This is a genomic window from Bradyrhizobium sp. AZCC 1678 (assembly GCF_036924765.1).
GTDB classification, from domain to species: domain Bacteria; phylum Pseudomonadota; class Alphaproteobacteria; order Rhizobiales; family Xanthobacteraceae; genus Bradyrhizobium; species Bradyrhizobium algeriense.
Genome location: NZ_JAZHSE010000001.1, coordinates 4,495,326 through 4,551,154 on the forward strand (window position 1 = coordinate 4,495,326; position 55,829 = coordinate 4,551,154).

Below are 55,829 nucleotides of genomic sequence, written 5' to 3' on the forward strand. Positions count from 1 at the left end.
CCAATTCTCGGCATCGGCATTATGGTGTCGGGTGCGCTTTATTTTGCGGACAAGCGCATGAAGGCGTCAGACAATCATTTCCGCGGTTTTCCCGCGCTATGGAACGTCGCGGCGTTTTATTTGTTCTTGTTGCACTTGCCGCCTGCGCTTTCCAGCATCGGCATCGCAGTCCTGATCGCGCTGACATTCGCGCCGTTTCATGTATTGCATCCGATCCGGGTGGTGCGTCTGCGCTGGCTGACCCTGTGGCTGATGGCCGTCGGAGCCGTGCTGGCGATCTATACGCTCTTCCGCGATTTCGACGTGGGCGCTCCCGTCGTCGCCGGGCTTTGCGCCATCGCGGCTTACGTAATAGGAAGTGACGCCGTGATCCGGCAAATCAAGTCGTTCAAGGCATGATGGAATTATTGACGAGCCCGGAAGCCTGGGCGGCGCTGTTGACCTTGACAGCGCTGGAAATCGTGCTCGGCATCGATAACGTCATTTTCATTTCGGTGATCGTGTCGCGCATTCCTCCCGCGCAGGCCAAACGCGCACGCCAGATCGGCCTGCTTCTTGCGCTGGTGTTTCGCATCATACTGCTCAGCGTGCTGGTGTGGCTGATCGGCCTGACGGAGCCCGTCGTCACCGTGAGAAACGTCGAGTTTTCGTGGCGCGACATCATCCTGATAGGCGGCGGGGCGTTCCTGATTGCCAAGGCGACGCATGAAATACATGGCGAGGTCGAGGCCGGCGACGCCGAACCTGATGGCGAACCAAAGGCCAGCGCATTTTTCTGGGTGATCGTTCAGATCATCGTCATCGACATGGTGTTTTCGCTGGACTCGATTATCACCGCGATCGGCATGGCGCAGGATCTCGAAATCATGATCGCGGCCGTCGTGATCGCGTGCATCGTCATGTACGTCTCGTCGGGCCCGGTGGCGCGGTTTGTGGCAAATCATCCGACCACAAAAATGCTGGCGCTGGCGTTCCTGGTGCTGATTGGCGTGGCGCTGGTCGCGGACGGTTTCCAATTCCATATCCCGCGCGGCTACATCTATTTTGCCATGTTGTTCGCGGCCGCCGTAGAACTGTTCAATGTGCTCGCCAGGCGCAACCGCCGGAAGGCCGCCCGGTAGCCGGTTTCGGCCGCTGAGTTGACATCCGGGCGGCGATGGCTTTCGTTTCGCTTTCGAGTTGGGTACTTCAGGAAATACCGAGGGAGAGACTGTCATGACCAAGGCCGTGCGCGTGCACAAGGTGGGGGGTCCGGAAGCCCTGGTGTATGAGGACGTGGACGTGCCGGCGCCGGGACCGGGCGAGGTCCGTATCCGTCAGCATGCCGTCGGCCTGAATTTCATCGACGTCTACTTCCGCACCGGCCTCTACAAGGCGCCGGGCCTGCCGTTCATCGCCGGAAACGAAGCCGCGGGCGAGGTCGTGGCGGTCGGGACGGGCGTCACCAATTTTCACCCCGGCGATCGCGTCGCCTACTATTTCACGCTCGGCGGCTACGCCAGCGAGCGGGTGATCCCGGCGGACAAGCTGGTCAAGCTGCCCGACCACATCACCTACGAGCAGGGCGCCGTCCTGATGCTCAAGGGGCTGACGGTCTGGTACCTCCTGCACAAGACCTTCAAGGTCGAGCCCGGCCATCGCGTGCTGATCCATGCCGCCGCGGGCGGCATTGGGCTGCTCGCCTGCCAGTGGGCAAAGGCCCTCGGCGCGCATGTGATCGGCACCGTGGGCTCCAAGCCAAAAGCCGACCTCGCGCTCGCCAATGGCTGCGACCACGTCATCCTCTACAATGAGGAGGACTTCGTGGCGCGGGTCAAACAGATCAGCCGCAACGAACTTTGCGATGTCGTCTATGACGGCGTCGGCAAGACCACTTTCCCGGGCTCGCTGTCGTGTCTGCGGCCCCGCGGCCTGTTCGTGAGCTTTGGCAACGCCTCCGGCCCGGTGCCGCCGTTTCCGCTCACCGAACTCAACAATCACGGCTCGCTGTTCGCGACGCGGCCGAAGCTCAACGATTATGTCTCTACCCGCAAGGAACTGCTCGAAGGCGCCGACACGCTGTTTGCTGCCGTCATCAATGGCAAGCTCCACGTGCCGATCAACCACGCCTACGCGCTGAAGGACGCAGCGAAGGCGCATATCGAGCTTGAGAGCAGGGCGACGACGGGGGCGGCGATTTTTAGGCCGTAGGTCTCGGCCCGCCATTCCGGGGCGATGCGAAGCATCGAACCCGGAATGACGTAAAGAGGCTAAGCCACCCGTCTTGCAGCCCCTGCCTTGACCAAAATCGCGTCAAGGCAATCGATCATCAGCGATATCTCCTCGCGTGTGACGTTGAGCGCCGGCATGAAGCGCAGCGCATCGGGCTGCGGCGAGTTGATGAGGACGCCGTCCGCAAGCGCCTCAGCCACGATCGCGGCGCCGATCGGCAGTTTCAAGTCGAGCGCCAGCAACAGTCCGCGGCCGCGCACCTCGCCGAGACCATGGCGCGCCGACAGTTTCTGCAACTCGCTTTCCAGGAAAAGGCCGGCATCCGCCACTGCTTTCAGGAATTCCGGTTTTGAAACCTCCTCAAGCACGGCAAGCCCTGCGGTGCACATCAAGGGATTGCCGTTGAACGTGCCGCCCTGGTCGCCATGCTCGAAGCACGACGCATGCGCGGTCGCGAGCAGGGCTGCCAGCGGCACGCCGCCGCCGATACCCTTGCCGAGCGTCATGATGTCCGGCTCGATGCCGGCATGCTCATAGTGGAACAGTTTTCCGGTCCGGCCCATGCCGGTTTGGATCTCGTCGACGATCAGCAGCAAGCCATGCTCCTTGGTTAGCGCGCGAAGCTCCTGCAGGAATTGATCGGTCGCCGGCCAGACGCCGGCTTCACCCTGGATCGGCTCCAGCATCACCGCGACCGTGTTGTCCGAGATCAGCGCCTTCACTGAATCGAGGTCGTTGAGTTTGGCCTTGCGGAAGCCGGACACTTTCGGTTCGAACAGCGGCTCGAACGCCTTCTTGCCCGACGCCGACATGGTCGCGAGCGTGCGGCCGTGAAAGCCGCCTTCGAAGGTGATGATTTCGAACGCGCCGTTCTTGTATTTCGCGCCGTATTTCCGCGCGAGCTTGATGGCGCCCTCATTGGCCTCCGCGCCGGAATTGGCGAAGAAGACCTGATCGAAGCAGCTGTTCTCGACCAGCGCTTTCGCCAGCTTCAGGCTTGGGCCGTTGTAGAAGGCGGGGCTTGGCGTCAGCAGCAGCTTGGACTGCGCGGCGAGCGCTTCCGCAACGGCAGGCGGCGAATGGCCGAGCGCGTTGACGGCCCAACCCTGCACGAAGTCGAGATAGCGCTTGCGGGAGTCGTCCCAGAGATAGGAGCCCGCACCGCGGACGAACACCACCGGCGGGCGAGCGGTAATCTCCATCAGCGCATCGAACGGATGGGTAGCGTCAGTCATGTCGATCTCCTCAGGATTTTGGGGAAGGGGCAGGCCGAAACGCAAGAAGGCCGCACTTTTGAGGGTGCGGCCTTCTCGAAAACGTTGCTGAACTAGTTAATCAGCGTTGTCGTCGGACACGGCGCAACCCATCGTCGCTGGAGCGACGACGCAGGCAGGCGCGGCGGTTGGTCCGGTTCAGTTTCATGGCGCAGGGCCATACAGCTTGATAGTAGTGGATGTCAAGGGCTTGCGAAATTGTCCGCCCCTCCCAGTTGAAATCTAAGACTGGGTCTTGCGCTCGCGAACGCGCAGTTCGGCCCTGGCAGTAGCGACTATCTGGCCTTCGCTGTCAGTGAGTTCAGCCATCACTTCAGCCGAGCGCTCATCTTGATGTACAAGGCGCGCCGTCGCAATCATCGCTCCCAATGCCGCGGGCTTCAGGAAGCTCGTATCCAGGCGGATCGTTACGGCCGTCAGATGAGAGGGCAGCCTAGCCATGACCGCGTTGCCCGTTGCGGTGTCGAGCATCGCCGCCAACATACCGCCCTGCACGGTGCCATGGCGGTTGGCGAATTCCTTTTTTGCCGTAAATCGAAGTTTCACTTCACCAGAATGCGGATCTACAGAGACGATCTCCCGACCAAGAAGGTGGGCGGCTGGCGGTACTTCCTTCAAGTGATCCGACATCTGGTCGCCCCCATGCCACACCGTGACGTGATCCGTCGTGATCATCTTCAGAAGCTGGCTTCAGAACCCCGCTACGCTGCCGTGCAGATCGTACTGATCAGCGCGTTCGATCTTCGCCGTGACGATCTCGCCGACCTTCAGCGGGCGACGGCTGGAGAGGTAGACGGCGCCGTCAATCTGCGGCGCGTCGGCCTTTGAACGTCCCTTGGCGACGGTCGGGCCGACCTCATCGACGATGATCTGCTGGCGGGTACCGACCTTGCGCTTCAGACGCCGCGCGGAGATTTTCTGCTGCCGCGCCATCAGCGCATTCCAGCGCTCCTGCTTGATTTCTTCGGGCACGGCGTTGCCGATGGCGTTGGAGGCGGCGCCCGCAACCGGCTCGTATTTGAAGCAGCCGAGACGGTCGATCTCGGCTTCTTCGAGCCAATCGAGCAAATACGCAAAGTCGGAATCGGTCTCGCCGGGGAAGCCGACGATGAAGGTCGAGCGCAGCGTCAGATCAGGACATTGCTCGCGCCACTTCTTGATCCGCGCCAGCGTCTTTTCCTGCGCGGCGGGACGCTTCATAGCCCGCAGCACGACCGGGCTTGCGTGCTGAAAGGGAATGTCGAGATAGGGCAGAATCTTGCCCTCGGTCATCAGGCCGATAACTTCGTCGACATGCGGGTAGGGGTAGACATATTGCAGCCGCACCCAAGCGCCGAGTTCGCCGAGTTCCTTGGCGAGGTCGAAGAATTTGGCGCGGACCTGGCGGTCCTTCCAGGGGCTGTCGGCATATTTGATGTCGACGCCATAGGCCGAAGTGTCCTGCGAGATGACGAGCAGTTCCTTGACGCCGGCACTGACCAGCCTTTCCGCCTCGCGCAGCACGTCATTGGCCGGGCGCGACACCAGGTCGCCGCGCAGCTTTGGAATGATGCAGAAGCTGCAGCGGTTGTTGCAGCCCTCGGAAATCTTCAGATAGGCGTAGTGCCGCGGCGTGAGCTTGACGCCTTGCGGCGGCACCAGATCGAGATGCGGGTTATGAACCGGCGGCAGGGCCCGGTGCACCGCCTCCAGCACGCTCTCATATTGCTGCGGGCCGGTGATCGACAACACGCCGGGATACGCCGCCTCGATCTGCTCGGGTTCCGCGCCCATGCAGCCGGTGACGATGACCTTGCCGTTCTCGGCCATCGCCTCGCCGATGGCGCCGAGCGATTCCTGCTTGGCGCTGTCGAGGAAGCCGCAGGTGTTGACGATGACGATGTCGGCGCCGTCATGCTTGCGGGCCAGCTCATAGCCTTCGGCGCGCAGCCGGGTGATAATGCGCTCGGAATCCACCAGCGCCTTTGGGCAGCCGAGGGATGTGAATGATATACGCGGCGCTCGTTCCATTTATCGGCTCATAGATAAGTGTAAATAGTCAAGGTATTTGCAAGCTAGTTTTAATAGCAGGATCGCGGACGGCTAGATCATGTAAGAGCGTAATTAGAATATTGCCCGGTGCCGTCAGGAAAATGGATCTCCCAAATTTCGTGCCCGGTAAAGTTAAAGGCTTGCAGCTTCGTGCTTTCACCGAACACCAAAGTTAGATCCGCCGTCTCACTATCGAATTGCACACCGTTGCAGACTTGTCTCTGCAACCGATTGGATACTTCTTCCTTCGCATCGATTGGTGCGGGAAGGCCGTATTTCTTTTGATGATCGAAGCTACTCAACGATGCGCGCCCGTCTTGGATTAGACGCCAGTACTGGGCTTTCAATACGGTGCCATCGGAAAATCTAATCACGATGGCCGCCGTTCCCTCCGCGTCAGGGATATCGTCGGCGATTACCGAGACGCTGACATTTCTCAGTCTGGCCAGACTCTGTTCGAAAGACTTCGTCACTGACGCTCCAACCTGCCATACAGGGCCAGCACTTTCATAGGATGCCATCGGCCGGCGCTGTTCCGTGGAGGACTTGGCTCAAGAGTTTACATTCTCTGTCTCAGGGGCACCCAAGCGAAACAAAGCTGACTTTGGGCGCGGCGGCCTGTTGCATATTTAATCTGCCTGATTGATATGCACGAGCTAGTCCCAATTGCCCATAATTACAAGGCTTTGCGGGGGCTTTTGACGTGCTATGGATACCCTGCCGGGTTAAGAGTTGATCCATGAGCGCTGAGTCGTCGCCGAAAATCGTCATTGTCGACGAAAGCCCGATCCGGGCCGCGATCCTGGAAGAGGGATTGCGGGAGGCGGGCTTTACCGGCGTCGTGCATATCAGCGAAATGCAGAGCCTGCTGGCGCGGATTTATGCGCTCGACCCCGACGTCATCCTGATCGACCTGGAAAACCCCAGCCGCGACGTTCTGGAACAGATGTTCCAGGTCAGCCGCGCGGTGCGGCGGCCGATCGCCATGTTCGTCGACCAGAGCGATGCGGCCTCGATCCAGGCCTCCGTCGATGCCGGCGTTTCCGCCTATATCGTCGATGGCCTGAAGAAGGAGCGGATCAAACCGATCCTCGACCTCTGCATCTCCCGCTTCAACGCCTTCTCGAAGCTGCAGGACGAGCTCGACCGCACCAAGTCCGCGCTCGAAGAGCGCAAGGTGATCGACCGTGCCAAGGGAATCCTGATGAAGGTGAAGGGCCTCACCGAAGACGAGGCCTATGTGCTCATGCGCTCCACGGCGATGCGCGAGAAAAAGAAGATCGGAGAGATCGCGCAGTCGATCCTGACCGCCTCGGAGCTGTTGAAATGACCACACCGCTGCATATCGGTTTCATTCCGCTGGTCGACGCCGCCGCGCTGATCATCGCCGTCGACAAGGGCTTTGCGGCCGCCGAAGGGCTCGATGTCACGCTGGTGCGGGAGGTGTCGTGGTCGAATGTCCGTGACAAGCTCAATATCGGCCTGTTCGACGCGGCGCATTTGCTGGCGCCGGTAGCGATTGCGTCGAGTCTCGGGCTTGGACACGTCAAGGTGCCAATCGTGGCGCCATTCAATCTGGGCCTCAACGGCAATGCGATCACGGTATCGCCGGCGCTGCATGCGGCGATCATGGGCGAGCTCGAGGGCGACGCCATCGATCCCATGGCCACCGCTCTGGCGCTCGCGCGCGTCGTCGCCAACAGGCGGAAGAGCGGCGCGGAACCGCTGACTTTTGGCATGACGTTCCCGTTCTCCACCCACAATTACCAGCTTCGGTTCTGGATGGCGGCAGGCGGGGTCGATCCCGACGAGGACGTTCGCCTGGTGGTGCTGCCGCCCCCCTACATGGTGGACAGCCTCGCCAACAGGCATGTCGATGCGTTTTGCGTCGGCGCGCCCTGGAACTCGGTCGCGGTCGATCTCGGCGTCGGCCACATCCTGCATTTCGTCTCGGACATCCTGGTCCGTGCGGCCGAGAAGGTTCTCGCAGTCAGGCAAAGCTGGTCGGAAAAGAATGCGGACGTGCTGGCTGCCCTGGTCCGGGCGGCTTCCCACGCTGCCGAATATATCGAGGATCCCGGAAACCGCGCCGAGACCGCGCATGTCCTGGCGCGGCCCGACCGGATCGGCGTCGGCGCCGAGGTGATCCAGCGCACCCTCGACGGCCGGCTGAAGATTTCACCCGACGGCCAGCGGCGCGAGAGCGGCCGCTATCTTCTGGTCGGGCGCGAGGGCGCGGGCCGTCCCGATCCCGCGCAGGCCGCCTGGCTCTATGCGCAGATGGTGCGCTGGGGTCAGACGGCGATGCGGCCGGAGGCGCTGCGAACCGCCATGGGCGTCTTCAGGCCGGACCTCTACGACGCCGCCAAGGGGCATCAGGGCAAGCCCCCTGGCGCTTCTGACGCGATCGGCGCCTTTGCCGGTCCGGCGTTCGACCCCGGCGACATCGCCGGCCATCTGGCGGCTTTCAAAATTGGGCATTGGAAACCTTGAGCCGGGCCTACTGAAGCAATATTAGGCAAAAGTCGTATCCGCTTAATTGCTAGGCAATTTGCACGCGGCACGGCAATGAAGAAGACTTCATGGTTTCGAGGTCGTCCTCGGAACAGTTTGAAATACCAACATATTCTTTTTGAACCCGACTGGCACGCAACTTGTATGTTGCAGTGCGGTCGGCTCGTCGCTGAAGCCTGCTGACCTACGTCCAAGATGGATTTCCGCAGCAACGAAGCTGGTCGGACCGCATAGCAAAATCACAGCCCGGCGACGCGCCGGGCCGATTTTCCTGGCGGTCTATCCCCATTCGTTGATGCCACCCCTCGTGGCCGCAGGAGCTTCGTCGCGCACCATGAAGATCGAAACCCTCACAGTCGATTTTACCGACGAGCAGAAACGCTACCTCGAAGGCTTTACCACCGGTCTGCAGATCAGCCGGGTGGGGCGCGGCCTCGGCGGTGGTAACGCCGGCAAGGCGAATACTGAGCCGACCGGACCGGATGCCGCGCATATCAAGGCGCAGGACAAGGTCACAGCCGCCGGCAAGAAGCTCGCCGACCAGGAAAAATTCAAGCGCGAGGAGCATCCGTTCGATGCCTATCCGCGGCTGAAGCAGCAAGCGCTCGACAATGCGCCACCGAACCCTGCGGATAATTTCCGCTGGCGCTATTACGGCCTGTTTTATGTGGCGCCGGCGCAGGATTCCTACATGTGCCGCTTACGGATCCCGAACGGCATCCTGAAGCACTGGCAGTTTTCGGGTCTTGCCGATCTCGCCGAAAAACTGTGCGGACCGTTTTGCCACGTCACCACGCGGGCCAATCTGCAGGTGCGCGAGATTCCGCCGAAGCACGCGGTGGCGTTGATCGAAGGCATTCAGGACCTTGGCCTGTGTTCGCGCGGCACCGGCGCCGACAACATCCGCAACGTCACGGGGACGCCGACGGCGGGGATCGATCCGCAGGAACTGTTGGATACCCGCGAATATGCGCGGGAGTGGCACTACCACATCCTCAACGATCGCTCGCTGTACGGGCTGCCGCGCAAGTTCAACGTTGCCTTCGACGGCGCCGGCAAGATCGCCGTGCTGGAGGACACCAACGACATCGCGTTTTCCGCGGTCGAGGTGAAGGACGGTTTCGGTGTCGATCCCGGCGTCTGGTTTCGCCTGGGGCTCGGCGGCATCACCGGCCACAGGGATTTTGCCAAATATGGCGACATCATCGTCAAGCCGGCCGATGCGACAAAAGTGTCTGACGCCATCGTGCGCATCTTCATCGATCTCGGCGACCGCACCAACCGCAACAAGGCCCGGTTGAAATACGTGCTCGACGACATGGGGCACGACAAGTTTCTCGCACTGGTCGAGGAGCGGCTCGGCAAACCCTTCACCCGCGTACCGCCGGAAGCGCTCGCCCCGCGGCCGGCTTTCGATCGCATGGCGCATATCGGGGTGCACAGGCAGAAGCAGGAAGGATTGAACTGGATCGGCGTGTCGCTGCCGCTCGGAAAAGTCACCTGCGATCAGATGCGCGGGCTGGCCAGGATCGCGCAGGATCTCGGCGACGGCGATATCCGGCTGACGGTCTGGCAGAACCTGCTGATCCCGGGGGTGCGCGACGGGAACGTCGAACTGGCGATCGCCGCGATCAGGAAGATCGGATTGGCGGTCGAAGCCTCGCAAATTCGCGCCGGGCTGATCGCCTGCACCGGCAATGCCGGATGCCGGTTTGCAGCGTCGAATACCAAGCGCCATGCCGCCGAGATCGGCGACTGGTGCGAACCGCGCGTCAACATCGACACGCCGCTCAACATCCACGTCACCGGCTGCCATCATTCCTGCGCGCAGCACTACATCAGCGATATCGGACTGATCGCCGCGAAGGTGGATGTCGGCGAGGATGTCGATCCGGTCGAGGGCTATCACTTGTTCACCGGCGGCGGCTTTGGTCCGGATGCCGATGTCGGGCAGGAGGTCTATCACGACCTCAAGGCCGAGGATGCGCCGAAGACGGTCGAGCGATTGCTGAAGGCCTATCTCGCACATCGCGTTTCGCCCGAAGAAACTTTCCTGACGTTCGCGCGCCGCCATGACGGCGAGACGCTGCGCAAGCTTGCCGACGCCCAGGTCACAGACGCTCAGGTGTCCTCATGAACCAGATTACACCCCCACCGAAGATCGAGATCATCCCGTCCAGTGCGCCGTTCTCCGAGGCGCAGCGCTCGTGGCTGAACGGCTTCTTCGCCGGACTTCTGTCAGATGCGACGCCGCTGTCGGCGGAGCAGGGCGCGGCCGTCATGGAAGGCGCCGCCGGCGACGGCGATGACGGCGAAGCGCCCTGGCACGACCAGACCATGCCGATGGCCGACCGCATGAAGCTCGCGGAAGGCCGCCCGCTGCGGCGGCGCATGATGGCGGCGATGGCGCAGCAGGATTGCGGGCAGTGTGGCTACGATTGTCATAACTATTCGGAAGCTATCGCGAGCAAGAGCGAGGCGCGCCTCAACCTTTGCGTCCCCGGCGGCAAGGAAACCGCGCGGATGCTGAAGGCGCTCTATGAGGAGATCGACAAGGCGCCGGCCGCGCCGTCATCAGCGCCTGCCGCGGCACCGGCTGCGCCCGCGGTCGTGGCCGAGCCCGGACGATCGCGCGACAATCCGATCGCGGCGACCTTCCTTTCGCGTCGCCTCCTCAACAAGAAGGGGTCGGAAAAGGAGACCTGGCACATCGAGTTCGATCTGTCCGGTTGCGGGCTCGATTATGTGGTCGGCGATTCCTTCGGCATCTTCGCGCGCAACGATGTCGGGCTGGTCGACCAGATCATCGCGCTGCTCGGCGCCTCCCACACCACCAAGGTCAACGGCAAGACGCTGCGGGAAGTCCTGATCGACGACGTCTCGCTGTCGCCGGCGCCGGACTCGCTGTTCGAGCTGATCTCCTTCATCACTGGTGGGACCACCCGCGAGAAGGCGAGGGCGCTGGCGCAGGGCGAGGACCCCGATGGTGACGCGGCGACGCTCGACGTGATGGCAGTGCTGCAGAAATTCTCTGGCGTGCGCCCGCACCCCGAGGCCTTTGTCGAGGCGCTCGAGCCGCTGCAGCCGCGGCTCTACTCGATCTCGTCGTCGCACAATGCGACGCCCGGAAAATTGTCGCTGACGGTCGATTGCGTGCGCTACGTGATCAACAAGCGCAAACGCTTAGGGCTGGCTTCGACCTTCCTCGCCGAGCGCATCAATCCCGGCGATGAGCTGAAGGTCTATGTGCAGAAGGCCCATGGCTTTGCGCTGCCGCAGGATCCGAGGACCCCGGTCATCATGATCGGGCCCGGCACCGGCGTGGCGCCGTTCCGCGCCTTCCTGCTCGACCGCCGCGCCACCGGCGCGCCGGGCAAGAACTGGCTGTTCTTCGGCCATCAGCGCAGCGACTGCGATTTCTTCTATGCCGACGAACTCAATGCCTTGAAGACGTCGGGCCTGCTGACGCGGTTGTCGCTGGCGTGGTCGCGCGACGGCGACAAGAAGTTCTATGTGCAGGACCGCATGCGCGAGGTCGGCCGCGAATTGTGGACCTGGCTTGCCGAGGGCGCCAACATCTATGTCTGCGGCGACGCCAAGCGGATGGCCAAGGACGTCGAGCGGGCCCTGGTCGATATCGTCGCGCAGTTCGGCGCCCGAACCACCGACGAGGCCGTCAGCTTTGTCGGGGAACTCAAGAAGCAGGGCCGGTTCCAGCAGGACGTTTACTAGGGCGTGCGGAGCAGAGCGTGGTTGACGCAAGCTGAACGAATGTGAGGCGTCAGCGCCTGGTTCCCGGAGTATCCGGATTGTGATTTCGGTTGCCTCGCCAACGCTCATACGTGTCTTGGCCGAGACCAAGCAGCGATAATAACAATGTCGAAGGAAACCCCACGATCGACATGCTGTTGTTTGATGGCGCGCTTGTGTCAATCGCTGGCTCACTCGACCGGCGATCCAGCGCTGGTTATCTCATGATGCCTGTCGGATTGTGATATGAGATCATGGTGCTCCTCGTTCACCGCGGGCTTGGCCCTTCTGTTCGTCCTCCTGCCCAGTCCGGCGCGCGTGGCCATGACAGACCTGGACTCACGGGTTCAGGACATTATGGCGGAAAATTTCGCCCCTGTGGTGACGGCCAATGATCCCGGCGGGCTCGCATCCGCCGTGTACGTCGCGGGCCACGTCCAGTTCTTCAACTACGGTCTCGCCGATCAAGCCGGCAAGCGGCCGGTCACACCGGACACGCTGTTCAACATAGCGTCCGTGCGCAAGGTGTTTGAAGCTGCACTGGTCGCGCTCGGAACGCTGCGCGGCGAAATAAGTCTGGACGATCCGGTCAACAAGTACGTCACCGAATTGAATGGCGACTATATTCGTCGGGTCACGATTGGTGAGCTTGCGACCCATACTTCTGGCCTCTTGCTGGCGACGGATCACCCGCCATGGCCCAACGAGTCATACTCGCTGGGCCAATTTCTCGACATCCTCAACGCCTGGACGCCGCAGGCGGGCGAACAGCCGGGCAAACAACGCATCTATACGCATGCCGGTTACGTGCTGCTGCAGCTGGCGCTTGAGCGTCGGTATGGGGTTCCAATAGGTCAGCTCATTGAAAGTCGGATCCTGAGGCCGCTAGGGATGAGTTCGACGCTGCTTCCCGAACGTGGACCGGACAACCGTGCCGTCATGCGTCCTGAATTCATGCAGCGCGCCGTCCAGGGCTATTCCGATGACGGCATGCCAATCGGTCCGCCGGGCGACCAGCACAGCTATTATGATTTCCCTGGGAGCGGGCAGATGTTCTCGTCGGCGCGGGATCTTGCCATTTTTCTCACCGCCTGCCTCGACGGTAGAGCGGTGGATCCTCAGTTGCGCGAAGCGCTGCAGATGACTCAGCGTGAAATGTTCCGTTTCAACGAGAAATTCGGACAAGCGATGGCGTGGGAGAATGTTGACGTGGACGGAGTAGGCGTCGTTGACAAACCGGGCGGGCTCAACAACGCGTCGGCCTATGTCGGACTTGTACCGGATCACAAGGTCGGCGTGATTCTGCTCGCGAACCGTGGCGACTTTGGGCATGAAATCGCCCGCGACCGTGTGCTTCCGGCACTGTCGCGATTGGAACCGAACCTGCCAGCTCACTGATTTGGGTTCCGGCTAGCTCAAATCGGCCCGAATAATATTCTCGCTCTGGTCGGGGAGAGGGGAATTTTCCCCTCGAAATGGAGCGCGCCGAAGCGCCCGCATCGCTATTTCCGCGGATATCTTGAATCCGGACGCAAACGATATTCCATATGCAGTCCATGCCGCGTTGGAGATCGATCATGCGCGAACTATCGGCGGAAGCCCGCCTGCACCTTTACGCACGCTCGGTGTCCCGCCGTTCCGGCGCCGGCTATACCGCCGCGCTCTACAGCGCGTTCGCGCTCATTGCCGCCATCGTGTTCGGCACGCTCTCGGTTCATCCGTTCTAGGAATTAAATTATCGTCTTGAACGGCGCGACCGCGATCCCTGCATCCTTCAACGCCTGACGCACCGCGCGCGCGATGTCGACCGCGCCGGCCGTATCGCCGTGAATGCACACGGTGTCGGTGCGCATCTTGATCACCTTGCCGGTGACTGACACCACCGCGCCGTCCTGCACCATCCGCACCACGCGGTCGGCGATCGCTTTCGCATCGTGCAATACCGCGCCGGGCTTCTTGCGGGACACCAGCGAGCCATTGTCTTCATAGGCGCGGTCGGCAAAGACCTCGTGCACCATCGGCAGGTTGGCGGCTTCGCCCGCCTGCACCAGCTTGGAATTGGCGAGCACCACGAAAATCAGATTGGGATCGACCGCCTTGATGCCGTTAGCGATGGCCTTCGCGGTCATGTCGTCCTCACAGGCGACGTTGGAGAGCGCGCCATGCGCTTTCACGTGGGTCACCTTGTGGCCGGCTGCGGTCGCAATCGCCTGCAACGCGCCGATCTGGTAGGCGATGAGGTTCTCGATCTCCGACGACTTCAAGCCGGGGATCGGCCGCCGGCCGAAGCCGTGCAGGTCGCGATATCCGGGGTGCGCGCCGACACTGACGCCGCGCGCTTTCGCCAGTTCAACCGTGCGACGCATGATGTCGGCGTCGCCGGCATGAAAGCCGCAGGCGACGTTCACCGACGTCGCCAGCTCGATCATCGCGGCGTCGTTGCCCATTTCCCACGCGCCAAATCCTTCGCCGAGATCGCAATTGAGGTCGATGGTTGTCATGGTGTTGATCCGCTTCTCGTGAGTGGATTGGGTGATCAGTCCGGGCCGGATATGTTGGCCAGAGAGACGGCGTGCCAGGTTCCGGCATCGACGGCGCTGACGGCGTGGCCCGCGACATTGGCATCGTGCAGCGCATCGATGTTGAGATCAACGCTTTCGATGGCCCGCAGCCGCTCGGGCAGGGTGCGCAACAACTCGGCAAATTTTCGCGCTTCCGCCTGCGCTTCCGCCATGCTGACGGCCCGGAAGCGAAAGGCGCGTCCGGCCGGGATCTGCGCAAACCGTCCGAAGTCGGCCGAAATCACCGCCGCGATCTTGGGATAGCCGCCGCTGGTGCCGCGATCGCGCATCAGTACGATCGGCTGGCCGTTGCCGGGCACCTGCAGGCTGCCGTTGACGGTGCCGTCGGAAACGATGTTGTGGCCGTGGAGATGTCTGAGTACGGGGCCTTCGAGCCGGTAGCCCATGCGGTCGCTGGTCGCGGATATCTTCCATTCGCTGTCGAGAAGCAGGTTTTTGGTCTCGTCGGCGAATTCGTCATCCTGTGGACCCCACACCACGCGGATCGGCGCGTCGGTTGCCGCGGGCAGCTCGATCCGCCGCTCCGGCGCGCCGCTGGCCACCTTTGTCTGCAGTTCGTCGCCGGCTTGCAGGGGGCGCGGATAGGGGCTGCCGAGGCCCGCGCGCGCGTTGACGGCGAGGCTGCCGAACATCGGCTCGCCGGCAATGCCGCCTTCGACCGCGAGATAGCTGAACGAGCCGCCGCGGGCAAAACCGAGCGTCAGCGTCTCGCCATCGGCGAGGGTTGCGGACGTATCCGACGCCACGGCACGGCCGGCGATATCGGCATTGCGCGGGGCTCCCGCCAGCGCGACGCGCACCGCGCCGCCGCGTGCGGTAAACCTTGCTCCGAACGGGCCGACCTCGACAGCCGCCGTGAACGGTTCATTGCCGGCCAGCGTATTCGCTGCCACCAGCGCCAGACGGTCCATCGCGCCACTCGGCACCAGGCCGTAACGCTGGGCGCCGGGACGTCCGCCGTCCTGTACCGAGCTTGCCGGGCCGATCGATGCAATGACGAGCTTGCTCATGAGGCGATCTGCTCGGCAATGAATTCGCCGGCTTCGGCGGCGCGATCCTGCTCCGCAAAAGTCTTGGCATCGACCGCCGTAAAGGTGACGTTGTCGCCGGGCTCCAGCAGGAAGATCGGATCGCGATGCAGTTGATAGGTGCGGACGGCCGTTTGTCCCAGCAGGTGCCAGCCGCTCGGGCCGGCGAGGCACTGCACGCCGGTCTGTACGCCACCGATCGAGATGGTGCCGGCTGGCGTCAGCAAACGCGGGTTCTGCCGCCGCGGCATGTGCAGGGAGTCCGTGAGCCCGCTGAGATAGGACCAGCCGGGCGTAAAGCCGATCATGGCTACCCGGTAGTCGCCGGCGACATGCCGCGCCACGATCTCGTCGGGCGTGGTGTTGAGGGTCTTTGCGACGTCCTCGAGGTCGATGCCGTGCTCGCCGCCATAGACCACCGGAATGCGCCAGCGCCGGGTCTTTGTCGTTGCCGGTACCGGCCGCTGCGCGAGCGTGAGGATCTTTTCGCCAAGCTTGTCGAAATCGATCAACACGGGATCGTAATGCACCAGCAGCGAGCGATAGGTCGGCACGGTCTCGGTGACACCCGTGATCGGCTCAGCGGTCATTGCACGGTCGAGCGCCAGCACCCGCCGGTTGGCGGCATCGTCGATGTTGCGGCTGAATTCCACCGTGATGGCGCTGTCGCCACTCGGCAAAAGGCGGGGCGGGGGAAGCGTCGCGGCCATGGCCTCTAAACTGTCTCGCAGCTTCTGTGCTGCGCCTCCACCTCTAGCGTGTTTTGGACGCGAGTGGAATTCGCTTCGCGCGAAATCAGCCAGTAAGTTCAATAAATTAATCTGCATGCCGACGATAAGATGTTGTGATCGCGCTTCTTTCGCCGAGCCCTTGACGTGACATCCGCGCTTCGCAAGATGCGCTACCTTTCACCCATCCTCCGGAGCCTGCATTCCAGATGTCCCTGTCCCCCGAAGCCCTCGCAACCCTGTCCGGCGTATCCACTGCCACCATCACCACCGTGCTGCTCAAGAAGGGCCTGCGAAACGTCTGGATGCGCGGCACCAAGCCGCTGCGGCCCGGGCAGCCGCGGCTGGTCGGACCGGCCTTTACGCTGCGCTTCGTGCCCGCGCGCGAAGATCTGGCAACGCCGGAATCCTGGTCGTCGCCGATTTCGACCCGCACTGCGATTGAAGCGATGCCGAAAGGTTGCATCACCGTGGTCGACGCCATGGGCGTTACCGACGCCGGCATCTTCGGCGACATTCTCTGTGCGCGCATGGTCAAACGCGGCGTTGCCGCGCTGATCACCGATGGCGTGGTGCGCGACGTCGAAGGCGTGCTCGGTACCAATTTGCCCGTGTGGTGCGACGGCTTTGCGGCGCCGCCTTCGGTGGCCGGGTTGACCTTCGTCGGCTGGGGTGAGCCGATCGGCTGTGGCGGGGTCGCGGTATTCCCCAACGACATCGTCGTCGCCGACCAGGACGGCGCGGTCCTGATCCCGCAGGCGCTGCTCGACCATGTGCTGGCCGAAGGGCCGGAGCAGGAACGGATGGAAGCCTGGATCGTCAACGAGGTGAACAACGGCGCGGCATTGCCCGGCCTCTATCCGATGAACGCCGAGACCAAGGCGCGCTACGCGGCCAGCAAGAAATAACTATGTGTAGGGTGGGCTAAGCGAAGCGAGCCCACCGTCTATCGCAGTATCCAGCCCCGGGTTGGTGGGCACGGCGCGAAGAGCGCCTTTGCCCACCCTACAAGGTCAAACACAAGTCCAGAAAAAGGAGACAACTCCATGGATATCCATCTCGCGGGCTCCCGGCCGACGCGCCGGGCGCCGCCGGAATATTTCACCGGCACGGTGCTGCAGGATCCGATCATCCAGACCGAGGCGCCGGCACGGCTGGCCTCGACGCGCGTCTCCTTTGAGCCGGGCGCGCGCACGGCCTGGCACACGCATCCGCTGGGCCAGACGCTCTATGTCACCTCAGGGGTCGGACGGGTGCAGGCCAAAGGCGGACCGATCAGGGAAATTCGCCCCGGTGATGTCGTCTGGATTCCGCCCGGTGAGAAGCACTGGCATGGCGCTTCGCCGACCAACGCCATGACTCACATTGCCATGCAGGAAGCGGCCGACGGCAGCTACGTCACCTGGATGGAGCACGTGAGCGACGCGGAGTATTCCGAGAAGCTCGGCTAAACTGCTGTCGCTTCACACGCGTTGCGCGGTCCAGGTGCCGGAGCACAGGGCTGCGCGCCATGTGCCCGATCCCGACGTGGCCGTGAGAACGCCGGAACCGACCGCGCGCTTCATGCCGCTCGCCAGGGTCACATGGATGGCGCCCGCTTCGGCCACGCGGCCGGACGCCGTTACAGTCGCGCTGTTCGAGGCGACCTGGCCGTTGTTGATTCCGATCGAGACCGACGCGCCGCTGTTGCAGGCGGCGTTCGACGAGGTGATCTGCACATTCCAGGCGCCGTCGAACGTCGCGGCCGCGGATGGTGTCGCAAAGCCCAGTGCAGCAATCAGCGAAGCGGCTACCAGAGATTTCCGAGACGTTACCATGACGTGCCCCTTTGGTTTGGACACGATCATGGTCTCACAGCGGTTCCATGACGACTGTGACTGTCATCACGGGCTAATTCTCAGTGAAAAGCGGGCGCAGTGAAAAGCCCCGCGTTGCGGCGGGGCTTCCAGTTGAATGCGCAGGTTGGATGCCGGTCAGTTGACGCGGGTCCAGGTCTGGCCGCCACAGAACATGCCGCCGAAGGCGCAGCCCTGAACGCGGAGATTGTCGGTGCCTTTCAGCGCGATCGTCGAATCGTAGGTGCTGCCTGAATTCGGATCGAAAATCCGGCCGCTCCACTTGTCCTTGCCGGGCTTCATGTTGATCAGGACCTGCTCGCCGTTCTGGTTCGACTTCTTGTCGACGGAATAGCCGCAGAGATTGGGGCCGCACTGTTCGATCCGCACTTTGCCTTCCTTCTCCTCCGTCAGCCATATGCCGAGCGGTGAGTTCGCAGACGACGGCGCGGATGCTGCCGGGACGGCGGCCTGTTGTTGTTGCGGCGGCGCTGGCGCGGCAACGGGAGCTGGCGCCGGCGGCGCGGCCGGAGCGGCATTCTGTTGCACTGGAGGCGCGGGCGCTGCTGGCCCAGGCGCAGCCCTATCCGCCGGCGCTACGGCTGCCGTCGACGGCTCGCCCCTCGAAGTGGTGGCAGGAGCGGGCGGAGCAGGGGCGGCAAGCGCAGCCGCCGGAGCGGCGGCCTGTTCAGCCGGTGCAGGTGCGGCCGGGGTTGCCGCCTCCGGTGCGGCCTGCGGGGCGGACTTCGCCTGCTGCGGCGCCTTCTTGCCCGGACGATCAAGGTCGCCTTCCTCGCCACGCGAGCGCTTGGCCTTCTTGCCGGTATTATCGTAGACGCCGGGAATCTGAACCGTGCCGCGATCGGGATCGATGGTGATGGTGCGGCCGCCATACTCAAACGAGTACTGGGCCTGCGCGGTGGTGAGGCTGCTCGCCAGCAAGAGCACGGCGATAGCGAGACACTTCTTCATTGTTGCGACCTCCTGAGCAGGGAACCCCATTCCCCAAAAGCTATTACGCAGCAATAGCTTCACCCAACGTGATCCAGATCACTTTCAAAGCATAAGTCGTGTACTAGCGGCTTTGGTTCAAATTCGACTTCGGTAGTCTAACTTGGGGCAGTCTAAATAGCGCCCAAGGGACGGTCAATTTCCTGCGAAAACAGGCTTATCCGACCAGGAATCAATCGAACCAGGCCGCATAAATTTTCCCGAAGCTGCCGTCCTCAGTGGCGATGTGCAGCCACTGATCGACAAAGGCCTTCAGGGCTATGTCGCGCTGCAGCCAATAAGCCTTCTCGGCGAAGTCGAACGGCTTTTCCGGATGCACCGCGCAGAGCACGCCCGGGTGCTGTTTCTGCTGGTAGCGGGTCTCGGAAGAGTCCGTCATCATCAGGTCGGCATTGCCCTTGGCGATTTCGTCGAAAATCGTGACGTTGTCGTTCCACATCTTGATCTCGGCGTTCTTGATGTTCGCCTTGGCGAAGCGTTCATTGGTGCCGCCTGGATTGACGATGACGCGCGTGCCGGCCTTGTCGATATCGGCAATGGTCTCATACTTGTCCTTGTCGGCGCAGCGGGCGATCGGCGTCTTGCCTTCGCGCATGATCGGCGTCGAGAACATTCCCTTCTTCTGCCGGTCGAGCGTGATCGAGACGCCGCCCATCGCGATATCGAAATTGTCGGCTTCGAAATCCTTCATCAGCTGTGGCCAAGCCGTCTGAACGAACTCGACCTTGACGCCGAGCGCCTTGCCAAGCGCTTCCGCCATGTCGACGTCGAAGCCGGTAAATTTCGAGGTCGTCTTGTCGAGATAGGTGAAGGGACGATAGTCGCCGGTCATGCCGACCCGCAGCGTGCCGCGCTTGATGATGTCGTCGAGGCGGGAATTCGCCGGCTGAGCGTTGGCGACAACGGTCCACAGGACAGCCATTGCAAGACTAACGAACACTCGAAACATCAGGTCTTCTCCGCCGACAAATTCGATGACACTCTGGAGCGATGGCGCCGATTTAAACCAGATATCGCGGTGGTGCCACCCGGAGAAATTGAAATCGTGACCATCTCGCTCTACGAAGCTTCCGTCGGCGTGTTCGTGCCGTATCTCGGCAATCTGTCGGTTCTTCTCGACCACGCCTCGGCCCATGCGAGAGCCCGAAACATCGATCCGGCCGTGCTTCTGAACATGCGGCTCTCACCCACCATGTACAGCCTGAAGCAGCAGGTGGCAGAAGCCAACCGGCATGCGGTCGTTGCCGGCGCGCTGCTGGCCGGCCGTGCCCCACATACATTTTCTGACAGCGAGCCCGACATCGCCGAGCTCAAGTCGCGGATTTCAGCGGCGATCGATTTCGTGAAGGGCTTGCCGCGTGCCGAGATCGACGCCGCAGTCGACAAGGAAGTCGCTTTCACGTTCAAGAACGGCACCCAGCGAAAATTCACCGGAAAATCGTTGCTGCTGACGTTCAGCGTTCCGCAATTCTTCTTTCATGTCACGACGGCCTACGACATCCTGCGCCATGCGGGTGTCGATCTTGCCAAGAAGGATTTTCTGGGACCGCCGGGATAGCCGTCAGACAGCGCCGGAAGGCTATGCCTCGCTGCTGTCCTTGCTGACCAGATTGGCGGCGCCGCCGCGTTCGGTCATCTCGCTCTTCAATTGCTCGAAGCGCCGGCGTGCGTCGCTTTCGCGATCGTCCACCATCTGGATCGCGGCTTCTCTTGACATCGGGCCGGAGACGATCGGAGCGGAATTCTCACCGATGGTCTCGTCGACATAGTAGTCGCCATTCTCAAGGCGGACCGTCCACTTGAAACGGATCGAGGCCATCGGCCCCGGACCGTGCCTGGAGTAACCGTGAGCCTCGATCGGCGAAGGGGTCACGGGGATCGGTGGAGGGGCCACCGGCCCATGCTCCGCGACCACGGGTTTATCGGGCTCGCGGTGGCTCTCCGGTCGGTCGAGAATGCTGGCGATGGCCGCCAGCGCGTTGTCGGTCGGGTCGCTCTGAGTCACGATTCAGCCTCCGGATCGGGGCGTCGTGAGCAGAATCAATGTCCCCGTTGCCGCCCCGTGTCTTCCCTCGTTACCGAATAAGGCGGCGCCTTGTCCATCCGCGGCGCTTTTGGGGCGGAGTTTAAGCACACCGGCGGTATTCTGTTCTTCCAGGGCCGCTCCTGTTCGAGCTGCCCGGCCAGCCGGAGCAGGGTCGCCTCATCGCCGAACCCGGCCGAGAACATCATGCCGAGCGGCAATCCGGCCTTGTTCCACGCCAGCGGCACCGACATCGCCGGCTGCCCGGACATATTGAACATGGCGGTCCCGGGCATATAGCGGCGCAGGATCGGGGGAATATGCGACAGATACTCCGACATGGCGTTGAGTTCGCCGATGCGCAGCGGCGGCGAGCACAATGTCGGGCTCAGGAAGACGTCGCAGCTCTCGAAGAAAGCCGCCAGCGAGCGCGAAATCTGGAAGGCTGCGAGCTGGGCGGCGACGTAATCGGTCGCGGTGGTCTTTTGCGCGTTGTGAGCGAACGCCAGCGTCAATATCTCGAAATCGTTTTCCGTTGCGGCGCGCCCGAGCCTCTGCTCGATTAGCCGTACCGTCAACGCGGTGTTGCCGCCGACGATGGTGGTCATGGCGGCGGCCGGATCAGCGGCAAGCACTGGCGCCTGTTCCTCGACGTGATGGCCGAGTCCCGCCAGAAGGCCCGCAATCACGCGCACGGCCGCCGCGATTTCCGGATCGATAGCGTCGCCATACGGCGATTTGTCGGTGAAGGCGATGCGGAGCTTACCCGGATCGCGGCCGACTTCCTGCGAAAACGGCCGTTCCGGCGGCGGCGCCATGTAGGGGCTCGAAGGCTCGGGACCGTGGATTGCGTCCATCATGACAGCGCTGTCGCGCACGCTGATGCTCACGACGTGGCCGCAGGAGAAGCCACCCCAGCCTTCGCCGCGATATGGGCCGAGCGGATTACGCGCCCGGGTCGGCTTCAAGCCGAACACGCCGGACGCGGAGGCGGGGATCCGGATCGAGCCGCCGCCATCGCTGGCATGCGCGACAGGGAGGATGCGGGCGGCAACGGCCGCTGCCGCGCCACCCGACGAACCGCCGGAAGAATGCTCGAGATTCCAGGGATTGCGGGTCGGCCCGTGCAGGCGTGACTCCGTCGTCGGCATCAGGCCGAATTCGGGACTGGAGCTCTTGCCGAAGATCGAGACGCCAGTATCGAGAAAGCGCTGCGCCAGCGTGCCGCTGTGGTCGGCCACAAAATCCTTCAGGATCGTGGCGCCGGAGGTCGTGCGCGTGCCCTCCAGGAGGTCGAGGTCCTTCAGCAGGAACGGTACGCCGGTAAAGGGGCCGTCGGGCAGCCCGCGCTCGATCTGGCGTTCGGCATAGTCGTAATGCTTGACCACGACCGCGTTGATCTGCGGATCGACCTTCGCGGTACGGGCGATGGCCTCGTCGAGCAATTCCCTGGCCGCGACTTCTTTCTTCCGAACCAGTTCGGCAAGGCCGACCGCGTCGTAATTGCCGTATTCCTTGAAGGCCATGCTGATACCTCGCTTGCCGGCCGGTCGGTGGACCGGCCGCGCCCGGGGTCATTGACTTGCGGGCGATTTAGCCGAGCACATCCTGATTGATCACGTTCTGGCGCACGGGTTCGCCATCCAGCACGCTCAGAATGTTGCGGGCGGTCTGCTCGCTCATCCGGTCGACGGCTTCCACCGTGACGCCTGCGACATGCGGCGCCATGATGACATTCGGCAGGGCGAGCAATGCCTGACCGGCCGGCGGGGGCTCCTGCGCGAAGACGTCGAGGCCGGCGCCGGCAAGCTTGCCGGAGACCAACGCAGCGTGCAGGGCGGCCTCGTCGACGATTCCGCCGCGCGCCGTGTTGATCAGATAGGCCGATGGCTTCAGCCGCTTCAACCGGTCAGCATTGAACATGCCGACCGTCTCCGGATTCTTCGGGCAATGGATGCTGACGAAGTCGGCACGCGGCAGCGCGGCGTTGAGGTCGGCGATCGGATCGCAACCGGCGGCCTTGATGTCGGCGGCAGGCTTGTAGGGGTCGAAAACCAGGACGTTCATTTCCATCGCGAGGCACCGCTTGGCGGTGCGCGTGCCGATGCGGCCGAAGCCTATGATCAGAACCGTCTTGCCGAACAGGTCATAGGGCAGCATTCCCAACCGGTCGGCCCATTTGTCGTCCCTGACAAGCGAATGCATTTCTGTCGCGCGCTTGGCGAGTGTCAGCATCATGAACAGGGCATGCTCGGCAACGGACGGCGAATTGGCGGTGCCCGCCACCATCAGCGGGACCTTGCGGCGGCTGAGCGCGGGGACGTCGACGGCGTCGAACCCGACGCCGATCCGGGTCACCACCAGCATGTCTTGCGAGGCTTCGAGTTCGGGCTCGCCGAAGCGGGTGCCGCCGAGGGCGACGCCGTGGACCGGGGCATGCTCCTTCAGCTTGGCTTCGAAATCCTTCTGCGAAATCATGTTAGGGAATTCGACAAGTTCGATGTCGTCCCGCGCGTGAAGTAGCGCTCTTCCCGGTTGCGACATCGATTCTGTGATGAAGATTTTCTTCTTGTTGGTAGCCATTCCCTGCCCTTAGGTCTCGTTGCTGCGCCGTCAAAGGACGACGCCGGTCACCTCGTTTAGCAGGTGCATGTTGTTGAGGTCCACAGCCAATCGGAGCGGGGCGCCGTCGTGCGCGTCGGCGTTGGGATTGACCCGCCCGCAGACCTGCGAGCCTTCCATCGTAAAGTAAATCAGCGTTTCCATTCCCATCGGCTCGGTGACATCGAGCACCGTGTCGAATGTCTCTACGCCCGGCTGGGGATGCGGCTTTGCCTCGGTGACATGCTCTGGCCGCAGCCCGAGCAGCAATTTTTCGGTGCGCGGAATGCTCTGGTAACGGACGGCGCGCGCCAGCGGTAGCGGGAAGGCGATGCGATCGGTCAGCCGGACGTGCAACTTGCCGGCGAGATCCTCCAGCCGGCACGGGATGAAATTCATCGCCGGCGAGCCGATAAAGCTGGCGACGAATTTCGTCGCCGGCTTGTGATAAAGCTCGTTCGGCGTGCCGATCTGCTCGATCCGGCCATGGTTCATCACCACGACGCGGTCGGCGAGCGTCATCGCCTCCACCTGGTCGTGGGTCACGTAGACCGTCGTGGTGCGGACCTTCTGGTGCACCTTCTTGATCTCGATCCGCATCTGCACGCGCAGCTTGGCGTCGAGGTTGGACAGCGGCTCGTCGAACAGAAACACTTTTGGGTTACGCACGATGGCGCGGCCCATGGCGACGCGCTGCCGCTGGCCGCCGGACAATTGCTTCGGCTTGCGGTCGACCAGCTCGACGATGTCGAGCATGCGCGCGGCCTCGTCGACGCGGCTCTTGATCTCGGCCTTCGGATAGCGCTTCAGCCGCAATCCGAACGACATGTTCTCCGCAACCGTCATGTGCGGGTAGAGCGCGTAATTCTGGAACACCATCGCGATATCGCGATCCTTTGGCGGCACGTCGTTGACGACGTCGCCGCCGATCATGATGTCGCCGTCGGAAATATCTTCCAGGCCGGCGATCATCCGCAGCGTGGTCGACTTGCCGCAGCCCGACGGCCCCACCAGCACGACGAACTCATGGTCGGCAATGTCGAGATCGATGCCGCGCACTGCCTCGACCTCGTCATAACGCTTCACCACCTTGCGCAACGTCACGTCAGCCATGAGATCAACCCTTTGTCGCACCGGCGGTCAGGCCGGCAATGTAATAGTCCATCAGGAAGGCGTAGATGATGAGCGGAGGCGCTGCGCCGAGCAGGGCGCCGGTCATGATCTGTCCCCAGTTGAACACGTCGCCCTTGATCAAGGAGGTGATGATGCCAACCGGCAGCACCAGCTGATCGGTTGAGGTCGTGAACACCAGCGGATAGAGGAATTGCGCCCAGGAGACCGTAAAGGCGAAGATAGTCGCGGCGATAATCCCCGGCATCGCCACCGGAATGAATATCCGGGTCAGGGTTTGAAACCATGATGCGCCGTCGATGATGGCGGCCTCGTCGAGTTCCTTCGGGATCGATGCAAAATAACCGATCATGATCCAGGTGCAGAACGGCACGGTCAGCGTCGGATACACGATCAGCAGCACATACCAGCGGTTGATCAGTTGAATTCCGGTGAAATCGCTAAACACCGCGAACATCTTGAACAGCGGCAGAAACAGCAACGTGTCGGGAATGAGGTAGGTCAGAAACACACCGGTTGCCAGCGTCGCCGAACCCCAGAACCGCATCCGCGCCAGGGCAAAGGCGGCCGGCACGCTGATCAGCATGGTGATCGTCACCACGAAGATCGAGACGAATGCGGAATTGCGGAAGAACGTCAGGAACTGGTTTGAGGTCAGCAATCCGATGTAGTTTTCCAGCGTCGGATGAAAAACCCACCACGGATTGGTCGCCGCCGAAATCTCGGCGCTGGTCTTGAGCGACGTGATCAGCATGTAGAGCGGCGGCACCAGCGAGAAGATCGCGAACAGGGTGAGGAAAAAATAAGACCATCGCAGCGCCCAGGTCCGGTCGCGGCTCATGCTGCCATACTTGACCGTGCGCCTCGGCGCAGCCTTGTCGACGATTACCGTGCTCATCAGGCTTCATTCCCGCGCTTGTTGACATCCCGCAGGATGAATACCGCTGCGATGGCCAGGATCGGCACCATGAACAGCGAGACACTGGCGCCGAGCGGAATGTCGCTGCCTTCGATACCGATCCGGAACGCCCAGGTCGCGAAAATATGGGTGTGATCCAGCGGACCGCCGGCGGTCAGAATTCGGACGATATCGAAATTGGCGAAGGTGACGATCAGCGAGAACAGCGTCGTGATCGCGATGATGTTGCGCATCATCGGCAACGTGACGTACCAGATCCGCTGCCACCAGTTGGCGCCGTCGATGGCGGCGGCCTCATAGAGCTGATCGGGCACCGATTTCAGCGACGCCAGATACATGATCATGAAGAAGGGCGCGCCGACCCAGATATTGACGAGGATGACCGAGAAGCGTGCCCAGCCTGGCTCGCCTGTCCATGAAATTGGCCCGACGCCGAAAAATGACAGGGTATAATTGAAAGCGCTGTAGGAGGGGTCGAACAGCCACAGCCACGCCAAGGTGCTCATCGCCGGCGGGATCACCCATGGCACCAGCAGCATGCCGCGCCATTTGCGCTGTCCTTTGGCGGGAAGATTGTGGACGAAGTGTGCGACAATGAAGCCGATCAGCGCCTTGAAGACGACCGCAGTGATGGCGAAAATGCACGACTGCTTCACCACGAGCCAAAACGTTTCGCGCTTGAACAGGAACTCGAAATTGCCGAGGCCGACGAAACGCTGCATCGACTTGTTCAGCGTCGCCAGATGCAGCGAATAGAACGCTGGATAGATCACCAGGATGGCGATCAGCAGGATCAGCGGCAGCGTCATGAGGAAGGCCGCGGTCGATTTTCGCTTGAGCGCCTTGTGCAGGCTGGAGCGTTTTCGCGGCGTTTGCGTTGCGCCTGCCTTGTTCGGCTGCAATGCGACATCAGCCATGATGCATCTTCCTCGCGCGATTCACTTCGATGAAACCGATTCTGGAGATGGTCGAAAGCCGGCATGATACCGGCCCTCGCTTGCGCTGGCACGAAAACGGATCCGCCGCAGCGGGGCCCGCAACGCTGCGGGGCCGTCGCGGCGATGTCCCCCCGTCCTAGCTCCGCATGTAGCCCTCACACTCACCTTCCGCCCAGGCCAGCGTCTTTTCCATCGTCTCGCCCTGATAGAATCTCAGGCACATCTTGGTCAGGATCGCCTGAGTATAGATCTGTTGGGCGATCTTCGGGGGCGCCGGCGAGGCGGCGATCGACAGCGTCTGGTGCTTGAACGGATTTGGATAGTGGTACAGCGTGCCCTTCGGTGGGCCTTCTTCCGCCCAGGTCTTCAGGGTCGTGAGCTTCTCGAACGCCGGCAGGTCATAGCCACCGCTGGCTGCAACGAGTTTCTCGACGGCAGCCGGTTGCGACAGATGGACCAGCAGGCTCTTGGCGGTTGGCTTATTCTTGGAGAAATTCCAGACGCTCCAGAAGTACGGAAGGAACGGCGCAAACCTTCCTTTGGGTCCTACCGGGAAGCCGTGGGTCCAGCATTGCTCGGCGACCTGCGGCGCGTCGCGCTTGGCGACCGCCCAGGCGCTGGGCGGATTCATGATGAGTGAGGCCTCGCCGGAAACCAGCGCCTTGTTGTTATGGGAGTCGTCCCAGGACGCCACGCCCGCGGGCAATAAGGGGATGAGCTTCTTATAGAACTCGAGAGCCTGCCTCACCCCATCGCTCTTGACGGTGATGTTGCCTTTGCCATCGACGAGCTGGCCACCGAACGCCTGAAAAAACGCGCCGGCGGTATCGACCGAGTCGGTTGTCTCACCCAGTCCGATCCCGAAGGGATTGCCGCCTTTCTTGCACGCCTCTGCCGCCTTCAGGAATGTGTCCGTCGTCCAGTTGTCGGCTTTGGGCGGGCTGCCGGCCGGATACATTTCCTGCACATCAATGCCGGCATGCTTCTTCATCAGATCGATGCGGGAGCAGGGCCCCTTGATCTGGCTGCCGATCGTGGCGGGCACGCCAAGCCATTTATCGCCGGCCTTGCCAAGATACTGGACCGTGCCGTTGACCTCGCCGTTCTGCTTGATCAATGGCTCCATAACGTCGTTCATGGGCTCGAGCAGATCGGCTTGCGCGTGCGGCCACCATGTCGGCATTGCGAGGATGTCATGGCCGGATTTGGCCTGGCCTTCTGCCGCGATTTTCAGTTGGATCCCGTTGCCCTGACTCGAGATGTAGTCGATCGAAACGTCGACGTTCTCTTTTTCGGCCCACTCCTTGACCAGAGCGGTGCTGGTCTTGTTGGCGTCGGGCACCCAGTGGTCCCAGAAGCCGATCGAAAGCTTGCCTGCAGCGTAGGCGCCACGCACATAGGGCGCGGTGATGAGTGCAGCGGATGATAGCGCGGTCGCAGCAACGAACTGTCGGCGAGAAAGCTTCTTGCGTAGCATGACGTCTCCCCTTTGCTGAGCCAGAATTTGCTTCTTGTTTTTTATCTCCGGCTGATAGTGGACCGCTCGTTGGCGACGTGGCAGCGGAGATTTAGTAATCGGATCAGACCAGAATTGTTCGCGTCTGTCGAGAATACACAGCTTCTGCAGTCATTGAACTAACGTTGCGTGGAAATTGAACTAACGTTGCGTGGAAATTCCGGGCGGCGGGAGCGACGATGTCGTATCGTCGGGATCGTCAATAGTTGACGCGGCAATATTGCGGCGCACACTTTGCCGCCGGTCCTGGTGCAGGTGTACGATTGCGCCGCGGTCCAAACGATGGCGCGTGCAACTGCTTCCTCCCGAAGATGTTTCCTGCCATGGAACTGTGCAGCGCAACGCTAGACGGGTTTGGGGCGGAAACGATAGTTTAGGCGGCGAAGGATTCTGGCGCGCCTTGCGAATGGCGCGCGCGGCACGTTTCTCGATCGACTATGGAGACCAGACAATGACCCGTCCTCAGCAGATTGCGCCGATACCGTCGCGATTGCTTTTTGCGCTTGGTGTCATCCTCATGCTGGCCCTTGGCGCATCTGCGACAGCGAACGCGCAGGGGTTGGTGCAGGGCGTGCAGCAAGGCGCGCGCGAGGGCAACAAGGCTGCCGGTCCGGTCGGCGGCGTGTTGGGCGGCGCGATCGGCGGTGTCGTCGGTGTGGTCAGCGGCGTTACCGGCGTCCTGACCGGGGGCACTAACAAAGGCGGACAGGCGCCGGCGGCAAAGGATGCCAAGCAGGGCGAGACTTCCAAGCAGGGTGAGGCTTCCAAACAAGGCGAGCCCTCTAAGCAGGGTGACACGTCGAAGCCGGCGAAGGGGACCAAGGCTGCGAAGGCCGCCAAGCAGCAGCAGCAGCAGCAAGCCGCCGTCCTCACCCAGGCCGGTGCGCCGCAACTGACGGCCGAACAGATCGTCGCCAACAGCGACGCCAATATCGAGCGGATCAAGAAGGAGCTGAACCTCACGCCCGAACAGGAGAAGCATTGGACCGGGTTCAACAGTGCGATGCACTATCTCGGTCACAACGGCGCCGATCGCCTCAATCTGCGTGTGGCGCGCGCCAAGCGCGATCCCCCCGATGACATTATCGAGCAGATGCGCAATGAGGCCCAGTTTCTCAACGACCGAGCCGTCGATCAGCGCAACGTGGCGGATGCGGCCGAACCTTTATTTGCCAGCCTGAACGACAAGCAAAAGGCGGTCTTCATTCAGGAAATGGTCAATCTGAGCCACGAGCGCGGGCTCGACTAGACTAGCGCGCTCTGCCGGACGAATAGCCGGGTACGCATGCCCTGGGGTAGGTTAAAAGGCGCGGCACCCGGCTACTCTGCCGCAGCGGCGCGGCTTCTCCAATCTCATTCCAATGATGATGAAACACTGACGGACTCGCGCCTTAGTAATGGCTGACTTGCGGCGTTGTCGGGAACCTCACTCTTTGACGGGAAGTGTGGCATATCAACATCAGATGGGCCGCGGCACTCAACCCGGCCGGGACGGACCCGGCCGAATTGACTTAGACACGCGATGAGAACGGGGTCTCAGTTTTTCGGAAAGTTCAATTCGACGCCGACGCCATCAGGATCGTAGAGGAAGAACTGCGTATCGCCGGTGCGCGGCACGATGCTCTCGCGGAATTTGACGCCCTTCGATTGCAGACGCTTGCGCATGCCCTCGACATCGGTCGCCGCAAAGGCGATGTGGTCAAGCCGGCCGGTATCTTCGTACTTTTTCTCGGTGCCGCGCACCACGATGCCCTCGCGCGGCTTGCGCGTGCCCATCAGATGCACCGTGGCTGCCCCGCCGGAATAGAGCCAGTAGCCGGGAAAATCGAGCGGCGGACGGTCGCCGTTTTCCAGGCCCAGCACGTCGCAGTAGAAATCCTTGGTTCGCTCAAGGTCAGATGGTTCGATGGTGTAGTGCTGCAAGCCGCCAAGTCCCATGGTCGTTCTCCCATGGCGTTTTCAAGCGAAGTGGATACCGGTTCGCATAGCAATCAAGCTTGCGCAGATTGCGTATACCTATCTGCGGTAGAAAACGCGTCAAAATAAAAATCTAGAGCTTCGGTTCTGGTTCGATCAGAACCGAAGCTCTAGACAAAGCTGAGGTCGGTATCGACGCCCATCATCCAGGCGCCGACGGTTTCAAAATGCCTGAGCTGGCCTTGCAGCTGCTGGGTCACGGTATGGATGTCGCGGAAGCGGCGCTCCAGCGGATGGTTCTCGAAGATCGCGGTGGCGCCTGCGGCATTGTAGGCGAAGTCGACCGCCTCGCGCGCCTTGTGAATGGCGTTTGTGGAGGCCATGCGGATGTTCATGCGCTGCGCCACGGTGATGGTCGCGCCCGCGGTGATATCTTTCCAGGTATCGGCCATCGACTGCAGCACGTAGCCGCGCGCGGCCCGGAGATTGACCTCCGCCTGGGCGAGGTTGCTCTGGACCACGGCATTGTCCCGCAACGACTGCCTCGCACCACGCGGTACCTTGTTGCGCATCGTCTCGACGAAATTGTCGAGCGCGGTGCGGGCAATCCCGCAGGCGACGCCGGCAAACCCCAACTGGTAACAGGTGTGGTTACTCATGCGATAGAGCGGGCCGCTCTCGCGGCATTCCCGGTCGAATTCACGGGTAATCGAATGGTCGGCGCGCACGAAGAAGTCGTTGAGCGCAAACTGGTCGCTGGCGGTCCCGCGCAGGCCAACGGTATTCCAGATGTCGGTCCATTCGACGTCCTCGGAGCGTACCAGCATGGTGCGCTCGAGCGGCGCGCCGTTAGCGTCGTATTTGGGCGAGCCGTCGGCGGCATGGATCGGGCAGTGCGCTCCGAGCCAGGTCGCATGGCGGCCGCCGGATGCAAAGGACCACACGCCGGTCACCCTGTAACCGCCTTCGCATTCGACCGCGCGAACCCTGGGGCCGGGTCCCCACGCCAGCACCGCGCGCGGATCGCCGAAGATCGCCTGCGCCACCGGCAGGTCGAGATAGGCTGCCGCCATCGCGCACCCGCCGGCCTGGCTGAGGCACCAGGCGGTGGAAGCATCAGCTTTGGCGATGGTTTCGATGACGTGGAAAAAAGTGACGGGATCGGTTTCGATCCCGTTGGTCGAGCGGGGCAACAGCAGACGGAACAATTGCGCGTCGTGCAGCTTGTCGAGCAGCGCGGGCGGCAGTCGGCGCGCGGTCTCGATGTCATCGGAAGCTGTCGCGACATCAGGGCGGATGGCCTCGGCCCGGGCGATCATCGCCTGGTCGCCGCCGAGATCTGCAGAGTTTGCAATCGATGTATTCAAGACCATGCCTGCCGGGTCATCGCATATGTGTGCCAGTCATTGGTGGAAAGGCTATCGTGCCATCGCCGCGATCGGCAAGTCCATGGTGACGCGGAGCACATCTGCGAATAAGCGATTGGGATTTCGTGCCGCTCTGCACAATGGGGTCTGAAGACAATCGCATTGGCCGCAGGCCGCGCCTGTTTCGGTTTTCCCGGGCGCATGCGCCGACTTGTTTAAGGTTTTGCGCTAGCCTAGCGGTTTGGCCGGGATAGATCGGGACGGAACGGACGGAATGGAAGAGAAGCGAAAGTATTCGCGAACGGAAATCGACGAGCCTGCCTATGTTTCGTCGGGCGGTTCCGTCATGCCCTGCGTGGTGCGGAATATCTCGCGCGAGGGAGCGGCGATCGATGTCGACAACCCTGCCTTCGTCCCGCAGCACTTTCGCCTGGTGATGGCAAAGGACCCATCGATCGTGCACGAGTGCCGGGTCACCTGGATACGGAAGAATCGTATCGGCCTGACCTTCATGAAGATCGCGGATGCGGTCGCGGAACCGTCGCCATCGTAGCGGGGCGCTGAGTACGTTACTCGATCCGCAACTTTGCATCGCGCACCACCTTGCCCCACTTGTCCATCTCCAGCCTGATGCGCGCGCCGAACTGATCCGGCGTATTGGCGACCGCCTTGAAGCCGAGCGTCGTGAGGCGCTCCTTGACATCAGGCTGTGCGACGATCCCGGCGATCTCGCGATGGAGCAGATCGACGATCTCTTTCGGTGTCCCCGCCGGCGCGACGATGCCTGTAAGCGTGTCGGCGTCCTGATCCTTCACGCCCTGTTCGGCGAAGGTCGGCACGTCGGCCATCCCGGCGGCACGTTCGGTTGACGCCACGCCGAGCGCGCGTAGTTGTCCGCTCTGCACCGCCGACAGGGCAGGCGGCAGCGCGGTGAAGGCGATCGGCGTGTGCCCTCCGACCGTTGCCTGGATCGCCGGCCCGGCACCTGTGAAAGGCACATGCACCAGGTCGAGTTTGAAGGCCAGCCGGAAAAGTTCGCCGCCCAGATGCGGCGTCGAACCGATACCGGGACCGGCAAAGCCGTACTTGCCGGGGTTGTCGCGAATGAGCTGCACCAGCTCCGGGAGTGTCTTGGCGGGCACTTGGGGGTTGACCACCACGACGTTCGGCGAGACCGCGACCAGCGTTACCGGCACGAAATCCTTGACTGGATCATACGGCACCTTGGCGTAGAGGCTGGGATTCACGACGAAGCCGGTGCTGATGACCATGATGGTGTAGCCGTCCGGCGTCACGCGCGCGACCTGGCCGGCTGCAATGTTGCCGCCCGCACCGCCGACGTTCTCGACGAAGAATTGATGGCCGAGATTGTCAGTAAGCTTCTGGGCCACGATGCGGGCAATGGCATCGGTCGGTCCGCCGGCGGGAAAGCCGACCACGACGCGCACCGGTTTGCTCGGATAGCCTTGCGCCGATGACGCCGCGACGCCGGACAGCAGCCACGTCGCTGCCAACACTACGCGCAAAGCCGCGACCATGGCGCTCTCCCCAATATGTTTGTTGGGGCCATCATCGGCGAGCCAGCCTCGCCAGGCAAGGGGCTACTGCGACGGCGGGCGGGCGCTATTTCTTGAGCAGCGGCTTGATGCGCTCTTCCAGCTCCTCGAACGACATCGAGCCCCGCAGCCGCACGCCGTTGAGAAAGAAGGTCGGCGTCGACGTGACCTTCACTTCCCGATGCGCGTATTGCTGATCGGCGTTCAGCTTGTCGAACTGCGCCTGGTCTTCCTCGCAGGTCTTGACGTCCTGCTCGCTCATGCCGTGCTGCCCCCCGACATAGATCAGCGTCTCCTTGGTCTGGGCCATCAGGGGGTCCTGCAGCTTGAATAACATCTCGACTGCTTTGAGGTATTTTTCGGAATCGCCGTTGCCGATGCAGCGCGCCAGTATCGAAGCGGCGGCGGCCTTTATGTCGAGCGGAAATTCCCGGAACACGAAACGTACCTTGCCGGTATCGATATATTTCGACCGCAACATCGGGAACACATTCTGGCCGAAGGCTGCGCAATGCGGACAACTCATCGAGGAATATTCGGTGATGGTGATTGGTGCATTCGCAGATCCGATTGCAATGTCCGGCAGCGATACCGGTTTGGCGACTGCTGCAGCAATCGCGCTTTGTGCGAGGGCGACACCCGGTGCGGCCGTCGATGCAAAAGCGAGGAGGGCGGCGAAGGCAATGCGACAGCGAACGTTCAACGGTTACTCCGAAACGGATTGGTAAAGGGCGAGCGTGCAAGGCTGCGGCCTATCGACCATTCTACCGGTTTCGCGCGCCAAAGGCCATCTGGCTGCGATCGCAGTTGACCCTGAAGTGATCGCGATCCAATCATAGGCGACAGAGAGAAGGCGGCCCCTGCAAACCAAACAAGAGAACGTGATGACCCAACACACGGCGCTGTTGAACGAAACGCCGACAGCGGATGCCATGTTGCGCGCAAAGGCGCGGTTGGTGGTTCCAGGCGGCATGTGGGGCCATCTCAACGCTGCGCGGCTCCCGGAAGGCTATCCGCAGTTCTTTGCCTTCGCGGAGGGCTGCCGCGTGCGCGACGTCGATGGCCGCGAATATATCGACTTCATGTGCAGTTGGGGGCCGATTGTGCTCGGCCATCGGCATCCCGAGGTTCAGGCGGCGGCTGAAGCGCAGGCTGCCAAGGGAGACTGCCTCAACGGTCCGGGTGAGGTCATGGTGGAACTCGCCGAAGACCTCGTCGCCATGCTGCCGCATGCAGATTGGGCAATGTTTCAGAAGAACGGCGGCGATGCGACCACAAGCTGCGTGACGATCGCCCGCGCCGGCACTGGACGCCGCAAGGTGCTGGTCGCGCGTGGCAGCTATCACGGCGCGCTGCCATGGTGTTCGCCAAGTGTTGCCGGGGTAACGGCCGAGGATCGCGCGCATCTCCTGCACTTCGAGTACAACGACGTGCAGAGCCTGCGGGCGGCCGTCGAAGAGGCGGGCAAGGATCTCGCTGCGATACTGGTGACGGCTTTCCGCCACGACATGGGACGCGATCTCGAATTGCCGACCAGGGAATTCGCGGCAGCCGCGCGTATGGCATGCGACGCGGCCGACGCCGCTTTGATTATCGATGAAGTGCGGGCCGGCCTGCGCCTCGATGTCAGGGGGAGCTGGGAAGCGCTCGGCGTGCGTCCGGATCTGTGCGCCTGGAGCAAAGCGATCGCCAACGGCTACGCGCTGGCCGCCGTTACCGGCAACGACCGCTTTCGTGAAGCCGCCACCAAGGTCTTCGTCACCGGGTCGTTCTGGTGCGGCACGGTGGCGATGGCGGCTGCGCGGGCGACGTTGCGGATCGCGCGCGAGACTGATTTGGCCGGGCATATCCACGCGATGGGCTTGCGGTTGCGCGAGGGACTGGCGTCGCTGGCGAAAGAACATGGCATCGCGATCCGCCAGAGCGGCCCGCCGCAGATGCCGCTGATGCTGTTCGAGGCTGACCCGGATGTGCGCAAGGGCAGGGCGTTCTGCTCGGCCGCGCTACGCCACGGCGCGTTCTTTCATCCCCAGCACAATATGTTCCTGTCCTTGGCGCATCGCCCAGCCGATATCGACGAGGCGCTGCAAGCGGCCTCGCACGGTTTCAAGGCCGTCTGTGAACTGGAAGCGAGATCCAATCGATAAATCGTCGGTATCGACCGGAGCTGATTTGGGATTTGCGGGCAGCAATAAAAAATGCCCCGCAAGGCGGTCTGTACGACCAACGATGGCGGGGCAGTCTTGGGAGAAAACGGCGAGATCGCCGAATGATGCGGACATCATCGTCGGGCATCATGTGGATCGATATTCCGCTCTTTTGGCTGCGTTCGCATTGAGCTGGATCAAACAGCCGGCCGCCCAGGCGCGCCAGCCCCCGGGGGGTTCGGTTCGCGCCTCGCTCAGTTCATTACGCGATGCGGTTCCATGCGTGCTTACCAGGAGCCGGCGTATAGCACACCGGATGTTCGAACTCATGATGGCCCGCCAGGTGCGTGACCTCGACGCAATCGGCATTCAGGCGTTCGTTGTCGACCAACCGCTCCGCCAACACCAGCGCCTGGGAGGGGCCGACCGATTGGACCTCGATCTGGCGTTGCAGGCACTTGAAGCTGTGGCCATCGGAATTGCAGAGATCCTTGTAGAAGGAGACGCGATAATTGTTCATCTTGCACTCCCTTCCTTCCGGCACCTTGTCGGCCCGCTTATACTCTCATGCGTCCATGTCTGCCAGCCGCTGGTGGTTGCGCAGCACGATTTGACGGGCGCTCGAAAATACCAGACGCCCTGGTCGCTGAGCTGCGAAAGCGCGCGCGAAACGGTTTCCAGCGTCATGCCGAGGTAGTCGCCGATGTCGCGGCGACCTGGAGCCTTCGCAGACGGTGGGCCAGTTCCAGTCCGTCGAGTTCCGCCATCTTGTAATCCAACGACCAGACAATCCGCGCGGTTTCGGGTGGAAGATGCCAATAGCGCGACCGCGCTGCGGAACGTGCGGACGTCGAATCCTTCGGTTTCCAGCAGGAATCGCAACGACGTCCGGACGTCGTAATCGTCATCGACGACGTAAATCATCGACTTCCCGGGCGGAAGGCTGACGCCGGATTCACCGCTGGCGCTGGTTCGGGTGTCGGTCATCCCGGCAAAATAGAGGTTTTGCCAGTTCCCGAATTGACTTGCCTCAATCTTCGACGATGCGGGCCCTGATCGCAAACCGCACCAGCTCGGAAAGGTTACCGGCCTGCATCTTGGTCATGACATTCGCCCGATAGACCTCCACCGTGCGCGGGCTTCGTATTCCCGGGCGATGGCCTTGTTCGATTAATTGCTGATGGCCGACAGTGGCTGGTTGAGTTCGTGGGCGAGCGCGGAAGCCATCTCGCCCATCGCGCTTAGACGCGCGGGTGGCGGTGGACCAGTTCAACTTCCGGGTCGACAACTCGAGATCCAAGGCGCCCACGCCCGATCCCTCGGCACCGCTGCGTGCGTTCTGGTCGAGTGGATCTTGATCTCGGAAGAGCCGGTCGGGGTCGATCATGCTTCGCTTTGCAGGCTGCTCTTGCGTATCAGATACCGCAATAAATCGAGCGTGTGAAATAGCGGCGAAGCGAAATTAAAAAAGGCACGCACCTGATTGATATGAAACAACATTTTGCTGAATCGCTAATGCGGAGTCCTGCCGGTGCTCGATTGCAGATGCCCTGGAAGAGCGAAGGTGGATTCTTGATCCAGGTCAGCTTCGAAGCGGAGCGGAGCTCTAGGGTGCTGCTGTGTGTGGCCAGGGCTCAGACGGCATTTCATCGCGGCCAATGTCGGGCGGGCGCCGTGATTGCCGGCGCCTGCGGCCACTCGCGATTGCGCCAATGGGTACTCAGCGGCGTTACGCGCCACCTTGCAACTGAATCGCGCCGCTGCGCGTTCCTGTCCCGTTAACGATCTACGATGCGAGGACCCCCCGTGCATAGATTTCTCGAAGCGACCGCCGGGCAATACATGACGCGCGAGGTGAAAACGGTTACGCGCGACACCACCATGCGCGAGTTGCACAAGATGTTCGAGGCCGATGACTTCAACTGCTATCCGGTGCGCGAAGGCGATGACATCGTCGGCGTCGTGAGCAACTTCGATTTCCTGAAATGCTTTGCGTTCAACCCCGGCCGCATGGTTCCGGCCTACGACGATCTATTGTCGCGGATGGTGGCGGAAGTGATGACGCCGGAATTCATCTATGTTGATCCCGCGACGAAACTCACCCGCGTCCTGCAACTGATGGTGGACCACCGGATGAAGAGCCTTCCGGTCGCTGGACGCCGAACAGCTTCTGGTCGGGATCATCGCGCGCGAGGACATCATGCGCGCTTTGACCGAGAGCACGCGCTGATAGATCGCGTCCGCAGCAGGCGGGCGGCACCCATGTGGCGTTCTCCTGTTCCATGTATCAAGAAATGGCAAACCGCCGCGGGCTGGCAGGGCGCTACCGACGTCGCCATGTTAGAGAGGGTTCGCTCGGTCTCGATTGACGAGGATCAAACGCGGCTTGGTCGTGCCTGGCTAGAGCGGGATGACTTTTCTTCGAATCGTCATCCCACTCTATCTCTTTGATTTACGCATGATCTTTTCGGAAAACTGGTACCCACTTTTCCGGATCATGCTCTAGGCTGCAGATGCTTGCGTGAGGATATCGGACAATATGCTCGCCATGGTCCTGACAGCGCCCGGCGCGCCGCTGCGGTTTGAGTCGCGAGAGGATCCGGTCCCCGGGCCCGGAGATGTGCGCGTCAAGGTCGGTGCCTGCGGCGTGTGCCGGACCGATCTGCATGTCGTCGATGGAGAATTGCCTGATATCGCCTGTCCGATCGTTCCCGGCCATGAGGTGGTCGGCCGGGTGGACGCGCTTGGGCCCGGTGTGGCCTCTCTTCGCGTTGGCGAGCGGGTCGGCGTTCCCTGGTTAGGCTATACCTGCGGCGAATGTTCCTATTGCAGGAGCGGCCGCGAAAACCTCTGCGACCGCCTGCGCTTTACCGGTTACACGCGGGACGGCGGCTTTGCCACGCATCTCGTCGCGGACGCCCGTTATTGCTTTCCGCTTGGCGAGGCCGGCGACGATGTCGCCATCGCGCCGCTGCTTTGCGCGGGCCTGATCGGCTGGCGCTCGCTGGTGATGGCGGGCGATGGAGAGCATCTCGGCATCTTCGGCTTCGGTGCAGCCGGGCATATCATCGCGCAGGTAGCCCGTTGGCAGGGGCGTTCGGTCTATGCGTTCACCCGTGCGGGCGATGTCGAGGCGCAGGGTCTTGCAAAATCGCTTGGCGCCGAGTGGGCCGGCTCATCGGAGGATCAGCCGCCGGTGTCGCTCGATGCCGCGATTATTTTCGCGCCGGTGGGTGATCTCGTGCCCCTGGCGCTGCGCGCCGTGCGCAAAGGCGGGCGCGTGGTGTGCGCCGGCATTCACATGTCAGATATTCCCTCGTTCCCCTACCATCTCCTGTGGGAGGAACGGCAGCTACTTTCGGTCGCCAACCTCACGCGCGGCGACGGTATCGCGTTTTTCAAGATCGCAGCGCAAGCGGGCATCAGGACGCACACCAGCGTGTTTCCGTTGCGGGAAGCAAATGAAGTCCTCTCGAAGCTGCGCGCCGGGCAGATCACCGGCGCCGCCGTGCTGCAGCCATGACGGTTCGACCGCTAGCCGACACAGCCGCGGCCGAGGCTGAGCAGCAGCAGGTGCTCGACTTCCTCGCTGGTTCCAGCTTCGGCCCGGCCAGCGGCGGCAAGCGGATCGACACCCATGCGTCCATGGTTTTTCTTGGCGCCGATCGGGCATTGAAGATCAAGCGGGCAGTGCGCTTGCCGTTCCTCGACTATTCGACACTGGAGAAGCGCAGGCGTGCCTGCGAGGAAGAGCTGAAGGTCAACGCCGTCAACGCCCCCGAGCTCTACCGGCGCGTTGTCGCCATCACGCGCAATTCCGATGGCACCTTCGAAATCGACGGCACCGGTACTCCCGTTGAATGGGCGGTCGAAATGACGCGGTTCGACGACAATCAGTCGCTCGACCGTGTCGCCGCATCGAAGACGATCGATCCATCGCTTGCGACGGCTGTAGCAGATGCGATTCGACGATCCCACGACAAGGCGCCGCGTGCGGACGGTGAAAGCTGGCTTACGTCCATTCCACCTATCATCGAACGCAACACCGCAAAGTTTCGCAACATGCGCGGACTTGATGCCGTTGCCGTGGATCGACTCGATGCTGCCAGCCGCGATGCTGCGTCGACACTGCAGCCACTGCTCGGACAGCGTGCCAAGCAAGGGTTCGTGCGCCGATGTCACGGCGATCTGCATCTCGCCAATATTGCCTTGGTCGACGGCCGACCGCTGCTGTTCGATGCCATCGAATTCGATCCCGTCATTGCGACGACGGATGTGCTCTACGATCTCGCCTTTACCCTGATGGATCTGGTCCACTTCAATCAGGCCGCGGCGGCAAACGAGGTGTTCAATCGCTACCTTGCAGGGGCAGGGGATGAAGGTCTCGACGGCCTCCGGCTGCTGCCGCTATTTCTGTCGGTGCGGGCGGCGATCCGGGCGCACGTGCTGTTCATGAAGGGCGAACAGGCCGAAGGGAACGACGTGGTCTGGCAGGAGGCCAAGCGGTATTTCGATCTGGCGGGGCGACTGATCACGCCCAGGCCGCCGCTGCTGGTTGCGATCGGTGGATTGTCGGGGACGGGAAAGTCGGTGCTCGCACGCGGGCTCGCGGGTCTGATCGAGCCTCCGCCCGGCGCGGTGATTATCCGCTCGGACGTCGTTCGCAAGGACCTGTTCGGCGCCGGTGAAACCACGGCCCTGCCGGAATCCGCCTACCGGCCCGATGTCACGGAGCGTGTCTACGGCATGCTATCGAGCGCCGCGCAGCGTGTCCTCGCCCAGGGCTGTTCGGTGGTACTCGATGCCGCCTACCTGCAGGAAGCGGAACGGACGGAAATCGCACATCTCGCAGCCACTTGCGGCATACGCTTCGCCGGCCTGTTCCTCACGGCGGATCTTGCGACGCGGCTGGCGCGGATCGAACAACGCAGGGGCGATGCGTCTGATGCAACGCGGGATGTTGCCCTGCAGCAGGAGACTTTCGCGATCGGCGCGGTAGACTGGCATATAATCGATGCCTCAGGGACGCCGGGCCAGTCGCTCCGCAGCGCCCGTACTTCCTTGTTTGCGGTACCGGACGAGCGTTGACGATGAGAGCCCGCCCAATCGAAACGTCCAGCCGGCGCGAGGGCGCTGAAGCGGTGGATCTCGATTGTGCAGCCGCATTCCAGAAGATGACGCTCGATTGCGTCGCGGCTATCAAGGCCCATCACAGCAGCGCGTGCGCCGGCGATGCCGAGGCCGTGCATCAGATCCGCGTCGCGATCACGCGGTTGCGTGCCGCCGTGGCGTTTTTCGCGCCGATTGTGGCCGATGCGGAATGGCTGCGCCTGAAGAAGGAAATAGCATGGCTGAATGGCCCGCTGGGCGCCGCACGTGACAGTGATGTTGTCATGGAATATGCGCGCCGCAAGCGATACCGCGCATGGTCGCAGCGCATGATCGGCGAGCAACCAGATCAGCGCCAGGTGCGGAACCACCGCCGCCTGGTTCGCTGCCTGCGCTCCGCGCGGACGCAACGCCTGGTCGCGGCAATGGCACGCTGGATCAGACAGGGAGCGTGGCTGGAGCGCTACAGGCGGCGCCAGGACGCGGAGACTCTGCAATCCTATTGCGCGGGCGAACTCAACCGCTGGCGCGAACGGCTGCTCCGCAAGGGCCGGCACCTGAAGACTTTGGGTGCGTCACGCCGTCACCGGCTACGGATCAAGGCCAAACACTTCCGCTACATGCTCGAAGCCTTGACTGAAACCGTCGCGCCGTGGAGCCGGGGCGAATTCCATGGCCTGCACCGGCCGGCAAAGCGGCTGCAGCGTGCATTGGGCGATATGCGCGATCTCGAGCGCTTCGCCGGCCTTGCCAGCGGATCGCCGCAGGTCGAAAATGGCAAACGAGGCAGGAAGTATCCGCCGGGCTATCGCAATCGAAGGGAAAAGATGTTCGACGCCGCCATCGCGGCTTATCGTGACCTCAAGCACGCCGGAGCCTGCTGACGTCGCCGTTTACATGCGTCGCCGCCCGGCATTGGCCCGCTTGATGTGCATCAAACCTCGCCAGCCGTCAGTCGGTTACCTTCGCCGGGAGCAACTCGAACGGGGCCGCAAGTCCCCGCAAATGTGTGGGAGAATGGCGATGTTCAGGAACATTCTGGTTCATATTCCCTCCGAGCGGCCGGTCAGGCCAGTGATTGAGGTCGCAGTCGCGCTGACCATTGCGCGCCGGTCGCATCTCGATGCCGTAGCCATCGGCTATGAATCGATGAGCGCCGCCGGGATGCTTGTGGAGGGTGCCGGCGCCGGCGTTGCCGCCGTCATGGGCGCTGAACTGGAGCGCGCCCAGGAGCGGGCGAACACCGCGATCGCCGCGTTCGAGATCGAGGCCAAGCTCGCAAAAATCGCCTATGGCGTCAGGAGCTTTGCGGCGATCCCCGTCGAGGCCGGACAGACCATCGGGGCGCTTGCCCGGCTCTACGACATGACGATCGTGCTGCAGCCGGAATCCTCGAAGGCCAGCTACGACAACGAGATTCCGCAGCAGATCCTGTTCAATTCCGGCGGGCCGATGCTGATGGTTCCCCATATCCACAAGGGACCGCTCGACGCCCACCAGGTCGGCATCGCCTGGGACGGCAGCCGCCTGGCGGCCCGCGCGGTGCGCGATGCGATGCCGTTTCTGATGGGCGCAAAGGCCGTGACCGTGATTGCGATCAATGAGGAGGCGGGTGAAGCTTCCTCCGACCAGCTCGTTGCGCATCTGGGGCGGCGCGGCATTACGGCCCGGGTGCAGCGGCTGACGATGGATCGCGGCAATGTTCAGGGCGCGATTCTGTCGGTCGCGGCCGAAAGCAATATCGGCCTGCTGGTGATGGGCGGATACGGCCATTCGCGATTGCAGGAGCGAATTCTGGGCGGTGTCACGCGCAGCATGTTCGACTGCATGACCGTGCCGGTACTGATGTCGCACTGACAGGTTCGGGCGAGCGGGAATGCGACCTTCAGTCCCGGTCAGCTCCGACAGGACTGACGGTCGCAATCCCGCCAGTTTGATGCATTTCAATGTTGACTTGATGCCAATCAGATAACGCTTCGGTAAAATCCGCACATCGGAGATTGTCATGGCACAGCTGTCTGAGCGGGCCGCTTCCGGTTCTTGTCAGCCGGGCGAAAATGCAGAGGCGGAAGCCACCAAGTTGAACCAGAGTGCGTTGGAGTTCATGCTTGGCGCGCAAAAGATGATGTTAGAGGAGTTGGTATTTTTCGGTGACGAGATGCTGGAGAGGACGCGCATAGAAATGCAGATCTTCAACGAGTTCGTCACGAAAATGGCAGGTGCACATTCCGTCAGGGACGTAAGGACGATGTACCAGCAATGCGGCGAGCATCAACTCGACTTCTTCCGCCGCGACTCCGAGCGGCTGTTCAAGCATAGTGAACGGATGATCGCGACCACGTCGAAACTGATCAATGGCCTTCCATTGAACTGATCGGCCCCCGTTTCGGACAAGGAGGGTTGTCATCGGGCCGAGATCGTGCCGCGTTATCTTGTCGCTGGGAACACATTGCGTGGGATATCGGTTCACAGGTGTCCACGACCTGCCGGATAGCAAGGCCCGATGTCCACCTATCGCCTGAAGAATCTGCTTTCGCCGCATTCCGTCGCGCTGGTCGGGGCCAGTCCGCGCCATGGCTCGGTCGGCCGCGCCATTCTCAACAATATTCGCAAAGCCCAATTCAAGGGCGAATTCGGCCTCGTCAATCCGCGCTATCACGAGATCGACGGAGTCGCGACCGTCGGCAGCATCGCAAAACTGGCTTTTGCGCCGGAGCTCGTTGTCCTGACCGCGCCGGCTCGTGCCATCGCAGGCCTGATCGATGAGGCGGGCCGCCGCGGTACGGCCGGCGCCGTCATTGTCAGTGCCGGACTCGGTCACGGTCCGGGTTCGCTGGCGGATGCAGCGGAGCGCGCCGCGCAAAAATACGGCATGCGGCTGATCGGACCGAATTGCCTGGGCATCATGATGCCTTGCGTCAGTCTCAATGCGAGCTTTTCCGCGCATATGCCGGCCGCGGGAAATCTGGCGCTGATCTCGCAGTCCGGCGCCATTGCAGCCGGCATGGTCGACTGGGCGGCACAGCGGGCCGTTGGCTTCTCCGGAATCGTGTCGATCGGCGACCAGCTCGATGTCGATATCGCCGATCTGTTAGATTACTTCGCGCTCGATGAAAGAACCCATGCCATCCTGCTTTACATCGAGGCGATCAAGGATGCCCGCAAGTTCATGTCGGCGGCGCGGGCCGCCGCGAGAATAAAGCCCGTCGTGGTGGTCAAGTCTGGCCGGATGGCGCAAGGCGCGCGGGCGGCTGCAACCCATACCGGCGCGCTGGCCGGGGCAGACGCCGTCTACGACGCAGCCTTTCAGCGCGCCGGCATCCTGCGCGTATCGGACTTGCGCGAATTGTTCGACTGCGCCGAGACGCTCGGGCGGCTCAAATCGCCACCCGGAAAGCGGCTTGCGATCCTGACCAATGGCGGCGGCATCGGCGTATTGGCGATTGACCGGCTGGTCGAACTCGGCGGCGCTCCCGCCGACATCTCGCCTGCGACCCGCGACAAGCTCGATGCGGTATTGCCCCCGACATGGTCGAAATCGAACCCGGTCGATATCGTCGGCGATTCCGATCCCGCGCGCTATGCCGCGGCGCTCGAAGTGTTGCTGGCCGACGCGAGCAACGACGCCGTGCTGGTGATGAATGTCCAGACGGCGATCGCCCGTGCCGATGACATTGCAGCGGCCGTGATCGGTGTGGTCGGGAAATATCGCGCCGAGCGCCGCATGTCGCCGAAGCCCGTGCTGGCGGTCTGGGTCGGAGCGGACCAGTCGATCAGCGACTTGCTGAGCGGAGCGGGAATTCCGAACTATCAAACCGGTGGCGACGCCGTCCTCGGCTTCATGCATCTGGTGCGCCATCGCGAGGTGGTGGAGGCTCTGGCTCAGGTTCCGCCCGCCATGCCGAGCGAATTTGTGCCCGATATCAATGCGGCGCGGCAGATCGTTGCCGCGGCGCTGGCTGACGGCCGCTCCTGGCTCGATCCGATCGAGGTCATGCGGCTGCTCGACGCCTACGAGATCGCCGTCGTGCCGACGTTTGCCGCCGCCAATGCCGAAGAGGCGGTCGCGCATGCGAACGCAATCTTCGCACAGGGCTCGACCGTCGTGCTCAAGATCATGTCGCGCGACATCGTGCATAAATCCGATGTCGGCGGCGTCGTGCTCAACCTCACCCGCGCCGACGCGGTGCGCAAGGCGACCGCCGAGATTCTCGCGCGCGCAAGATCCTTGCGACCGGAGGCGCGGATTTCGGGCGTGATGGTGCAGGCGATGGTGGTGCGGGCGAAGGCGCGCGAACTGATTCTCGGCCTCGCCGACGATCCGACCTTCGGCACCGTCGTCGTGTTCGGCCGCGGCGGCACGGCGGTCGAGATCATCAACGACAAGGCGCTGGCGCTGCCGCCGCTCGACCTGCAACTGGCGCGCAGCCTGATCGAGCGTACCCGCGTCTCGCGGCTGCTCTGCGCCTATCGCGACGTGCCGGCGGTGAAGCCGGACGCCGTCGCGATGGTTCTGGTCAAGTTGGCGCAGATGGCTGCCGACATTCCCGAAATCCGCGGGCTCGATATCAACCCGCTGCTGGCCGATGAAGCAGGCGTGCTCGCCGTCGACGCCCGCGTCGTGATCGGCCCCGTGGAGCGGAAGTTTCGCGGTTCGGGCCCGGCGAATTTCGCCGTGCGGCCCTATCCCTCGCAATGGCAGCGTCACATCGAGGTCAAGGACGGCTGGCGCGTGTTCGTTCGTCCGATCCGGCCCGAGGACGAGCCGCTGATCCACGAGATGTTGAAGCACGTCACGATGCAGGACTTGCGGCTACGGTTTTTCGCGCCGATGAAGGAGTTTTCCCATGAATTCATCGCCCGCCTGACCCAGCTCGATTATGCCCGGGCAATGGCCTTTGTCGCGATCGACGAGGCGACCAACAAGCTGGTCGGCGTGGTCAGGATCCATTCGGACTCGATCTATGAGAGCGGCGAATATGCGATCCTGTTGCGGTCGGACCTCAAGGGCAGGGGACTCGGCTGGACCCTGATGCAGATGATCATCGAATATGCAAAATCCGAAGGGTTGAAAGCCATCTCCGGTGACGTGCTGGCCGAGAACACGGTCATGCTCGCGATGTGCCGCAGCCTTGGCTTCGAGGTGAAGTCGGATCCGGTCGAACATGACATCTGCAACGTCAGACTGACGCTTTGAACCGATCGATCCGCAGTGGGCCTGCCGGCTAAACTGGTTGATTAGAAAGGTGCCGGCTGGCGCGCGATTGCCGATGACGAGCCTGCTCATCCGAACTGTTCCCGTCCAGCAGGGCCGGATGCCACCAAAACGAGAGGGTGAGGACCGGTCGCGTTTGCATTGCACAATGGTGAATGCTTGGCAGACTTTCACAATTCGCGCACTCTCCGTACGAGTCGGTCATGACATCGGGGATGCGCATGGACGTCGCGGAAGTCGTTGTTGTCGTTTTGCTGGCGATTTGGGGCCCGCCTCTGCTGTTCGTGGCGTTTCTGCTGCGGCCAATCAAAATAGCCGGCTCACGACCCAAACGATGAGAAACATCCAACCGGCCATCGCAAGCACGATGGCGGTCAAGTAACTCACCTTCATCCACGTGTAGCGCACCGGCGGTCCTCAAGAACAAAGCCGCCAAGCGGGATATATTCGCTTGACGGCCTACCGAGTGTGGGCCTCAGAAGCGGACGTTCAAATGCGCTGGGCTTACCAAGCCGCCCGGTGCACCAGAGGCCCTGAGATCGAATTGGAAGCCGAGGTGGCATGCAACTGTTGCTGATTACTGGGCCCGCCGGGGTAGGTAAATCGACGCTGAGCTGGGAAATGAGTGCCCAACTCGCCGCGGCTCAAGTCGCTCATGCAGTTATCGAGACCGATGAACTCGATAGGGTGTTCCCGCGCCCCAATACAAACGAGCTTGATAGAATTCAGCCCGGCACGATTGACGTCAGCAGCATCAACCTGGCTGCGATCTGGTCGACATACAAAGCCTTGGGGCATACGCGCCTGATCATGTCAGGAGTCATGATGCACCTGAATTTTGACAAGCGATGGATACTTTCTGCCATACCCGAAGCGCGGATTACGGTAGTCCGTATGTTGGCTGCCGAGCCTACGCTGTTGGCACGACTTGCGCAGCGCGAGATCGGTTCTGGGGCAGACGAACAGGCACAGCGCTCGCTTCGGCAAGCAAGACGCATGGCAAGCGAAGATGCCGAAAGCATTATCGTTCTACCTACGGACGGCAAAAGACCTGCGGAACTGGCAGAGATCATTCTTCGGAAAACTGGCTGGCTCAATATCGGCGGTCAGCAAAAAGATTAAGCCTACCACCGAGACGACCGATAATCTGCTTTGAGATCGTAAGCTGCCTTTGTTGCGTTGAACCAGCTTGGGGACCGGTCAAGAGATATCGGGCTATAGCGTAGAAACGGCGGTTCACCATGCTGCTTGGTGGAGTGCCGGTGATCGGCGGCAATATCGGACGATAGAGGGTAAGTCAGATGGAGAGCTTGACATAATTCACCGTGCTGCTGGCCCGCGCGAGACCTGATCCCTTCATGTTGTGATCCCGCCCGGGGCGGCAGGCAAAGGATAAGTCGCCGCAGGAAATCGGCTCAAGGCATAGTTGGAAAATGTACCTTCATAGCCAATGAGCGCGAACGTTATTTGATACATGCAGACGTAAACTTGGTAGATGCGATCCAAAAACTCTAGCAGTTGGCTGTCGTCAAGCTCTTCCAGTTTCGTCTTTGTCGGATGTACGCCGGTGTTTCTTAGTTTCTTCCACGCCGAAAAACAGGACTGGTCAAGCTTACCGGCTTTAACCAGAAGCTGAAGCCTGTCTGCCGCTCTGATTGATTTGAGTTGGCCCAAGAGGCCCTCAACTCGGCTCTTCACGTTGGGGGTAACGCCGATCTCTGCAAGCCGTTTCAAGAGTTCTTTCTGAACCACCGCGATTGTTTGATCGTTCGATTCTTTTCCGGCGTCGTATGGGAGCAAATTTGCGAGGCCCTCGACCGCAACACAAAGACCAATTGCCGAGGCTTCAACTGAGTTCGCGCTCGCTTCGCAGGCGTTTCGAAGATACATCGAACAAGGATGCACGAAATCTGCAGACGCACCTTCGTGGACGTAGGAGAGGTACCGCTCGAACAGCACTGCCACGTCAGGTGAGGGCTTAAGAGTTGCAAGCGGAGGAACGAGACGCGTGTCAGATTGGCGAACGGGTGAAATGAGAGTTACTTCGCGCACTCCGTCAGTGTTTTTGACAATCAAGGATAGGTGGAGGATTGAGGCGAGGACATAACGAAGAGCCTCTACAATTCGAACCTCAAAATTCTTAGGGAGTGGGGCGTTTCCAGTTATTTCTACGAGAACGTCAGAATCACGCTGCATTAAAAACTTTATGTCGCATCCAAGCTGTTCCAGGTGGGCGACGGTGTCGGTGAGCGAATTCCAGTCCTTATGATTTTGGTTCAGAATAAGTAATTCCATCGAGTTGCTGCGAGAGGTGAGGTTTGCAGCGCGCGCAGATCGCAAAGTGCGCAATTTTCCGACGATAACCGTGTACCCTGTGACGAAGCTGCAACGCATCTCTACCCACACGTTCTCCGCGTGCCACGTCGCGTTGTCGAATGTGGTCAGTTGAATAGAGTAGTAGGCTTCTTCTGGAATGAGCTTGCCCGGCGCGAGGGCCGCACTTGTGAGGATCGACTCGACGGCCCTTTGCGTATCGTCGCGCGAAATGCATTTGAATGATAGGGTGCCGAATTCGTCCTGCCAAACTTCACCGGTGCCGCGATAAGTTACCGACGTTGCGTCGTTTTTCGTTAGCTCGATGCTCACACAGTCGTGCCGAAATTTTCCTTCCCGAAAGGATTGCCACGACACCTCGCCCTTTTTCATCGACCCTATTTCTTTCGCCGCCGCGATGCTACTGATGGGCAAGGGCTAGGCGGTTTCGGCCCCTGCTACTAATCCGAATATCTGTTGATTCTGCCGTGCTTCACGCCACACATGTACCCATGCGAAACCTGAGACTCCAACTCGCGTTCAAGAAATTCATTCGCAATCAACAGCGCCTTCACGGCTTCACGCGCGTCACCGCCGCAAGCTGCGATTGCCTGATCGGCAGCCGCCTCCAACCACTCCACGTCGGGTTGTGGATTGGATGCGCTCGTCTTGGACATTGAAGCGATTCCGTGTTAGTCGAAGCTAGAATGTTCACATTCTGTTCTTGTCGAGTCAAGGACGATTAAAAAGTTCGGGAGAACAAATTGTATGTTTGATGCGGTTACAGAAGGCATCAAAAAGTGGCTGATCAGTCGCTTCGCTTCCGCCATTAAACATGCGACTCGGGCGGAAGATCGGGTGCTCGCCATACAATGGCTTAGCGACTCGCGCGCTGTCGTCGCAAGCGATCTCCGCCCGGTCGAAAAGTTCAAGAAACTGAATGCGCTGATCAATTCACGAACGGCGGTCGTAGCGATTGCGAAGAGTGTCGCTGAAGCTGTTTCGAACTACCGGAAATCTGACCTTCCGCTGTCGATGAAGATCGCACTGCCCGCGACGCTGGCTGCCATTCCATTGGTAGGCGGACAGGGTGCCGGTGTTGCAGCGTTTGGCAGTGCTCTTGGGGTCCCGGTGTTGTTGCTGATCTTTCTCGGCGCGGCGGGCATTACCTCGATAATCGAAGCCGTTGTTACGAACCCGGAGGCAAGGCCTCATATCGCCGAAATCATTGACGTCATAGTCCAAGACGAACGATTGCGCCGCGCTAGTGCTCAAATGAAGGCTGCCATGAAAGAGCAGCCGATGGACCCAACCCGTTTTGCCGTCCCGGTGGAGGAGGTGGCCCTTCGGAAGCATCTGCTCGGCATGGACCCGTTCCAGTTCGAACGCCATACGATGAGTTTCTTCGAGGCTGCGGGCTTTGAGTCCTGGGCAACCCGGAAATCAAATGACTTCGGCGTCGATGGTTTTGCCATTCATCCAGAAGGCTTGATGATTATTCAATGCAAACGGAACGCGCCGTCGAACAAGGTTGGGCGTCCCACGATTCAGCAATTCAAGGGGGTCATTGAAGAGCAGGAAGCCTTCCGGGGCTACGTTATCACAACGTCTGGCTTCACTGAGGAAGCGATAGAATCCGCTGGGCGCTCGGAGAAGATCTTTTTGATAGACATGGATACGCTTGTTCAATGGCACGCAGACGCGCCAACATTGATGTAACACAGTGGGGGCGAGGATGCGAAAGCTGAGCGCGAGTACCTGGGGCTTGGCTGTCATCGCAACCGTGTGTGCGGCGGGTGCGGTTGATTTTTTCTTTGGACAGGCAATTAGAGATTCATACCGACCGCCTGATTTGGGCCAGATGCGCGCCTTTCGAGTTAGCAAACTGACCGATGATCAGTTGTTGGCATTAAAGGCGAAATCAGTGCTTCAGTTCGAGTCTTACAAGCGGCAGGTGAAAGAGGATGCGGAGAAGAATCGGGCCGAGAGGAATAAGCGGCAACAGGAATGCGATGCCGATCCCGTCGTTAAACTTCGCACCCCTGATGCTTGCAAGCAGTATTCGCCTTTGTTGTTCCCGGAGGAACAGATGCTTAAGGGTTTCGATAGCGCGGACGCGTTCTTTGAATCCCTTATCATGGGAGGCTGTGAATACATGGACAGCGTTCGCAATGCGAAACTTGCAGGGTGCCTTCCGCAGCTCTAGCGGGTCTGGCATATACCGGGGCAATCGCCAGTCCGCTGAGGAGCCTCAACTAGTCGTGCTTGAAACGATTGCTCCGATGATAAAAGAGAAACTTGGCTCGCCGTGTGCTCGGCCTGCTCCGTAGCGATTGCGGCAACTGAAGATCAAGCCGATCCTGTGTTCCGATCCGATCGGAGATAAGCATAGTCCCGTCGTCCGTGAATGAGATGAGGCCGCTGTCAAACAGGGCGTCAAGATGCGCAGAAAGCAACAATCCGTTTTCGGGATCGAGGCGCTCGCGGTCACTCGCCACTGCCCACGGCTTGATGTGTGAGGCACGAAGAATTTCCTGAATGCGACACCCTGTGACCTCGCAGGCAGCACCCCGCGCTTTTATGAGATCATATCTAAACCGGTCCTGACCAATGCGCGCGTCTATGTAGATTTCTGTAGTCGTCGCGGTTGGAACGTACGGCTGATCAAGCATGACACGCGCCTCCGCGACCTGTTCCAGCGGATCAGGCCGGGCGTTAGATCGCAGCTCTTGCAGGCGAGCTTCAATTATCTCCCAGCTTATGATGTTTCGGACACTGGCCGCTTGCGTCTGTTTGTTTGCATTCGTTCTTGGAAACCGCGCGGCCTGACGAATGAGTGTTTGGTCGACACCACTCGCTTCAGCGAGCCATAGTATCATTGCCGGATTGTTCAACCTGTTGAAGATAAAGCGAGCCGTCCGGTCGGAGTTCTCGCGGCCATAAAAGCCGGGGCCATCGTACCCGGATAGCCAGTCGAGCCATTGTTGCTTGTAAGGCCTGGGAAGCAAGCGGTTCTGATCGGGTAGAACGCTGATAGCGGACAGTAAATCTTCGCGACTAAGCAGCATGTCGCCCCCTTTGAAATGTTGAGCAGCCCAGTCCTTATCGTCGCTCAGACGTACAGTATGCGGCCCATTCGTCCATAAGCCGCCGTCGCTTCGCCAGAGCGTCCGAACGACGATAGGCTGCTTCGGTTTCGTCTTCGATAGCGTGCGCAAGCGCCTGCTCGCAAACCTCGCGTGGGAAGCTCGTCATATCGCCAGCCCAGTCACGGAACGTCGAGCGGAAGCCGTGCGTGGTCGCCTTCACGTCTGCTTGGCGCGCAATAGCCTTGGCAAGCGACACGTCACTGATTGGCTTGCCACGCCGCATACCTGGAAAAATCAAGCCCTTGCTTCCGTAGCGCTCGCGCGCAGTCTCTATGACCTTCAGGGCAGCGGCAGTTAGCGGAACGACGTGCGGCTTATTTGCCCGGTCACCTTTCATTCGGAGGCCGGGGATTGTCCAAAGCTTACGCACGGCTTCAGCAACAGATGGGGCAAGCAGCGCGGAGAAGTCCGGCCCGATCTCGCTATGATCGGCGAGCGCGCCTTCGTTGTAACGCGCGGCCGTCAGAATGATGAATTGCAAGAGCAGCGACGAGTCCGACTGATCGGCGCACAGCGACGCCATGAACTTCGGGAGCAACCGATAGGGTAGGACTGGATGATGTTGAACTTTGCGCACCTTCCGCTTGCTGGGAAGCAACGGCTTGATGCGCTCGCGCCATGCAGCCGGGTTGTCGCCAGTCCGCAGGCCCTCAGCCTTGGCGGCTGTCAGGATCATCTCAATACGCCCGCGCACCCGCGAGGCCGTCTCAGGCTTGATATTCCAGATTGGGGTTAGAACGGTCATGACGCCAGTCGTGTCGATATCGCGGACGGGCGTTGAGCCGATCAGCAGATAGACATAAGTCTTCAGGGAGTTCTTCCATTGCTGGCAGTGCTTGGCGTTCTTCCAGCTCTTTTCGAAGCGGGTAACGTAACCTTCCGCGTAGTCGCGAAACGTTACCGACCCGGCAGCCGCGACCTTCTCAGCGGCGCGTTCCGCAATCCGGTGTTCGATGGGGTCTATGCTTTTGGCGATCAGCGCACGGGCCGCCTGCGCTGCCTCGCGGGCCGCCTCCAGGCCGACATCCGACGCCGCGCCGAGCCCCATGTAGCGCTCTTTGGCGGTTACGGGCGATTTGTACCTGAAGACCCACGAAGCGTTACCGCGGGCGTCAACGTCGAGCCGGAGCCCCGTGACCTTGTCGTCCTTATGCTTGCTTATGCTTGCCCGGCCCGGCGTGCTCAACGCTCCGTGTCGATTTGATCCGTTTGGGCTTGGCTGCGGCGGTCATAAAAAAGTGTCCTCCAAATTCCCCGTCTGGCTCCACGTCGAAAACGCGGACAGGGGGCTACTTCGGAGGACAACTTACAACGAGCTAGTACAGCCCATCACTTCTATTTCAGGGTTCCGGCTACCAGATCAGACGTGGAACGACAGGAAAAACCGAAGAACTGGCGGAAGGGGTGGGATTCGAACCCACGGTACCCTTGCGGGCACGCCGGTTTTCAAGACCGGTGCCTTAAACCACTCGGCCACCCTTCCAGCTCAGGAATTTCAGTCGCTTAGCTTAGGGCTGGCTCGAACGCAATGCGAACGTGGCCCCGATGTGCACCGATCCCGCCATTTTGGAAGAAACCCGCGATGAGGGCGTCAATCATCCCGGCACCGTTGCCGCAATTGGAGCGGTCGCTTGTTTAGCCGAACACCGCTGCCAGCAGGCCCGAGCACAGGAGCACGAAACTGGCCGTCGTCAGGGCAAGAAATCCGTTGGAGACAATGTCGTGGCTGCGCATGATACACCTACCACTCAGATGCTCGTCCGAATTTATTAAAGCTTTCTGAATCTCTACCGAGCCATCTGTCCGAAGCCGCGCGGTCCCCCCGAACCGCCAGGCGTTCAAATCTCAAGCTCTGGAACGATAGCCTTCAAATGCGTGTGCAAGGAAAATGCCCGCGCTCACCAAACCCATCACCGCTGTAACCGTCTCGATCATCGCACAAATCCTTCGCGCCCCTGCAATCCACAGAACGACTCCACCGTTGCACAGTCAAAAAGATTCACAGGCTGGAATCGCAGATCGGCCGTGAGTGATGATTTACTGCAACAGATTGTCTGAATGGGGCACAGGACGGATGCGACGAAGGACGCATACACGGTGAATCGAGGCGCTATGCCCGTAGATCAACGGATGCGCAAAGCAACCATTCATTCACCACGCATGAGCAGACCCCATTTCCGCCGTGTTCCGGTTGCGATATCTTCACAACGTGATGCGGAGGTGGGCCGCATCGTGGGGTTAAGGCCGCAACGCTTCAACGTAGGCAGTCGGCCGCTGAAAATGGTAATTGGGGCGATGGGGATTCGACGGCCAAAAACGATCGTCCTGGCGGCGCGTGGTGCCGTTGCCGTGGCAACGTGCCTTCTGCTTGCCAATTGCGCCTCGTCCGACAAATTCGCGAGCCGCATCGATCCCAAATATGGCGTCTCCTCGAGCCCTCGCGTGGTGGCGTTAGGGGAGCCCGTGCCGAAGGGTGGGGGAACCTACCGCATTGGCAAGCCCTACACTGTCGCAGGCCGGATCTATGTGCCGGAAGAGGATCCGAACTATCGCGCCGAGGGAATGGCTTCCTGGTATGGCGATGACTTCCACGGCCGGCTGACCGCCAATGGCGAAGTCTTCGACATGACCTCGCTGACGGCGGCTCATCCGACCCTGCCGATCCCGAGCTACGCCCGCGTCACCAACACCCGGAACGGCAAATCGCTGATCGTGCGGGTCAACGACCGCGGCCCCTACCACGGCAACCGCCTCATCGACGTCTCGAACAAGGCCGCGGAACTGCTTGAATTCAAAGCAAATGGTGTCGCTCGTGTGCGGGTCGAATATGTCGGCCGGGCACCGCTGGAGGGTTCCGACGACCGCCAGCTGCTGGCGACGCTCCGCACCGGCGAGCCGGCGCCGTCTCCGTCCACGGTCCGGGTCGCTTCGGCCCGTCCGTTTGTGCCCGAGATATCGTCGTCTGCGGGCCGAATCCGGGGCGAGGTTCCGATGCCGGAGGGGCGGCCCTATAGCCTAGGCAATACCTCGGCCGACTACGCCTCGGTCAACGCGACTTCGGAAATGTCGGCCTCCAGCCACTCCCGTCGCCGTGCCGCAGAAAACCCGCGCGCCGTGTCCTACGAGAATGACGCCAGCTATCCGGCGCCGCGCCAGGCGTACCTGCCGGTCGATCCGCGGGGGCCGAGCGAAGTGCTGAGCGGACGCGGGCTGTACTAGATAGCGTTTTCAAGCGAAAGCCTGCCCCGGACTCGATCCGGGGTGGCGCCCGGTCCGCGTCAAGAAAACGCGTCAAACGGAAAACTTATCCCTTCAGGAAGTCGATAAGGGCGGCGTTGACCTCATCGGGGCGCTCCTGCTGAATCCAGTGACCGGCCCCATCGAGAATGAGCTTCTGCCGCAAGTTCGGCAGCACGCGCTCCATCTCATTGACCAGCTTGGCGCCGATCAGCCCGGTGATGACGCCATCCTTCGATCCCGCGATGAAAAGGGAGGGCTGGTGGATTTGCGCGCCCTGCCATGGCGCCGTCAGTTCCCAATTGCGGTCGATGTTGCGATACCAGTTGAGCCCGCCGCGAAAGCCCGAGTTCTTGTAGACGGCTGCGAAATAGGCGAGGTCGGCCTCGGTCAGCCAATTCGGCAACGGCCGATTCGGATCGGCGTCGGCGAGGAATCCCTTGCCCTCCTGAACAAATTGATGGGCCGCCGGATCGGAGAACCCGCGCCCGGCCAGCACGATTCGCATTGTTGCCGCGACATCGCGCTCGAACTCGGCCTCGGCTACGCCGGGAGGCTGAAAATACTGCCAGTAGAAATTGGTAATCCCGTTGTTCCGCAGGGTCTCGAGCGGCAGGCCGCGTCCGCGGGAGGGCGGCGGAACGCTGAGGCCCGCGACCTTGGTGAAGACATCGGGCCGGAACAGTGCCGCGTGCCAGGCGACCGGCGCACCCCAGTCATGGCCGACGATGACGGCCTGCTTTTCGCCAAGCGCTGCCACCAGCGCGACCATGTCGCCGACATTGTGGAAGATGGTGTAGGCGCCGATTTCGGCTGGCGCGCTGGTCCGGCCGAACCCGCGCATATCGGGGGCGACGACATGGAAACCGGCTTCGGCGATCGCTCCGATCTGGTGCCGCCAGGAATAGGACAGTTCGGGCCAGCCATGGCAGAGCAGCACCAGCGGACCCTGGCCCTGCTCGACAACAAAGAAGTCCAGCCCGTTGGCGGAAATGGTGCGTGAGGATGGCATCGTGTTTCCGCCCTGTTTTTCGTATCTTGTCGGGAAATGGCAGCTTCGCCACGATACGTTCCTTCGTTTGGTGCCGCAATCCGATCGACACGGCGGCAAGTCCGAAAGGCAAGTCTAAAACCTGTGTTGTTTGCGATACTTCCAACTGTTAGAACGCAGGGATTCAGGACATCGCCGATGGCAGCAGAGACTTCCGTTTCCCGCAAATCCGACGCCGCGGCCATCATCCCGTGGCGCGGCCTGATGGCCGCCGTCGTAGCGCTTGCGGTCGGTTGGGGCGGGATCGTGTATGCCGCCAACAACAGTGTGCAGGGCGCACCGAAGAAGGAAGATGGCGGCTTTGACGGCGACGCGCCGACCGCGATCCTGATCGAGGCCTCGAGCGGCAGCGTGCTGTTCGAGAAGAACGCCGACGAGTTGCGGGCGCCATCCAGCATGATGAAGCTGATGACCGCCGAGGTGGTTTTCAACGCCATCAAGAAAGGCGACGTCAAACCCACTGATGAATACCGGATCAGCGAGAACGCCTGGCGCAAGGGTGGGGCACCGGCGGGCGGCTCGACGATGTTTGCCATCCTCAACAGCAAGGTGTCGGTGGACGACCTGTTGAAGGGCGCGATCATCCAGAGCGGCAATGATTCCTGCATTGCGCTAGCCGAAGGCATGGCCGGCAACGAGCGGATCTTCGCCGCCGACTTCTTGACCAAGCGCGCCC

General features: G+C 61.5%; 54 protein-coding genes, 1 tRNA gene and 2 pseudogenes (2 of these 57 cut by a window edge). 27 read left to right on the forward strand and 30 right to left on the reverse strand.

What is annotated here, in order from left to right; all coding sequences use genetic code 11:
• The 3 genes from pcsA to V1294_RS21180 all read left to right on the forward strand — a co-directional run.
• Positions 1–399 carry the 3' portion of a phosphatidylcholine synthase gene (pcsA, locus tag V1294_RS21170; protein ID WP_334499843.1) on the forward strand. The gene continues 336 nt to the left of window position 1, outside the view, so 399 of the gene's 735 nt are visible here — the last part of the coding sequence; its start codon lies beyond the left edge, outside the window; its stop codon occupies positions 397–399.
• Positions 396–1,121: a TerC family protein gene (locus V1294_RS21175; protein ID WP_334480835.1), complete on the forward strand. Its 726-nt coding sequence runs from the start codon at positions 396–398 to the stop codon at positions 1,119–1,121. Before pcsA ends, V1294_RS21175 begins: the two co-directional genes overlap by 4 nt.
• A 94-nt stretch (positions 1,122–1,215) precedes the next feature.
• A complete protein-coding gene (locus V1294_RS21180) occupies positions 1,216–2,190 on the forward strand; it encodes a quinone oxidoreductase family protein (protein ID WP_334499845.1) in 975 nt (324 codons plus the stop codon).
• Between the two features lie 59 nt (positions 2,191–2,249).
• Here V1294_RS21180 and V1294_RS21185 read toward each other — a convergent pair whose 3' ends face one another.
• From V1294_RS21185 to V1294_RS21200, 4 genes are all read right to left on the reverse strand, one after another.
• Positions 2,250–3,446, reverse strand: a complete 1,197-nt coding sequence (locus V1294_RS21185; RefSeq protein ID WP_334499846.1) for an acetylornithine transaminase — start codon at positions 3,444–3,446, stop codon at positions 2,250–2,252.
• A gap of 261 nt (positions 3,447–3,707) precedes the next feature.
• Positions 3,708–4,160, reverse strand: coding sequence for a PaaI family thioesterase (locus V1294_RS21190; RefSeq protein ID WP_334499849.1), 453 nt, complete (start codon positions 4,158–4,160; stop codon positions 3,708–3,710).
• Positions 4,161–4,175: 15 nt separating this feature from the next.
• Positions 4,176–5,495, reverse strand: a complete 1,320-nt coding sequence (gene rimO / locus V1294_RS21195) for a 30S ribosomal protein S12 methylthiotransferase RimO (RefSeq protein WP_334499851.1) — start codon at positions 5,493–5,495, stop codon at positions 4,176–4,178.
• 77 nt (positions 5,496–5,572) lie between these two features.
• Positions 5,573–5,989, reverse strand: a complete 417-nt coding sequence (locus tag V1294_RS21200) for a hypothetical protein (protein ID WP_334499853.1) — start codon at positions 5,987–5,989, stop codon at positions 5,573–5,575.
• Positions 5,990–6,255: 266 nt separating this feature from the next.
• On the opposite strand from V1294_RS21200, the gene V1294_RS21205 reads away from it, so the two are divergent.
• The 6 genes from V1294_RS21205 to V1294_RS21230 all read left to right on the forward strand — a co-directional run bounded on the left by V1294_RS21205 (position 6,256) and on the right by V1294_RS21230 (position 13,507).
• A complete protein-coding gene (locus V1294_RS21205) occupies positions 6,256–6,846 on the forward strand; it encodes an ANTAR domain-containing response regulator (RefSeq protein ID WP_057852587.1) in 591 nt (196 codons plus the stop codon).
• Positions 6,843–8,009, forward strand: a complete 1,167-nt coding sequence (locus tag V1294_RS21210) for a CmpA/NrtA family ABC transporter substrate-binding protein (RefSeq protein WP_334499855.1) — start codon at positions 6,843–6,845, stop codon at positions 8,007–8,009. Before V1294_RS21205 ends, V1294_RS21210 begins: the two co-directional genes overlap by 4 nt.
• Positions 8,010–8,364: 355 nt before the next feature.
• A complete protein-coding gene (locus V1294_RS21215; protein WP_334499857.1) occupies positions 8,365–10,167 on the forward strand; it encodes a NirA family protein in 1,803 nt (600 codons plus the stop codon).
• A complete protein-coding gene (locus V1294_RS21220) occupies positions 10,164–11,762 on the forward strand; it encodes a sulfite reductase subunit alpha (RefSeq protein ID WP_334499859.1) in 1,599 nt (532 codons plus the stop codon). The genes V1294_RS21215 and V1294_RS21220 overlap by 4 nt, the downstream gene beginning before the upstream one ends.
• Positions 11,763–12,104: 342 nt before the next feature.
• A complete protein-coding gene (locus tag V1294_RS21225) occupies positions 12,105–13,178 on the forward strand; it encodes a serine hydrolase (RefSeq protein WP_334499861.1) in 1,074 nt (357 codons plus the stop codon).
• A 179-nt stretch (positions 13,179–13,357) separates the two neighbouring features.
• The gene (locus tag V1294_RS21230) at positions 13,358–13,507 is read left to right on the forward strand and encodes a hypothetical protein (RefSeq protein ID WP_190242127.1); all 150 of its coding nucleotides are present in this window, start codon (positions 13,358–13,360) and stop codon (positions 13,505–13,507) included.
• 3 nt (positions 13,508–13,510) lie between these two features.
• Here the strand turns inward: V1294_RS21230 and V1294_RS21235 are convergent, their stop codons facing one another.
• The 3 genes from V1294_RS21235 to pxpB are packed head-to-tail and all read right to left on the reverse strand — an operon-like array spanning position 13,511 to position 16,100.
• Positions 13,511–14,281 carry a LamB/YcsF family protein gene (locus tag V1294_RS21235; RefSeq protein WP_108522421.1) on the reverse strand — a complete coding sequence of 257 codons (771 nt, stop codon included), beginning with the start codon at positions 14,279–14,281 and terminating at the stop codon, positions 13,511–13,513.
• Positions 14,282–14,316: 35 nt separating this feature from the next.
• Positions 14,317–15,372 (reverse strand): biotin-dependent carboxyltransferase family protein, encoded by a 1,056-nt coding sequence (locus V1294_RS21240; RefSeq protein ID WP_334499865.1) that lies wholly within the window; start codon positions 15,370–15,372, stop codon positions 14,317–14,319.
• Positions 15,369–16,100, reverse strand: coding sequence for a 5-oxoprolinase subunit PxpB (gene pxpB, locus V1294_RS21245; RefSeq protein ID WP_334499867.1), 732 nt, complete (start codon positions 16,098–16,100; stop codon positions 15,369–15,371). Before pxpB ends, V1294_RS21240 begins: the two co-directional genes overlap by 4 nt.
• Positions 16,101–16,327: 227 nt before the next feature.
• On the opposite strand from pxpB, the gene V1294_RS21250 reads away from it, so the two are divergent.
• Positions 16,328–17,026, forward strand: coding sequence for a ribonuclease activity regulator RraA (locus V1294_RS21250; RefSeq protein ID WP_108522424.1), 699 nt, complete (start codon positions 16,328–16,330; stop codon positions 17,024–17,026).
• 138 nt (positions 17,027–17,164) lie between these two features.
• Positions 17,165–17,569 (forward strand): (R)-mandelonitrile lyase, encoded by a 405-nt coding sequence (locus tag V1294_RS21255; protein ID WP_334499869.1) that lies wholly within the window; start codon positions 17,165–17,167, stop codon positions 17,567–17,569.
• A 12-nt stretch (positions 17,570–17,581) separates the two neighbouring features.
• Here V1294_RS21255 and V1294_RS21260 read toward each other — a convergent pair whose 3' ends face one another.
• From V1294_RS21260 to V1294_RS21270, 3 genes are all read right to left on the reverse strand, one after another.
• On the reverse strand, positions 17,582–17,935 hold the full coding sequence (locus V1294_RS21260) for a hypothetical protein (RefSeq protein WP_334499871.1): 354 nt from the start codon (positions 17,933–17,935) through the stop codon (positions 17,582–17,584).
• 156 nt (positions 17,936–18,091) lie between these two features.
• Positions 18,092–18,925 carry a DUF2147 domain-containing protein gene (locus V1294_RS21265; protein ID WP_334499872.1) on the reverse strand — a complete coding sequence of 278 codons (834 nt, stop codon included), beginning with the start codon at positions 18,923–18,925 and terminating at the stop codon, positions 18,092–18,094.
• A gap of 211 nt (positions 18,926–19,136) precedes the next feature.
• Entirely contained in the window at positions 19,137–19,913 is a 777-nt protein-coding gene (locus V1294_RS21270) for a transporter substrate-binding domain-containing protein (protein ID WP_334499873.1), read from the reverse strand.
• A 96-nt stretch (positions 19,914–20,009) separates the two neighbouring features.
• Here V1294_RS21270 and V1294_RS21275 point away from each other — a divergent pair, with 96 nt between their 5' ends.
• Positions 20,010–20,522, forward strand: a complete 513-nt coding sequence (locus tag V1294_RS21275) for a DUF1993 domain-containing protein (protein WP_334499875.1) — start codon at positions 20,010–20,012, stop codon at positions 20,520–20,522.
• A 21-nt stretch (positions 20,523–20,543) separates the two neighbouring features.
• Here the strand turns inward: V1294_RS21275 and V1294_RS21280 are convergent, their stop codons facing one another.
• The 7 genes from V1294_RS21280 to V1294_RS21310 all read right to left on the reverse strand — a co-directional run bounded on the left by V1294_RS21280 (position 20,544) and on the right by V1294_RS21310 (position 28,053).
• On the reverse strand, positions 20,544–20,969 hold the full coding sequence (locus tag V1294_RS21280) for a hypothetical protein (RefSeq protein ID WP_334499877.1): 426 nt from the start codon (positions 20,967–20,969) through the stop codon (positions 20,544–20,546).
• Positions 20,970–21,004: 35 nt separating this feature from the next.
• Complete coding sequence (locus V1294_RS21285; protein WP_334499878.1) at positions 21,005–22,513, reverse strand: amidase; 1,509 nt, start codon at positions 22,511–22,513, stop codon at positions 21,005–21,007.
• Positions 22,514–22,580: 67 nt separating this feature from the next.
• Positions 22,581–23,570 (reverse strand): hydroxyacid dehydrogenase, encoded by a 990-nt coding sequence (locus V1294_RS21290; RefSeq protein WP_334499880.1) that lies wholly within the window; start codon positions 23,568–23,570, stop codon positions 22,581–22,583.
• Between the two features lie 30 nt (positions 23,571–23,600).
• Complete coding sequence (locus tag V1294_RS21295) at positions 23,601–24,701, reverse strand: ABC transporter ATP-binding protein (protein WP_334480802.1); 1,101 nt, start codon at positions 24,699–24,701, stop codon at positions 23,601–23,603.
• A 4-nt stretch (positions 24,702–24,705) separates the two neighbouring features.
• On the reverse strand, positions 24,706–25,617 hold the full coding sequence (locus tag V1294_RS21300) for a carbohydrate ABC transporter permease (RefSeq protein ID WP_334480801.1): 912 nt from the start codon (positions 25,615–25,617) through the stop codon (positions 24,706–24,708).
• Positions 25,617–26,555 (reverse strand): carbohydrate ABC transporter permease, encoded by a 939-nt coding sequence (locus V1294_RS21305; RefSeq protein ID WP_334480800.1) that lies wholly within the window; start codon positions 26,553–26,555, stop codon positions 25,617–25,619. Before V1294_RS21305 ends, V1294_RS21300 begins: the two co-directional genes overlap by 1 nt.
• A gap of 157 nt (positions 26,556–26,712) precedes the next feature.
• Positions 26,713–28,053, reverse strand: a complete 1,341-nt coding sequence (locus V1294_RS21310) for an ABC transporter substrate-binding protein (protein ID WP_334499884.1) — start codon at positions 28,051–28,053, stop codon at positions 26,713–26,715.
• Between the two features lie 490 nt (positions 28,054–28,543).
• Between V1294_RS21310 and V1294_RS21315 the strand changes: the two genes are divergently transcribed.
• Positions 28,544–29,341, forward strand: a complete 798-nt coding sequence (locus tag V1294_RS21315) for a Spy/CpxP family protein refolding chaperone (protein WP_334499886.1) — start codon at positions 28,544–28,546, stop codon at positions 29,339–29,341.
• A gap of 287 nt (positions 29,342–29,628) precedes the next feature.
• Here V1294_RS21315 and V1294_RS21320 read toward each other — a convergent pair whose 3' ends face one another.
• Together V1294_RS21320 and V1294_RS21325 are read right to left on the reverse strand one after the other, a co-directional pair.
• The gene (locus V1294_RS21320; RefSeq protein WP_334480797.1) at positions 29,629–30,030 is read right to left on the reverse strand and encodes a VOC family protein; all 402 of its coding nucleotides are present in this window, start codon (positions 30,028–30,030) and stop codon (positions 29,629–29,631) included.
• A 149-nt stretch (positions 30,031–30,179) separates the two neighbouring features.
• Positions 30,180–31,376, reverse strand: coding sequence for an acyl-CoA dehydrogenase family protein (locus V1294_RS21325; RefSeq protein ID WP_334499887.1), 1,197 nt, complete (start codon positions 31,374–31,376; stop codon positions 30,180–30,182).
• Between the two features lie 274 nt (positions 31,377–31,650).
• Here V1294_RS21325 and V1294_RS21330 point away from each other — a divergent pair, with 274 nt between their 5' ends.
• A complete protein-coding gene (locus V1294_RS21330; RefSeq protein ID WP_334480795.1) occupies positions 31,651–31,929 on the forward strand; it encodes a PilZ domain-containing protein in 279 nt (92 codons plus the stop codon).
• Between the two features lie 16 nt (positions 31,930–31,945).
• Here V1294_RS21330 and V1294_RS21335 read toward each other — a convergent pair whose 3' ends face one another.
• Together V1294_RS21335 and V1294_RS21340 are read right to left on the reverse strand one after the other, a co-directional pair.
• A complete protein-coding gene (locus V1294_RS21335) occupies positions 31,946–32,914 on the reverse strand; it encodes a Bug family tripartite tricarboxylate transporter substrate binding protein (RefSeq protein WP_334499888.1) in 969 nt (322 codons plus the stop codon).
• An 85-nt stretch (positions 32,915–32,999) separates the two neighbouring features.
• On the reverse strand, positions 33,000–33,635 hold the full coding sequence (locus V1294_RS21340; RefSeq protein WP_334499889.1) for a DsbA family protein: 636 nt from the start codon (positions 33,633–33,635) through the stop codon (positions 33,000–33,002).
• Between the two features lie 181 nt (positions 33,636–33,816).
• Here V1294_RS21340 and V1294_RS21345 point away from each other — a divergent pair, with 181 nt between their 5' ends.
• The gene (locus V1294_RS21345; RefSeq protein WP_334499890.1) at positions 33,817–35,079 is read left to right on the forward strand and encodes an aminotransferase class III-fold pyridoxal phosphate-dependent enzyme; all 1,263 of its coding nucleotides are present in this window, start codon (positions 33,817–33,819) and stop codon (positions 35,077–35,079) included.
• Between the two features lie 262 nt (positions 35,080–35,341).
• On the opposite strand, the gene V1294_RS21350 is transcribed toward V1294_RS21345, so the two are convergent.
• The 3 genes and pseudogenes from V1294_RS21350 to V1294_RS21360 all read right to left on the reverse strand — a co-directional run.
• Positions 35,342–35,599 (reverse strand): hypothetical protein, encoded by a 258-nt coding sequence (locus V1294_RS21350; protein WP_108522444.1) that lies wholly within the window; start codon positions 35,597–35,599, stop codon positions 35,342–35,344.
• Positions 35,596–36,066: a helix-turn-helix domain-containing protein gene (locus tag V1294_RS38060; RefSeq protein WP_442895366.1), complete on the reverse strand. Its 471-nt coding sequence runs from the start codon at positions 36,064–36,066 to the stop codon at positions 35,596–35,598. The genes V1294_RS21350 and V1294_RS38060 overlap by 4 nt, the downstream gene beginning before the upstream one ends.
• A gap of 43 nt (positions 36,067–36,109) precedes the next feature.
• Positions 36,110–36,249 (reverse strand): annotated as a pseudogene (locus V1294_RS21360) (LuxR C-terminal-related transcriptional regulator); the annotation flags it as partial.
• 636 nt (positions 36,250–36,885) lie between these two features.
• On the opposite strand from V1294_RS21360, the pseudogene V1294_RS21365 reads away from it, so the two are divergent.
• The 8 genes and pseudogenes from V1294_RS21365 (at position 36,886) to V1294_RS21400 (ending at position 46,525) form a co-directional block, all read left to right on the forward strand.
• A pseudogene (locus V1294_RS21365) lies at positions 36,886–37,309 on the forward strand (CBS domain-containing protein).
• Positions 37,310–37,618: 309 nt separating this feature from the next.
• On the forward strand, positions 37,619–38,602 hold the full coding sequence (locus tag V1294_RS21370) for a zinc-dependent alcohol dehydrogenase family protein (RefSeq protein ID WP_334499891.1): 984 nt from the start codon (positions 37,619–37,621) through the stop codon (positions 38,600–38,602).
• Complete coding sequence (locus tag V1294_RS21375) at positions 38,599–40,167, forward strand: bifunctional aminoglycoside phosphotransferase/ATP-binding protein (RefSeq protein WP_334499894.1); 1,569 nt, start codon at positions 38,599–38,601, stop codon at positions 40,165–40,167. The genes V1294_RS21370 and V1294_RS21375 overlap by 4 nt, the downstream gene beginning before the upstream one ends.
• 86 nt (positions 40,168–40,253) lie before the next feature.
• Complete coding sequence (locus V1294_RS21380; RefSeq protein ID WP_334504753.1) at positions 40,254–41,072, forward strand: CHAD domain-containing protein; 819 nt, start codon at positions 40,254–40,256, stop codon at positions 41,070–41,072.
• Positions 41,073–41,211: 139 nt separating this feature from the next.
• Entirely contained in the window at positions 41,212–42,045 is an 834-nt protein-coding gene (locus tag V1294_RS21385) for a universal stress protein (protein WP_334499895.1), read from the forward strand.
• Between the two features lie 148 nt (positions 42,046–42,193).
• Entirely contained in the window at positions 42,194–42,562 is a 369-nt protein-coding gene (locus V1294_RS21390) for a hypothetical protein (protein ID WP_334499896.1), read from the forward strand.
• Between the two features lie 129 nt (positions 42,563–42,691).
• Positions 42,692–45,385, forward strand: coding sequence for a bifunctional acetate--CoA ligase family protein/GNAT family N-acetyltransferase (locus tag V1294_RS21395; protein WP_334499897.1), 2,694 nt, complete (start codon positions 42,692–42,694; stop codon positions 45,383–45,385).
• A gap of 579 nt (positions 45,386–45,964) precedes the next feature.
• On the forward strand, positions 45,965–46,525 hold the full coding sequence (locus tag V1294_RS21400) for a hypothetical protein (protein WP_334499899.1): 561 nt from the start codon (positions 45,965–45,967) through the stop codon (positions 46,523–46,525).
• 234 nt (positions 46,526–46,759) lie between these two features.
• On the opposite strand, the gene V1294_RS21405 is transcribed toward V1294_RS21400, so the two are convergent.
• Complete coding sequence (locus V1294_RS21405; protein ID WP_334499901.1) at positions 46,760–48,109, reverse strand: hypothetical protein; 1,350 nt, start codon at positions 48,107–48,109, stop codon at positions 46,760–46,762.
• Between the two features lie 68 nt (positions 48,110–48,177).
• Positions 48,178–48,393: a hypothetical protein gene (locus V1294_RS21410; RefSeq protein ID WP_334499903.1), complete on the reverse strand. Its 216-nt coding sequence runs from the start codon at positions 48,391–48,393 to the stop codon at positions 48,178–48,180.
• Positions 48,394–48,484: 91 nt separating this feature from the next.
• Here V1294_RS21410 and V1294_RS21415 point away from each other — a divergent pair, with 91 nt between their 5' ends.
• Both V1294_RS21415 and V1294_RS21420 read left to right on the forward strand, forming a co-directional pair.
• Positions 48,485–49,435 carry a restriction endonuclease gene (locus V1294_RS21415; protein WP_334499904.1) on the forward strand — a complete coding sequence of 317 codons (951 nt, stop codon included), beginning with the start codon at positions 48,485–48,487 and terminating at the stop codon, positions 49,433–49,435.
• A gap of 16 nt (positions 49,436–49,451) precedes the next feature.
• Positions 49,452–49,922, forward strand: a complete 471-nt coding sequence (locus V1294_RS21420; protein ID WP_334499905.1) for a hypothetical protein — start codon at positions 49,452–49,454, stop codon at positions 49,920–49,922.
• Positions 49,923–49,971: 49 nt separating this feature from the next.
• On the opposite strand, the gene V1294_RS21425 is transcribed toward V1294_RS21420, so the two are convergent.
• The 3 genes from V1294_RS21425 to V1294_RS21435 all read right to left on the reverse strand — a co-directional run bounded on the left by V1294_RS21425 (position 49,972) and on the right by V1294_RS21435 (position 52,348).
• On the reverse strand, positions 49,972–50,784 hold the full coding sequence (locus V1294_RS21425; protein WP_334499906.1) for an HNH endonuclease: 813 nt from the start codon (positions 50,782–50,784) through the stop codon (positions 49,972–49,974).
• A gap of 34 nt (positions 50,785–50,818) precedes the next feature.
• Positions 50,819–52,051, reverse strand: a complete 1,233-nt coding sequence (locus V1294_RS21430; RefSeq protein ID WP_334499907.1) for a tyrosine-type recombinase/integrase — start codon at positions 52,049–52,051, stop codon at positions 50,819–50,821.
• A gap of 207 nt (positions 52,052–52,258) precedes the next feature.
• Positions 52,259–52,348, reverse strand: a tRNA-Ser gene (locus V1294_RS21435).
• Positions 52,349–53,160: 812 nt separating this feature from the next.
• Between V1294_RS21435 and V1294_RS21440 the strand changes: the two genes are divergently transcribed.
• Positions 53,161–54,084, forward strand: a complete 924-nt coding sequence (locus V1294_RS21440; RefSeq protein ID WP_334499909.1) for a septal ring lytic transglycosylase RlpA family protein — start codon at positions 53,161–53,163, stop codon at positions 54,082–54,084.
• Positions 54,085–54,169: 85 nt separating this feature from the next.
• On the opposite strand, the gene V1294_RS21445 is transcribed toward V1294_RS21440, so the two are convergent.
• Positions 54,170–55,114: an alpha/beta fold hydrolase gene (locus V1294_RS21445; protein ID WP_334499910.1), complete on the reverse strand. Its 945-nt coding sequence runs from the start codon at positions 55,112–55,114 to the stop codon at positions 54,170–54,172.
• Positions 55,115–55,291: 177 nt separating this feature from the next.
• On the opposite strand from V1294_RS21445, the gene V1294_RS21450 reads away from it, so the two are divergent.
• Positions 55,292–55,829 carry the beginning of a D-alanyl-D-alanine carboxypeptidase family protein gene (locus V1294_RS21450; protein WP_108519371.1) on the forward strand. The gene runs 725 nt beyond the window's last position, so only the first 538 of its 1,263 coding nucleotides appear in the window; it begins with the start codon at positions 55,292–55,294; its stop codon lies beyond the right edge, outside the window.

Excerpts from the sequence above, each read along its gene's own strand:
- V1294_RS21390 (WP_334499896.1), top strand. The coding sequence starts at position 42,194 with ATGGCACAGCTGTCTGAGCGGGCCGCTTCCGGTTCTTGTCAGCCGGGC.
- V1294_RS21335 (WP_334499888.1), bottom strand. The coding sequence starts at position 32,914 with ATGGTCGCGGCTTTGCGCGTAGTGTTGGCAGCGACGTGGCTGCTGTCC.
- V1294_RS21255 (WP_334499869.1), top strand. The coding sequence starts at position 17,165 with ATGGATATCCATCTCGCGGGCTCCCGGCCGACGCGCCGGGCGCCGCCG.
- V1294_RS21175 (WP_334480835.1), top strand. The coding sequence starts at position 396 with ATGATGGAATTATTGACGAGCCCGGAAGCCTGGGCGGCGCTGTTGACC.
- V1294_RS21320 (WP_334480797.1), bottom strand. The coding sequence starts at position 30,030 with ATGGGACTTGGCGGCTTGCAGCACTACACCATCGAACCATCTGACCTT.
- V1294_RS21440 (WP_334499909.1), top strand. The coding sequence starts at position 53,161 with ATGGGGATTCGACGGCCAAAAACGATCGTCCTGGCGGCGCGTGGTGCC.
- V1294_RS21420 (WP_334499905.1), top strand. The coding sequence starts at position 49,452 with ATGCGAAAGCTGAGCGCGAGTACCTGGGGCTTGGCTGTCATCGCAACC.
- V1294_RS21180 (WP_334499845.1), top strand. The coding sequence starts at position 1,216 with ATGACCAAGGCCGTGCGCGTGCACAAGGTGGGGGGTCCGGAAGCCCTG.
- V1294_RS21215 (WP_334499857.1), top strand. The coding sequence starts at position 8,365 with ATGAAGATCGAAACCCTCACAGTCGATTTTACCGACGAGCAGAAACGC.
- V1294_RS21370 (WP_334499891.1), top strand. The coding sequence starts at position 37,619 with ATGCTCGCCATGGTCCTGACAGCGCCCGGCGCGCCGCTGCGGTTTGAG.
- V1294_RS21225 (WP_334499861.1), top strand. The coding sequence starts at position 12,105 with ATGACAGACCTGGACTCACGGGTTCAGGACATTATGGCGGAAAATTTC.
- V1294_RS21315 (WP_334499886.1), top strand. The coding sequence starts at position 28,544 with ATGACCCGTCCTCAGCAGATTGCGCCGATACCGTCGCGATTGCTTTTT.
- V1294_RS21395 (WP_334499897.1), top strand. The coding sequence starts at position 42,692 with ATGTCCACCTATCGCCTGAAGAATCTGCTTTCGCCGCATTCCGTCGCG.
- V1294_RS21385 (WP_334499895.1), top strand. The coding sequence starts at position 41,212 with ATGTTCAGGAACATTCTGGTTCATATTCCCTCCGAGCGGCCGGTCAGG.
- V1294_RS21240 (WP_334499865.1), bottom strand. The coding sequence starts at position 15,372 with ATGAGCAAGCTCGTCATTGCATCGATCGGCCCGGCAAGCTCGGTACAG.
- V1294_RS21415 (WP_334499904.1), top strand. The coding sequence starts at position 48,485 with ATGTTTGATGCGGTTACAGAAGGCATCAAAAAGTGGCTGATCAGTCGC.
- V1294_RS21330 (WP_334480795.1), top strand. The coding sequence starts at position 31,651 with ATGGAAGAGAAGCGAAAGTATTCGCGAACGGAAATCGACGAGCCTGCC.
- V1294_RS21405 (WP_334499901.1), bottom strand. The coding sequence starts at position 48,109 with ATGAAAAAGGGCGAGGTGTCGTGGCAATCCTTTCGGGAAGGAAAATTT.
- V1294_RS21235 (WP_108522421.1), bottom strand. The coding sequence starts at position 14,281 with ATGACAACCATCGACCTCAATTGCGATCTCGGCGAAGGATTTGGCGCG.
- V1294_RS21410 (WP_334499903.1), bottom strand. The coding sequence starts at position 48,393 with ATGTCCAAGACGAGCGCATCCAATCCACAACCCGACGTGGAGTGGTTG.
- V1294_RS21445 (WP_334499910.1), bottom strand. The coding sequence starts at position 55,114 with ATGCCATCCTCACGCACCATTTCCGCCAACGGGCTGGACTTCTTTGTT.
- V1294_RS21260 (WP_334499871.1), bottom strand. The coding sequence starts at position 17,935 with ATGGTAACGTCTCGGAAATCTCTGGTAGCCGCTTCGCTGATTGCTGCA.
- V1294_RS21220 (WP_334499859.1), top strand. The coding sequence starts at position 10,164 with ATGAACCAGATTACACCCCCACCGAAGATCGAGATCATCCCGTCCAGT.
- V1294_RS21230 (WP_190242127.1), top strand. The coding sequence starts at position 13,358 with ATGCGCGAACTATCGGCGGAAGCCCGCCTGCACCTTTACGCACGCTCG.
- V1294_RS21380 (WP_334504753.1), top strand. The coding sequence starts at position 40,254 with ATGACGCTCGATTGCGTCGCGGCTATCAAGGCCCATCACAGCAGCGCG.
- V1294_RS21400 (WP_334499899.1), top strand. The coding sequence starts at position 45,965 with ATGCAACTGTTGCTGATTACTGGGCCCGCCGGGGTAGGTAAATCGACG.
- V1294_RS21350 (WP_108522444.1), bottom strand. The coding sequence starts at position 35,599 with ATGAACAATTATCGCGTCTCCTTCTACAAGGATCTCTGCAATTCCGAT.
- V1294_RS21300 (WP_334480801.1), bottom strand. The coding sequence starts at position 25,617 with ATGAGCACGGTAATCGTCGACAAGGCTGCGCCGAGGCGCACGGTCAAG.
- V1294_RS21295 (WP_334480802.1), bottom strand. The coding sequence starts at position 24,701 with ATGGCTGACGTGACGTTGCGCAAGGTGGTGAAGCGTTATGACGAGGTC.
- V1294_RS21185 (WP_334499846.1), bottom strand. The coding sequence starts at position 3,446 with ATGACTGACGCTACCCATCCGTTCGATGCGCTGATGGAGATTACCGCT.
- V1294_RS21285 (WP_334499878.1), bottom strand. The coding sequence starts at position 22,513 with ATGGCCTTCAAGGAATACGGCAATTACGACGCGGTCGGCCTTGCCGAA.
- V1294_RS21265 (WP_334499872.1), bottom strand. The coding sequence starts at position 18,925 with ATGAAGAAGTGTCTCGCTATCGCCGTGCTCTTGCTGGCGAGCAGCCTC.
- V1294_RS38060 (WP_442895366.1), bottom strand. The coding sequence starts at position 36,066 with ATGACCGACACCCGAACCAGCGCCAGCGGTGAATCCGGCGTCAGCCTT.
- pxpB (WP_334499867.1), bottom strand. The coding sequence starts at position 16,100 with ATGGCCGCGACGCTTCCCCCGCCCCGCCTTTTGCCGAGTGGCGACAGC.
- V1294_RS21205 (WP_057852587.1), top strand. The coding sequence starts at position 6,256 with ATGAGCGCTGAGTCGTCGCCGAAAATCGTCATTGTCGACGAAAGCCCG.
- rimO (WP_334499851.1), bottom strand. The coding sequence starts at position 5,495 with ATGGAACGAGCGCCGCGTATATCATTCACATCCCTCGGCTGCCCAAAG.
- V1294_RS21210 (WP_334499855.1), top strand. The coding sequence starts at position 6,843 with ATGACCACACCGCTGCATATCGGTTTCATTCCGCTGGTCGACGCCGCC.
- V1294_RS21290 (WP_334499880.1), bottom strand. The coding sequence starts at position 23,570 with ATGGCTACCAACAAGAAGAAAATCTTCATCACAGAATCGATGTCGCAA.
- V1294_RS21375 (WP_334499894.1), top strand. The coding sequence starts at position 38,599 with ATGACGGTTCGACCGCTAGCCGACACAGCCGCGGCCGAGGCTGAGCAG.
- V1294_RS21310 (WP_334499884.1), bottom strand. The coding sequence starts at position 28,053 with ATGCTACGCAAGAAGCTTTCTCGCCGACAGTTCGTTGCTGCGACCGCG.
- V1294_RS21190 (WP_334499849.1), bottom strand. The coding sequence starts at position 4,160 with ATGATCACGACGGATCACGTCACGGTGTGGCATGGGGGCGACCAGATG.
- V1294_RS21425 (WP_334499906.1), bottom strand. The coding sequence starts at position 50,784 with ATGCTGCTTAGTCGCGAAGATTTACTGTCCGCTATCAGCGTTCTACCC.
- V1294_RS21345 (WP_334499890.1), top strand. The coding sequence starts at position 33,817 with ATGACCCAACACACGGCGCTGTTGAACGAAACGCCGACAGCGGATGCC.
- V1294_RS21305 (WP_334480800.1), bottom strand. The coding sequence starts at position 26,555 with ATGGCTGATGTCGCATTGCAGCCGAACAAGGCAGGCGCAACGCAAACG.
- V1294_RS21270 (WP_334499873.1), bottom strand. The coding sequence starts at position 19,913 with ATGTTTCGAGTGTTCGTTAGTCTTGCAATGGCTGTCCTGTGGACCGTT.
- V1294_RS21250 (WP_108522424.1), top strand. The coding sequence starts at position 16,328 with ATGTCCCTGTCCCCCGAAGCCCTCGCAACCCTGTCCGGCGTATCCACT.